The sequence below is a fragment of the Kitasatospora sp. NPDC088160 genome (assembly GCF_044741445.1).
Taxonomy (GTDB): Bacteria; Actinomycetota; Actinomycetes; order Streptomycetales; family Streptomycetaceae; genus Kitasatospora.
Window position 1 is genome coordinate 88879 of sequence record NZ_JBIUSS010000006.1, and the last position, 55093, is coordinate 143971.

A 55093-nucleotide genomic window follows, 5' to 3' on the forward strand; every position below is an offset into this window, starting at 1 on the left:
CGACACACCTGCCACCGACGACGCCCCCCTCAACCCCCGACCGACCCCCGGGGCGCCGCCCCCCCCCCGTCACCCACCCGGCGCCCCGGCGGCCGGCCCCGGCCGCCGGGACGCCCCTGCACCGACCACACCGATTGGACACAACCTCCATGGCTAGCTCTACGGCCACGATTCTCGACGACGGCGAACGACGGCTCGACACCCTGCTGCTCTCCCGCTGGGAGGCCGACCCGGCGCAGCCCGCCGTGGTCGACGGCGACCGGGTCCTGCTCGCGGGCGAGCTCAGGGACCGCACCGTGCGGGTCGCCTCGCTGCTGTGCGAGCGGGGGGTACGCCCGGGCGAGCGGGTCGCGGTCTACCTGGAGCGCTCGGCCGACTTCGTGGTCGCCGTGGCCGGGGTGATCCTGGCCGGCGCCGCCCAGGTCGCCTTCGACGTCAACGACCCGGTCGCCCGCACCCTCGACATGCTGGCCGACTGCACGCCCCGGCTGCTGATCACCACCCCCGAACTGCGCTCCCGCTTCCCCGAGTTGCCGGGCACCGAGGTCGTCACCGTCGACGAGTGCGCGGCGGCCCGCCCGGCCGGCCCGTTCGAGCCGGCGGCCGACCTCGCCGAGCAGCCCGCGGTCGTCATCTACACCTCCGGCTCCACCGGCCGGCCGAAGGCCTCGCTGATCCCGCACCGGGCGGTGACCACCCGCCTGCGGGCGCTCCAGCGCAGCCACGGACTCGGCCCGGACGACCGGATGCTGCACCACACCGCGTGCAGCTTCGACATGTTCCTGATCGAGGTGTACTGGCCGCTGATCACCGGCACCACCATCGTCATCGCCGCCCCCGGCCGCCAGCGCGACGCCGACTACCTCGCCGAGACCATCCGCGCCGCCGACATCACCATCTTCTACTGCGTGGTCTCGCTGCTGGAGCTGTTCCTGCTGGCCCGCGGGCCCGAGGAGCGCTTCGACGGCCTGCGGCGCGTCCTCACCGGCGGCGAGCCGCTCGCGCCCGAGCTGGTCCGCCGCTTCCACGCCCAGTCCACCGCGCCGCTCACCAACCTCTACGGGCCGAGCGAGTGCACCATCTACTGCACCGCCTGGGTGCCCCCGCGCGACCCCGGCCTGGACACCGTCTACATCGGCCCGGCCATCGAGGACACCACCCTGTGGATCCTCGACGAGGACGGCAAGCCCGTACCGGACGGCGAGCCCGGCGAGCTCTACATCGGCGGCGAGGGCCTCGCCCTCGGCTACCTCAACCGGCCCGAGCTCACCGCGGAGCGCTTCGTCCCGGACCACCTCGGCGACGGCCCCGGCCCGCTCTACCGCTCGGGCGACCTGGTCCGCACCCACCCGGTGGGCGGCCTGGAGTTCCTGGGCCGGGTCGACCTCCAGGTGAAGATCCGCGGCTACCGGATCGAACTGGGCGAGATCGAGTCCGCCGCCCTGCGGGTGCCCGAGGTCCGGCAGGCGGCCGTGGTGGCCCACGGCCGCGGCAGCGACGCCCGGCTGGTCGGCTTCCTGGTGCTCGCACCCGGCGCCGAGCCCGCGAGCGTCACCGCCGCCGTGCGCGAGACGCTGCGCGGCGCCCTGCCCTCGTACATGGTCCCGGCGTCGCTGGCCACCGTCGACTCGATGCCGCTGACCGCCAACGGCAAGCTGGACCGCGCCCTGCTGACCGAGCGGGCCGGGGCCGTCCTGCCCGCCGTCACCGACGAACCGCAAGCACCGCCCGGCGACGGCGTGGCCGCCACCGTCACCACGGTCTGGTGCGAGGTCCTCGGACTGCCCGCCATCGGCCCGGACGACGACTTCTTCGAGATCGGCGGGGACTCCTTCAAGGTGGTCCGCGCCACCCGCAAGCTGGAGGCGCTGCTCGGCGTCGAGGTCCCGATGCACCTGATGTACGACGAGCCCACGGTGACGGCCTTCACCGCCGCCCTGGCCGAGCAGGGACCGGAGGGATCGCGGTGACTGCCCAGGTCGTCCGTTCCTTCGGCGAGCTCGACGCGATCGCCCGCGATCCGTCGGCCCCCGTCGTCACCCTGTTCAGCGGCGGGCTGGACAGCAGCTACCTGCTGCACCGCCTGGCCCGGGCCGGCGCCCGCAACGTCCACGCCGTCAGCGTCGACCTCGGCGAGGACGAGAGCAGCGAGCACAAGCAGCGGATCGCCGACCGGCTCGGCATCCGGCTGCACCTGGTCGACGGCCGGCAGGAGTTCGCCGAGGACTACGTCCGCCCGGCCATCGCCGCGCACGCCGTCTACCTCGACACCCACCCGGTCAGCTCCTCGCTCAGCCGCCCGCTGATCGCCAAGGTCGCCGTCGACACCGCCCGCGAACTCGGCGCCACCACCGTGCTGCACACCGCCAACCGCTCCCAGAACACCCTGCGCCGGCTCAACGGCGCCCTCGAACTGCTCGGCTTCGCCGGACGCTACGGCAGCCCGTACGACCTGGACCCGGTGGACCGGGACCAGAAGATGCGCGAGCTCAAGGAAGCCGGCCTGGAGCAGCTGAGCGAGCGGCTGGTCAGCGGCGACTCCAACCTGTGGTGCCGGGAGTTCGAGTCCGGGATCCTCGACGACCCCGAGGACCACGCCGTGCCCGAGCGGCTCTACCAGTGGAGCGCGCTGCGCCCCGCCGAGGCCCCGGAGGCCGTCGAGGTCGCCTTCGAGGCCGGCCGTCCGGTCGCGGTGGACGGCCGCCGGCTGCCGCTGACCGAGCTGATCGACACCCTCAACCACCTGGTCGGCGCGCACGGCCTCGGCCGGTACAGCGGGCTCGAACACCTGGGCCACGGGCCGAAGGTGCTGGAGATCCGCGAGATGCCCGCCGCCTGGCTGCTGCTGCGCTCGCGCCGCCACCTGGAGACGGCCACCCTCTCCGCCGAGCTGCTGCGGGAGAAGCTGAACCAGGAGCAGCTGTGGGTCCGCGAGGCGCTGGAGGGCCGCTGGTTCGGCGAACTGCGCCGCGCCAGCCAGGCGTTCATCGAGGTCTGCTCGGCGCACGTCACCGGCTCGGTGCGGTGGCGGCTCTCGGCGGGCTCGGCCGAGACCCGGGCCGTCGTCGCCGACCGGCCGCTCTACCTGCGCGACCGGGAGGCCTGGGAGCACCGGTCCGTCGCCGCCGAGCGCGCGGCGTTCAGCCCGAACCAGCCGCAGGAGCGCTGACATGGGCGGCTCGAACCCGACGGACCACCCGGCGCCCCCGGAGTCCCCTACGCCCCCTTCGTCCCCGACGCCCCCGGTGCTGCTGGTCGTCTACGGCCGGGGCTCGGCGACCGCGCGCGGGGTCCTGACCGCCGGGCGGCGGCTGTGCACGGCGGTCTTCTTCGGCGACCTCGGCGACCCGAAGGTGGCCGCCGACCTGGCCCAGCTGCCGAAGTCGGTCACCGTGGTGGACACGTCCGGCCTGACCGAGGAGCAACTGTGCGACCGGGCCGCCGAGTTCGGCGCCTCCGGAGTGATCACCTTCAGTGACCACCTGCTCCGGACGGCGTCCGCCGTGGCCGCGCGGTGCGGAGTGCCGTTCCACGACCGCGCCACCGTCGAGGTCCTGGTCGACAAGTTCCGCCAGCGCGAGGCCCTGGCGGCGGCGGGCGTACAGGCCACCGCCTGCCGGACGGTCCACTCCGCCGCCGACCTCGGCCCGGCCCTCGCCGCGACCGGGCTGCCCGCCGTCCTCAAGCCCCGCTCGGGCGCCGGCAGCGTGGACACCTGCCTGGTCCGCACCGCCGCCGAACTGGCCGACCGGTACGCCGAGTTCACCGAGGGCGTGGCGAGCCCGGCGGTGTTCGTGCTGGAGGAGTACCTGGTGAGCGACCCCACCGTGGTGGGGGAGTTCTGGGGCGACTACGTCTCGGTCGAGTCCGCGATCCGCGACGGCGAGATCCGCACCGTCGCGGTCACCGGCAAGCTGCCACTGGCCCCCCCGTTCCGGGAGACCGGCTACTTCACCCCGGCCCTGCTCCCCGCCGGCCTGGCCGACGAGGTCGTGGCCCTGGAGCAGCGCGCGCTGCGGGCGCTCGGTATCCGCGAGGGCGTCACCCACACCGAGATCAAGTTCACCCCCGACGGGCCGCGGCTGATCGAGGTCAACGGCCGCCTGGGCGGGCACGTCTCGGACGTCCTCAAGCGCTCCGCCGGGACGGACCTGCTCGCCCTCGCCCTCCGGCTGGCACTCGGCGCGTTCGACCCGCCCCAGCCGGTGCTCGCCCTGGGCGCAGGCTGCCCGAAGGTGGCGTTCCAGTACTTCATCTCCCCGCCCGCCGACGGCCTCGCCCCCGGCCCCGGCGAGGTGCTCGACGGCCTCCACCACCTCCCCGGGGTGGACCTGGTGGACGCCACGATCGACCCGTCCTGGCGGGCCGACTGGCGGGCCGGCACCGAGTGGCTGATCGGCACGGTCTACGGCACGGTCCCCGGGCACCCCGAGCTCCGGGCCACCGTCGAGGGCATCCACCGCACGATGGCCGACTTCTGGTCCTGACGGCTCCCTGAGCCCCCCTGCCTCGACCCCAGCCCCCTTCACCCCGCCCAACCTCGCACCCCTGGAGTCAACTTGCCGCGGCGCATACGCACAGCCACCCACGCGGCGGTGGCAGCCGTAGTCTCCGGCCTGGTCCTCGCGCTGCTCGCGCTGGGCATCGGGCCCGTCCCGGCCCTCGGAACCGCCCTCGTCCCCGGGGCCGGTGCGTGGGACTCCGCCGCCGGCGCCGAACTCCCGCACACCGAGACCCTCACCCTGGCGGGCCTGAACGCGCCGGTGACGGTCGCCTTCGACGACAACGGCGTCCCCACCGTCAAGGCCGCCTCCGACACCGACCTGTTCCAGGCCCAGGGCTACCTGCACGCCCGCTTCCGGCTCGCCCAGCTCGACCTGGAGCGGCGCGCCGGACGCGGACGCCTGGCGGAACTCAACGGGCCCGGGAGCGTCGAGTCCGACCGCTTCGAACTCCAGATGGGACTCCTGCGCACCGCCGAGGCCACCTGGGCCGCCACCGCGCCCGACAGCCCGGCGGGCCGCGCCCTCACCAGCTACACCCGGGGAGTCAACGCCTGGATCTCCGAGCTGCGCCACAACGGGCAGTGGCCGGCCATCTTCTCCCTCACCGGCGTCTACCCGGCCGACTGGACCCCGGTCGACAGCCTGGTCATCCAGGAACTCCTCACCCAGAGCATGGACTTCACCAGCACCCCGCTGGACTACGCGATCTTCCGGGAGTCCCTCGGCGAGGAGCGCACCATGGACTGGTTCCCGGTCCACGCGCCCAACGACCAACGGCCGTACGACGTCGGACCGTACCGCGACCTCGGCATCGCGCCGCTGCCCCCGAACGTCAACACCGCCGGGCCCGACGGCCAAGCCGCCGCCAACCGGTCGGAGCCGCGCCCCGCGCCCGTCGCCCCCACCGGGAAGCCCGACCCCGCCGGGGAGGCGACCGCGGCCCACACCCTGCTGGACACCATCCGCGCGCTCCCGGCCACCCAGGTCCACACCTTCCCGGACAGCAACGCCTGGGCGGCGAACGGCCCGGCCGTGGCGGGCGGCAACGCGATGCTCGCCGGCGACCCGCACCTGCCGATGACCCTGCCCTCGTACTGGTACCAGATCGCGCTGTCCTCGCCGGAGACCGACGTCACCGGCGCCAGCATGGCCGGCATGCCCGGCGTGCTGATCGGCCGCAACGCCAACATCTCCTGGTCCCTGACCGACGGGCAGAACCAGTCGACGGTCTTCTACAGCGAGCAGACCAGCCCCGACCACCCCGGCCAGTACTTCTGGAACAACGCGTGGCACCCGATGCAGCGGGTGGAGTACACCATCCCGGTCCGGGGCGGCGACACCGAACACCTCGCCGTGGACCTCACCGTGCACGGGCCGGTCCTGACCCGGGCCGGGCAGACCACCTCGGTCAGCTGGATGGGCAACATCCCCTCCCCCGACCTGGCCGTCCTGCTCTCCGTCAACAAGGCCCGCGACTACCAGGAGTTCCGCACCGCGCTCGCCGACTGGCACGCCCCCACGCTCAACTTCGCCTACGCCGACGGCGGCGGCAACATCGGCGTGGTCGCCGCCGGGTACTTCCCCCTGACCAAGGGCGGCAACCCCTGGTTCCCGCTGCCCGGCACCGGCGAGTACGACGTGGTCGGCGCCATCCCCTTCGACGCCACCCCGCAGGTCTACAACCCGCCGAACCACGTGGTCGCGACCGCCAACCAGCGCCCCGTCTCCGCCGACTACCCGTACTACATCGGCACCACGCTCAACGCCTTCGACAACGGCTACCGGGCCAACCGGATCTACCAGTACCTGGAGAGCCACCAGGCGATGACCAGCGCGGACTTCACCACCCTGCAGAACGACGTCACGGACTACCTCGCCACCGTCATCCTGCCGCACCTGAAGACCGCCCTGGCCGACCAGAAGCTCGACCCCCGCCAACAGGCCGCCCTCGACGTCCTGAACCGCTGGGACCACACCATGAAACCCGGCGTCGCCGGCGGCCCGATCTGGTGGACCTTCTGGAACGACTACCTGGAGACCACCTTCCAGCCCTGGTGGAACCACGCCAAGGTGCCGGTCGAACGCGACCGCCTGTACCTCAAGGTCTCCAGCGCCCTGCCCAGCCTCGACGAGAACCTCGAAGCCTGGACCCTGCACGACCCGACCAACCCGGCCTTCACCTCCCCCGGCGGCCCGACCCGCACCGCGACGGACGCCATGCGCACCGCCTTCGCCCAAGCCGTCTCCGAACTGTCCCAGGACCTCGGCAACGACCCCGCCACCTGGACCTGGGACCGCGTCCACACCCGGCAGATCCCCTCCCTCACCGGCGCCGAAGCCCTCGGCTACGGCCCCGAGCCCGCCGAGGGCGACCGCTGGACCGTCAACGCGGCCGACGGCGGCATGAACTCCACCTTCGGCCCGAGCTGGCGCATGGTCGTCGACTGGAAGGGCCCGAACACTGCCACCGCGCAGGCCGTCTACCCCGGCGGCCAGAGCGAGAACCCGGCCTCACCCTGGTACCGGAACTTCATCCCGTACTGGTGGGAGGGCCGAAACCCGCCGCTCCTGATGGCCGCCGACCAACCCGCCTCCACCAAGGTGTGGACCCTGCGACCGGGAGCCTGACCACCATGACGACCCCCCACCTCCGCACCCTCCTCCCCACCCTCCTCGCCACCGTGGTCATAGCCCTCGGCTCCCTCTACTCCCTCTGGTACCTCCCCTTCCTCTGCGGCCTCGCCCTCGGCGCAGTCACCGCCCTGCGCGGCCAACGAGCCCGCACCGCCGTCCTCACCGCCACCACAGCCGCCCTCGCCGGCTGGGCCGCCCCCCTCCTGTGGCGCGCCGCCACCGGCGAAGCCGTGGCCGGCACCGCCCGCACCCTCGCCGCCCTCGCCGGCCTCCCGGCCCTCGCCTCCCTGATGATCACCGCAACCCTCCTGATCAGCCTCCTCCAAGCCCTCCTGGGCGTCTGGCTGGCCCGCACCACCACCGCCACCCTCCGCCCCACCCCCTGACCCCACCCCCACCAAGACAAACGATGGCCCGGCCCGCTCAGCGGCCCGGGCCATCGTCGTTCCGTGGTCTCGGTTTCGGTTTGCCGACCAAGTCGACGGCCTCGGCCGACGTATCCACGGGACTCCGGGCCCACATCCGCCCAGACGGAGCTGAGGTCGAACCCCCCGTCCCAGGTGTTCAGCAGTGCCTCGAATCACCGCCTGAATCAGATCCTCAGCAGCACCCCCGGCCGCCAGGGCCTTGAAACACCAAGGTCATATCCTGGCCGATCATGCAGAGCATTGACTGGGACGACGTCCGGGGGCGGGTACGCGCGGTGCGCGAGGAGCAGGGGTGGAGCGGGCCGGGGGCTGAGCTGGCTGCGCCGCTGACCGAAGTCCAGGTGGTGGAGGCGGAGCGGCAGTTCGGGATCACGTTTCCGGCGGACTACCGGGAGTTCCTGCTGCGGGTGAGTGCGGGTGGACGGTGGCCCAGGGAGTTGCGGCGGGGACCCGACGGATGGCACTGGGCAGAGGACGCGGACACCCAACTGGAGCGGCTGCACGTGCCGTTCCCCGATCACGACACCGCGCTGGCGGCGAGTGACGAGGTGTGGGAGAAGTTCGTACGGGAAGAGGACTACGCCAACCCTGCCGACTTCGAAGCCGCCCGGGACGCTCGGAACGAGGCCGTGGAGGCGGCGGAACGGGACCGGGTCACGGGCGGTGTGTTTCTGGCGGGCCATGGCCACAACTTCAGCACCCTGCTCATCGTCAGCGGTCCGGATCGCGGCAGTATGTGGTTCGACGGCCGGCCGACCTGCGATCGCCTCAACCCGCTGCTGACGGATGCGGGGCGACCGGCCGGCTTCGGCGAGTGGTACATCGACTGGCTGGAGCACGAGGAGGGTCTGACGACCCCGGAGCTGGAGAAAGCCGCTCGCGACCAGTGGCACCGCGGTGTCGGCACGCCCATCTGGCTCCGCTGGTTCGACGACTGGGAGGACAACCGCCGCGGTCGGTAGCCCACTGGCCACGAAGGCGCCGGTCATCGCCAGGGCCCTGGCAGGGGCCACGGCAGTGTGATCGGCAGGGAACGGTCACCAGGCGGCAGTGATGTGAGCAGACTGGAGTGATGAACTCCGGGACAGGGCTTGGCAGCGGCGCTTGGGGCTTTCGCAGCACGGGAAGTCGGACCGGCCGACTTCCCGTGCTGAGAGCGGGATCCGTAAGGCGCTCCCTTAAAATCCCACGGTGAAGATCTGGACGGAGCGCCCTGCCAAAGCCGACGTCGAAGCGGTCGTCTGTCGCTACTTCAGTCTGCTCCGAGCCGGCCGGATCCCCGAGGGGCCACGAGGGCACCGGCTTCTACGTCGAGATCACCTACCGCGCGCGGATCATCGAGGTGTCATTGAGCTTCTGGGTGAAGCCCACCAACGCCGGCTGGGTCCTCGCGGGACCGGCCACCCTCTGGTAGGAGGACGAACGAAACGCAGCACGATCCGGACGCCGACGCAATCTCCAGATGCCCGCTCAGACGGTCGTCGACTGGAGCTGGTGCGGCATGTTCCAGCCCTCGGCGAGCCTCGACGGGTGAACGTTGGCTCCCCCGCCGAAGAACTCGCAGAACTTCATGATCAGCGGATCCCAGCCGAGCGGATCCACGTAGTGCGTCCCGGGGATGACGAGGCTCTCCTCGACATGGGCGCGAAGGACCTCGACCTCGAAGGCGGTCGCGTGCGGCTCGGGACCGCCGAAGGGGTGGGCCGAGACGACCTTGCACTCCAGCTGGACCGGGCATTCCGCGACCCTGGGGGGCCGGACCAGGTCCGACGCCTGCTCGGTCAACTGCGCGACCGAGAACTTCTCCGGCTCGTACCGGTAGCCCTGCTTCACCTTGTAGTCCGCCACGACCGGCTTCCCGGTGGTGAGCGCGATCCGGTCGACGGCATCGACCATCGCCGACGAGGGCAGGTTGAGCACGCACTCGCCTTCCCGCAGCAGGTTCGCGGTGGTCTGGCCGTTGTTGCCGAGACCGAGCATGCAGGATTGGCCCAGCCACCACACCGAGGACATCGGCGCGAGGTTCGCCGTGCCGTCCTCGTTGAGTGAGCTGATCAGCACCACCGGAGTTCCGAAGTACAGGACCTTGAGCCCGGGGACGACGTGCATGCGCTGTGCCTTTCGCGAAGTGCCGGACGAACAGGTCCGCGATCAGGAACACGAACCGTCGCCGACTCTCTCGTGGGCGAGACACCTGCGCTGGCGGAAATGTGACACCGCGTTTCGGCCGAGTGCGGTCGAAGACGGCAGCGGCAACGGCAACGACGACGCTACGGTCCGGGTTCGGGGCGGCCGAGGACGGCGTCCGCTTCGCTGAGCATGCGCCGCCGTTCGGCCAGAACGCCGTCGAACGCGGTGGCGTTCTGCTGGATCAGGGTGCGCTGGACGGCGGTCTCGGCCTCGTTCCAGATCCGGACGAGCCCGGTCTCCTGTTTGCAGACGACGTCCGCGAGGGCGGTCGTCCGTTCCTCGCCGGTGGCTCGTTCGGACGGCCAGGTGCCGGTCTGGAGCGGCGTCGCGTAGTCGTACCCCGCCCGCTTCATGCACCGGGACCACGCGGTGACGACGGCCACGACCTCCGGCGTCTTCGCCGACTGCTCGAAGGACTCCTGGTTGGCCGACCGGACCACGTAGGCGTCTCCCGGGTAGCCGGTAGTGCCGGTGATCCGCCGCGCGGCGGACTCCTGGCAGCCCTGCGGGCCGGTGAGCGCCTTCATCTGTGCCGGGGAGAGCGGTGCCTGCGTCGGGGCCGGGTGGTCGGGCAGGTGGTAGCCGACGGTGCGGGCGCCGGTGGCGCTGGTCAGACCGTAGCGCCGTTCGTACCGGCCCAGCAGGGGTGCCTGGACGCCGGCCGGGGCGGGCGGTTGGAGGCCGGCGCTTCGCAGGCAGTCGGCGACCAATCGGTCCAGGGCGGTGTGCAACCGGGCCTCGTCGGCGGGCGGGAGGAAGTACGGGTCCAGCGGCAGGGAGATGACGGCGGGGCCGTCGGTGGCGGCCCCGGGCGTGAAATCAGGTGTGACCTCAGGTGTGACCTCAGGTGTGACCCCGGGTACGGCCTCCGACGTGACGGCGGCGGCGGAGGGCGGCGTGCCGGTGGCGCCCCCTCCGCTCGTGGAAGTGGAGCAGGAGGCGAGCAACAGGCAGCAGGTGACGACAGCTACGAGCGGGGCCGCGAGCGGGGCGGCGAGCCGTGGTGCGTTCATGGTGACGTGGCCTCGAATCTCTGCGCCGCCGGGCCGTCCGACCAGTCGGACGGCCCGGCGGGGTGCTGCTGCGGTCAGCCGTTGACGAGGAACGAGGCGTCCTCGTTCTTCGTCCTCACCAGGTTGCCGTTGCCGCAGGCCACGATGAGGTCCGAGGGCCCGGACCAGTTCTCGTTGTAGAACACCTGGACGTTGCCGACGCAGTGGCCCGGGTACTGGTAGGTGGCGGAGGCCGCGTTGTTCTTCACCGCGGTGCCCTGTCCGGGGCCGGGCGTCAGGAACGCGCCGGCGTTCGCGAGGTTGTCGAAGCCCTTGAACCCGGTACTCAGGTCCCAACCGGCCACCGAGCCGCTCTGGTTGGCGTTGTACCAGAGGCAGAAGGCCCTGGCGCCGAGGCAGTTCGGGTTGTTCGGCGCGGCCTGCGCGGCGGGCGACACGGCCAGCGTCGCGGTGGCCACCGTCCCCGCGAGCAGCAGGGTGGTGAGGATGCGTCGAGTCTTCATGGTCTTCCTCCTGGAGTCCGAACGCCCCGAGGCGGGGCGGATCCCGGTTCGGGTGCGTTTCGGTGCGACGGGTACGGGGGGCCGGTCCATCGGTGCCGCCACGTCCCCCGTTCGTGGCGGTGGTGCCGTCGGCCCCCGGCTCCGTCTTCGGGTTCCCGGTCCGGAACGCCGCCGTGGGGGGCCGCGTCACGGGACCTTGAAGTGTCCGAAGATCCGATGGAGACTCCACCGTGCGGGCTAATTTGATTGTCCATCAACAAAAAACCGACACGGCCCAGGTGAGCGGCGGACAATCCCGCTTCGGCCGCCGGACAGGACCGGACAAAGGGTCGGACAGGACAGGAGGCACGGTGGGTAGTGCTGGACGACCGCAGGGACAGCTCAAGGGAGAGACGGAACAGGCGAACGCCCTGGCCCGGTTCGTACGGGAGGTGACGGGCGGGGCCACGGTCCGCGAGCTCGCTCAGCGGTACCCGGCCAGCAAGACCAGTTGGAGCGAGTACCGCTCCGCGGAGAAAGACATTCCGTGGCACCTGCTCGAACGGCTGGTCCACGACTGCGCGGTGGACCCGCAGGCCCGAACGGTGTTGCTCGTCCGCGCCCGCGCCCTGCACGAGCAGGCCGGCCGGGCGGCGGCCGGGACAGCCCCCTCGCACGCGGAAGGGCGGTCGGCCGCGCGGCAGGCCCTGGAACGGGCCCGGCAGGCGCAGCGCCAGGCCGAGGCGGGCGTGGCCCAGGCCGAGGACCTGATCCGCGTGCTGGTGGCGATCGTGGCCGAACTGCGGGGCGAGCTGAGCGCCGGCACCGAGGACGGGGCGGGTCCCGGTGGACGGGTCTCGGACGGCGGGTACGCGGCGCAGTCGCGGCGGTCCCGGCTGCGGGAGGCGACGCGTTGCCTGGCCGAGGTGCGGCGCATCAGGGAGGACGCGTGCCAGGTGCAGCGGACGGCGGGCTGGGAGGAGGACACCGTCGGGCTCCTGGTCGACCAGGAGCGGGCGCGGGCCCAGGACGACGGTGGTCAGCAGCCGGGTGCGGAGCTGGTGGTGGACGGCGGGGTCCAGGCGCACCTGCCGGTGCTGCGGCGCTTGGAGGCCGACCTCGTGGAGGTGCGGGAAGCACTGGCCGACCAGTGCCGGGAGGTGAGCCGGATGGTCCGGCCCACCGCGGCCGGGTCCGGGATTGTCCGCGGCGAACTGGTCCGGGCCCCGGACAACCCGCCGACCAGCCCGCTCGCGCTCGGCCCCCCGCCCAACGGCCCCGCGGTCATCAGCCCCACGGTCATCGGGCCGCCGCTCGTGGGGCCGCTGCGAGGAGGGCCGCTGCGGGGAGGGCCCGCCGATGCGCGGCGGCATCGCACGGCCCGGACCGGTGCGGCCATGGGGGCGACCGCGGTGCTCCTGGCCGGGGCGCTGGTGTTGGCCGGGGTGCTGGTGGGCATACGGCTCGGCGCGGCGCCCGCCCCCGTCGACGCGCTCACCCGGGCGGCCGGCGCGGGCGCAGGCCCCTCGGCGCCGGCGGGGGACAGCCCCTCGCCGTCGGCACCCAGCACGCCGCCGACCGCCTCGCCGTCCATCTCACCGACCGCCTCACCGGCCGTCCCACCGACCGTCCCGCCGCCCGCCTCACCGGCCGATCCTCGGACCGCCGGACCGGGGAGCGCGCCGCTGGTACCGGCACCGGCCGGTACGCCGACCCCCACCGCAGGGTCCAGCACCCCACCGGAATCCGTCGTCCCCTCCCCTTCGGACGGGAACCGCGCGCCCATGAAGTCCTCGCCGTCGCCCAGCTCCATATCGCCGCCGACGGCGGAACCCTGGACGCCCGACCGGCTCGGCGGAACCCCGATGGTCCCGCCGACGGGGTCCGTCTCCATCAAGAACGGCAACAGCCTGCAGTGCGTGGCCACATCCGGCGGCACCCGGGAGGAAGGCCAGGAAGCCCAGCAGTTCCCCTGCGGGGACTACCCAGACCACTTCTGGGAGAGCCAGAAGACCTTCACGGACGCCGAAGGCAACACCTACTACCGGCTCGTCAGCTACAACAGTGCCCTGTGCCTCGCGGTCCAGGACTCCAGCACCGAGGCCGACGCCCGGGTGATCCAGTCCGCGTGCAAGAACGACCCCGGGCAGTCCTGGAGAATCGAGAAGTGGCCGAAAGGCATCCGCCTCGTCAACGGCAACAGCCACCAGTGTCTCGCCGTCTCCTACGGCAGCACCGCCCCGCGCGCCCCACTGATGCAGTACCCCTGCGGAAACTACCCGGACCACTACTGGAGCTACGGCCCACGCCGGTAGCGGAGCGGTCCCCCCGGCCCGCACGGCCGGGTGGCAGACCGCCCGGGCGACCCGTCTCCCCTGGCCACGGTGGCAGGTCGGCGAGCACCCTGTTCAGGCCCGTGCGGCAAGCAGAAGGGCCGCCCCTCCGAGGGCAGCCCTTCTGCGGATTCTGCGGCTTCTGCGGATTCGGCGTCAGCCGCCAACCCGGCGATGGAGGCCGCCCGTCAGCTCCGGGTCTGCTGCCGGGAGGAGGTGATGAACTGCAGCAGGTGTTCGTTGACCAGCTCGGGGCGTTCCAGGTTGAGGCCGTGACCGGCTCGTTGCACGATCTCGGCCCGGACTCCCGGGATCAGCGCGGTGACCCGCTGGAGGACGTGACGCGGGCGGAGCAGAGCGCTGCGCCTGCCCAGCAGGACGAGGGTGGGCAGGCGGATGGAACTCAGTTCCTCGTCGGTGAACGGCCTGGCGGCGGGGCGGGTGTTCGGCTTGTAGCTGCGCATGCCGAGCATCAGGGGGGCGATCATCTCGGGCGGCGAGCTGAGTGCGGGGTTGGCGAGCAGGCGCCCGAGCGCGGGGCGCAGCGGCCGCGGGGCGAGCATGCCGAACAGGCCGCCGATCATGTGGGCGTAGAACCGGGCGGGGACCTTCTCGATGCCGCCGGGGTCCATCGGCGCGATCGAGGCGAGGCGTTCGGGTGCGTGGATGGCCTGGTTGAGGGTCAGCCAGCCGCCGTAGGAGAGGCCGACCAGGTGGATGCGGTCGAGTCCGAGGCCGGCGAAGACCTCGCCGAGCCAGGCCGCGTTCTCCTCGGAGCCGGCCGCGACGGCGCGTTGGACGCTGCGGCCGGGGTCGTCGAGCGTGTCGATCGCGTAGACCGGGTGGTGTTCGCCCAGGGCGGCGATCTGCGGGTACCAGTTGGACGGGTGTCCGGCGTGGCCGTGCAGCAGCACGATCGGTTCGCCGGTTTCGGGTCCGTAGTGGTGGACGTGGACGGTGCCGTAGCTGGTTTCGACATCGAGTTCCCGGCGGGGGGCCGGCCACAGCTCCATCGCGCGGTCGTAGGCCTCAAGGAACTTCGTTCGGGCTTTCTCGCTGACGAAGTGTCCGACGCTGGTCCTGGTCATGGTCCCTCCCGGTGCTCGGAATGCACGAAACAGCAGCACTTGATGGTATGTTTGTACCATAAAAACGTCTGGAGGGAACCCGATGCCGAAGCTGGTGGATCACGAGGAGCGACGGGCCCACATCATCGACGCCCTGCTGCGCACGGCGGCGGACACCGGGCTGCACGCCGTCACCATGCGGTCCGTCGCGATCGAGGCGGGTGTCTCGGTGCGGCTCGTGCAGTACTACTTCGACACCAAGGAGCAGTTGCTGCTCGCGGCGCTCACCCGCCTGGCCGCACGGATGGGCGAGCGGATCCAAGAGCGGGTCCAGGGACGGATCCAGGGACGGGTCGAGGAACGGGTCCGCGACCGCGCCGGGGCGGCCGGGCCCTCAGCGTCACCGCGCGACATCGTCGAGGCGGTGCTGCTGGAGTCCGTGCCGACGGACGAGGAGAGCCGGACCTTCCACCTCGTCTACACCGAGTACGCGGTGCTCTCCATCACCGACCCCGCGCTCGCCGGGCAGTCGTTCCTCGCGGCGCCCAACGAGATGGAGGACTTCCTGGTCGGCCAGCTGACCGCCGCCCGGCAGGCCGGGGACACCGATCCGCGCATGGACGCCCGCCAGGAGGCCGTCGTCCTCCTGGCGGTCTCCGCCGGCCTGGGCCTGAGCGTCCTCCTCGGCCAGCGGACGGCGGACGACGCGGTGGCGGTCCTGCGCTACCACCTCGGCCGGCTCTTCCCCGGTTCGTAAGCCCTCGACGGCGGCAGAAGCAGCCGCCAGCCGTAGGCGCGGCCGGGCCGGGGGCGTCAGAGCCGTTCGGGAACGGGATTGCCGACGGCCTCGATGGCGCGGCGGACGGGGACCTTCAGCAGGAGGACGAAGCCGATGAGGAAGAACACCAGCAGGGAGATGATCGCCGAGCGGTAGCTGCCGGTGATCTGGTAGGCGAGGCCGAAGAGCAGCGGGCCCATCCAACTGGTGCCGCGGTCACTGACCTTGTAGACGCTGAAGTACTCGGCCTCCCGGCCGGCTGGGATGAGGTGGGAGAACAGCGAGCGGGAGAGCGCCTGGCTGCCGCCGAGCACCAGGCCGATCATGCAGGCCAGGACGAAGAACCAGACGGGCTGGTGAGCGGGAATGAAGTACCCGAGGGCGAGGGTGGCCACCCAGCCGACCAGGGATCCGAGGACGGTCCGCTTGGCGCCGTAGCGGCGGGCGATCCGGCCGAGGAGCAGCGCGCCGCCGATCGCCACGATCTGGACCAGGAGCACGGCCGCGACCAACGAGGTCTGGTCCATGCCGAGTTCCTCGCTGCCGTAGAGCGAGGCCTGGGAGACGACGGTCTGGATGCCGTCGTTGTAGCAGAGGAAGGCGCCCAGGTAGAGCAGCGTGAGCGGGTACTGACGCATCCCGCGCAGGGTGCGGGCGAGTTCGCGCAGGCTGCCGGCGGCGGGCCGGTCCGGCGTGGCGGCGGGCCGGTCCGGCGCAGCCGGGGTACGGCCGGACACGACCGGGGTGCGGTCGGGGGCCGCGCCCGCCCGGGAGGGCAGCCGCAGCATCGGGACGAGCGTGAACAGCGCCCACCACAGGCCGGCCGAGGCCAGGCAGATCCGCACGGCGGTGCCGGAGGACAGGCCGAGCGCGTCGTGGCCCTGGAACAGCGCCAGGTTGGCGATCAGCAGCAGTCCGCCGCCCGCGTAGCCGTAGGCCCAGCCCTTGGAGGAGACCGCGTCGCGCTCGTCGGGGGTGGCCAGGCCAGGAAGGTAGGCGTAGGAGAGGGCGACCGACACCGCGTACGCGATGTTGGCGACCACCAGCAGTGCGCCGCCGAGGAGGTAGCGGTCGCCGTCGAGGAGGAACATCCCCATCGTGGCGACCGCGCCGACGTAGGCGAAGCCGCACATCAGCTCCTTGTGCCGCCCGGTGCGGTCCGCGACCGTGCCGGTCAGCAGCATCGCCGCGACCGAGAGCAGCACGGAGAAGGAGACCGTGTACGGGAAGAACGACCCGGCGCGCACCGACAGTCCGAGCGGGTGCACGTCGCCGGCCGCGTCGGCGGCGTTCTTGGCGACGGTCGTCAGGTACGGCCCGAGGAACACCGTCAGGACGGTGGCCGAGAAGGCTGCGTTGGCCCAGTCGTTGACGTACCAGCCGAACCGTATCCGGCGCAGGGCGCTGTCATCGGCGGCGGCCGCCTCGCGCTCCGGCGGGCCGTCCGGCAGATCGTCCGGGAGACGGTCCGGCAGGTTGTCCGTGGTGCTCGTCATGGGGATCCCATCACCGTGCTGGAGCCGGTGCTGCCGTCGCTCCAGCAGCCGCGCTCGCCGAGGACGTCCCGCAGGACGTCTATGCGATCGGCCATGATGCCATCCACACCGAGGCCGAGGAGAGCCCTGATCCGTGTGGGATCGTCCACAGTCCAGACGTGAACCTGGAGGCCGAGGCGGTGGGCGGCGCGCACGAAGGCCCGGTCGACGACCCGGACGCCCCGGTGCCGCTCGGGCACCTGCGCGCACACCCCGGCGAACGGCGCCCCGGCGAACCGCGACCCGAACCGCGACCCGAACTGCGCCCAGGAGCGCGCCCCACGCCCCCGCAGCAGCGGCCCGGCCAGCGAACGCAGCCGCAGCCGGGCCACCTCGCGCGGGCCGAGCGAGGTGGCCAGCCGGGGGCCCGCGGCGGCGCGGACGGCGGCGAGGCGGCTGTCGGAGAAGCCGCCGACGCAGACCCGGTCCCAGGCGCCGGTCCGACGGATCGTCTCGACCAGCGGCCCGACGGCGGCCGCCGCCTTGACGTCGACGTTGAAGCGGGCCCCGGGGAACGCGTCGAGCAGGTCCTCCAGCAGCGGCACGGGTTCGGTGCCGCCAATCCGGGCCTGCCTGACGGTGTCCCAGGGCAGGTCGGCCACCGCACCGGTGCGGTCGGTGACCCGGTCGAGGCGGGTGTCGTGAAAGGCCACCAGCGCGCCGTCGCGGGTGGCGTGCACGTCCGTTTCGAGGTAGCGGTACCCCAGGGCGACGGCGGCCGCGAAGGCGGCGAGCGAGTTCTCGGGGTGGCCGAGGTCACCGCCCCGGTGTGCGAAGGCGAGCGGCCCGGGGTGGTCGAGGAAGGGGTGCATGTGGTGCTCCGAGCTGCTGGGATGCGCGTTACAGTATTACGCACCCTGTCAAGCAGTAACGCCGGTACCGCCGGTACCGCCAGTAGTCCCATCAGTGCCATCAGCACCAGCAGTACCGCTACCGCCCGGATCGTCGACGCGGCGCAGATCGTAGAGGTACGACCTGCCGGCCTTCCAGCTGCGCCAAGGGCCGAGCGGAGGGATCAGCTCCTGGTCGCCCGTCCGCCCCGCCAGCGGCCCGGAGTTGGCGACCCCGTCGGCGCCGACGGTGCACCAGCCCCGCTCCGGCAGCCACCGGCACCACACGTCCAGGTCCACCCGCCTGTACGACGGCCTGCCGTTGAACACGCCGTCCGCGCGGAAGTGGTACACCAGACCGTCCAGGCGGCGAACGAACTCGATCGACACGACGGCTCCCCCCATCGGACACCCGAAGGGCCAGGCTACGCCGCGAGCCCGGCGGAGACAGCGAAAGTGCGTTGCACGGCCGCCGACCTGACGCATAGGCTCACGCCCATCGACGTGTAGCTCAGCAGCAGAGCGCCGGGCTCTGGACCCGGAGGGCGCAGGGGCGGGACCTGCCACGTCGGCCTATGGACGACGACGCTGACCAGCAGCACCCCACCGGGGCCGGGATATCCGCGCACTACCCGCAGCGCCAGCTGGCCCTGGCCCTCGCATTCCTGACCTCGACGGTCCACGCCGACGACAACTCCGACACCGACTCCCACGCCGACGCCGAGACCCGGCGCAGCGCCGAGGCCCGGGTCGCCCGCTGGCGCGCCGTGCTCGCCGGGATCGCCGACGGCCGGCTGGCCATCGGCTCGCGCACCCCGGTGGCCGGACTGCCCGCCTGGGTGACGCCCGAGGTCGTACGGGGCGGCTTCGCCACGTCCGCCGCGAGCGCCGAGGGCCCGCTCCAGCCGTACGAGCACGAGGCTGCGGCCCTGGCCGGGGTGGCGGCCGAGCGCGGGGCGCTCTTCGCGTACTGCCTCACCGAGCCCGGCCTGTCCCGGCTGTACGACCTGCTCGACAGCGGCGGCTACGAGGCCGCCGTGCCGGAGGAGGCGGCGCTGCTGACGGTGGCGTGGCTCGCGCGGGCCGGGGACGCGGCCGGCGCGCTGGAACTCGTCGACGTCCTGGAGCCGTTCGCCGACCGGCTGCGCTTCACCCCCCGGCCGTCCGCGCTGCCCGCGCCGGACGCCGAGGCGGTGCACCGGCGCACGGTCGGCGACGCCGTCACGACCCTCACGGGCCGGCGGCCGAACGCCGCCGTGGAAGCGCAGCGCGAGGCGCTCACCGTCTGGCAGCCCTTCGGCGACCAACTGCTGGCCCACTGGCTGGAGACCGCCGAGGCCGGCCGGGTCCTGGAGCGTACGCCCGACAGCGCCTGGACGGAGCGCGGCGCGGTGCTGCTCCGCCGCTACGAGGAACTCGCCGCGGCCCACACCCGCTGCACCAAGCACCGCGACCCGAAGGAGAACCTCGGCATCCTGCGCGGCGCCCTGGCGGAGACCGCCGCCGGCCGGCCGCTGGACGCGCGCCGCCTCGGACTGCTGCGGCACGCGGTGGCATCCATGGTGCGCCGACGCGGCCGGCCGGGCTCCGACCGGCACACCGAACTGCGCACCCGCCAGGCCGTGCAGGCAGCCCAGCCCTCGCACCACGACCTCGCCCAGCTGGTACTGCGCCGCCTCTCCGGGCTGCCCCAGGAGACGGGCGTGGCCGACGTGTCCCCGCTGGTCGCCGACGTCTCGGCGCACGAGGCGCACGAGGCGCGCGCGACCCCCGCCGGCCACACCACCCGTCTCCCCGCAGGCACCCCGGTGCCCGCAGCGATCCGACAGGTGGTGGAAGCCGCGCTCAGCGCCCCGATCGACACGCTCGTGGAGCGCGGCATGGTGCCCTCGGCCGAGGTCCTGGCCGAACTGGTCCCGCAGCTCGTCGCCGTGGCCGGCGCCCAGTCCTACCCGGACGAGGCGCTGCGCACCCTGATGACGGCGAACTACCGGGCGTTCCGCAACCGTCGCTCGCTGCTCCTGAGCGACCTCACCGGGCAGGTGCGGGTCGACGAACTGCCCTGGGTACGGGCCGTGGCCGCACACCGCGTCGGCGAGGACGGCCGCGCACCCGCGCGTACCGCGCTGCGCCGGCTCGGCGAACTGGCCGTACAGGCGTTCCCCGGCACGCTCCTGCCGAACGCGCTGGTGCGCGAACTCGGCGTGCTCGCCCGGCAGGCCGAGCTCGACGCGCCGTTCGTGGAGGAACTGGCGGCGGACATCTTCACGGGCACCTTCACCCCGAAGTACCTCGCGGCGGCCCGGGCCGCCGCGGAACTGCTCGGTGGCACGCTGTACGAGCGCTACTACGCCATCGACTACGCGGCCGTCCACGACCTCGCGACCGCCGAGGCGGGCAAGCCGAACAAGCCGGGCAGGGCGAACGAGGCCCCGGCGCGAGGCCGACGCCCCCGCTCCTCCCCCGGGTTCACCGAGCTGTGCGCGCAGCGCGCCGAGGTGTCCGGAGGATGGTCGATCGCGTCCAACGGGAAGATCATCGAGCAGGCCCAGATCCTCACCACCCACAACCTGGCCACCCTGGTCACCCGGGTCGGCATCAGCCCCGAGCCGGGCTGGGACGACCTGGCCTGGCGCAGCTTCACCACCGTGTGCCGCGCGACGGCCCGGATCCACGACAACCCGCGGCCGCTGTCCACCATCAAGGACGCGGCGTACGCGTGGCGCCAGCTGGTGTTCCACCTCTCCCTGTGCGAGCCCGCCGCGCAGGCCCGGGTCATCGCCGGACTGCGGGGGGAGGCCGCCCGCCACCCCGCCCACGTCGCGGCCCGTCTCGCCCCCGCCCTGGCCGGCCTGCGCCAGGCCGCCCGCGGCGGCGCCGCGGACGCGGACGCGGACGCCGGGCGCCGTCTCCTGGGCTGGACCACAGGACCGCACTGGCTCCACCCGGCCCCCAGGACCTGACCACCCGCGCACCGCCCAGGCCGAACCCGCCGCCGCCAAACCAGGAAGCCGTCGGCGCCGGCGGGTTCGGCTGGTTGGGCGGCGACCCGAACGAGCTCCAGCAGGTCGGCCGTCCGGTGGGGTGGTCTTCGTCGGTGGGTGGCTGCTGACCGAGGACGGTCCTCGAACGAGTGCGACCCGCGCCCACAAATCACCCGATCGAGTGAAGGTCGAACGCTCTCCGCCAATTCGGCACCCCGTCGCCGATGATGCGCTTGGCGCGACACGGGGGCACCCGCCATCCTGCGGGCGCCCCCACGATCCGTGCCGTCCATCCGCCGACGAACCTCGGAGCACACATGCGTCGCCCCACCACCGCCGCCGCAACCGCCCTGACCGCCGCCATAACCGCGGCCCTGCTGACCGGACCGGGGGCCGCCGTCCCGGCCCACGCGGACACCGCACACATCCCCGTCATCCTCATCCACGGCCGCAACGCGGACCCCGGAGTATGGGGCACCCTGATGACCGGCCTCCGTTCGAAGGACGTCCCGGCCTTCGCCTGGGGCTACGACACCTCCCGGTCGACCAACGAGGTCCTGGCCGGCGAACTGACCCAGTACGTCGACAACGTTCTGAGCCAGACGGGCGCGGCCAAGGTGAACATCGTCGCCCACAGCCTGGGCAGCCTGCCGAGCCGCTGGTACATCAAGTTCGGAGGCGGCAACCAGAAGGTCGCGAACTGGATCTCCCTGGCCGGCCCCAACCACGGCACCTCCCTCGGCTACCTCTGCGCCCTCTGGGACCAGGGGTGCAAGGACATGACGCCCAACTCGTGGGTCATCAGCCACCTCAACCAGGACACCGAGACCCCGGGTCCCACCCGGTACACGACCTTCTGGTCCCCCAAGGACGAGCAGATCTCCCCGACCACCAGCACCAAGCTGAACGGCGCCACCAACATCGAGACGGACGGCCTCAAGCACAACGACTTCCTGACGAACCCCGACGTCCTCGACAAGGTCACCGCGATCCTGACCAGCTGACACACAGCCACACCACCGCCCCGGCACCACCGGCCACCCGCCGTGTACAGATCCTCGGCGCGGTGGCCGGCCCCGCCGCGACAACGGCGCGACGAGCACATCTGCGTCGCCTGCCGGTCAAACCCGTGGGCGGCCGCCGGTGGCGGGGCCTCCTCGAAGGTGACCACGGTGTGGCGGACGTAGTGCGCGAAGATCTCGGCCACGGCGTTCAGGTCGGCCGGAACCGCCGGGCGGATCACTGACTCCATGGCGTCCACAACGGGAGGGTGTGGGCCGCGCTGCGCGGGCCACCGACTCGGGCCGTCGGCCGCGACTCTCCGATAAATCAGAGCGCGAACCCGGACAATCCATGGACCAGGAATACGGGCGAAATCGCCGGAAAGAAAAGGTGGAGATAGGAATCGAACCCATCTAAACGGCCCTGCAAGCCGTCGCCTCGCCACTCAGCCACTCCACCGCGGCAACGAGGGAAACATTACACGCACATGAACGGGGATTACCCGGCGACGCCGATCTTTCACTCCAGAAGACCCTTAATGCGTTTAGTGCTATTTCTCTCGACATGGTGTCGACAGGGTCCGGTGGGCCAGCGCGGAAAAGTCGCGGTGCGCTAGCCTGTGCCGATATCTCCGACCCGATGGGATTTCACTGATGGCCGTCGAGGAATCATGGTCCACCCGTACCACGGAGCTGCGCTGCGGAACCGCTGCGAACCGGTGCCAGTACAAGAGCCTCCCCCTGCGCGACCTTCCCCCGCTCGGTGTCGTGCGCCGCGCCCGGATCGTCCGCGAAGGCCTGCGTGAGCGCCGCGCCGCCGTCCCGACGCCCGGCCGGCCCTCCCGCTTCACCGAGGGAGACTGGGTCCGGGTGAAGGACGAGGCCACGGTGCGCGCCACCCTCGACGCCAAGGACCGCCACCGCGGCCTGTGGTTCACCCGCAGTCAGTGGTCGTTCTGCGGCGGCGTCTACCAGGTCGAACGCATCGTGCGCCGCATGATCGACGACCACTACCGCGTGCGGCGCCTGTCCGGCACCGTCGCCCTGGCCGGCGCCACCTGCCACGGCGCGGACGGGGCCCAGGGCTGCGGACTGGACTGCGCCCTGCTGTTCCGCGACGAATGGCTGGAGCCCGCCCCCGCGCCGGTCCCCGCCGCTCGGCCCGCCGCCCTCTGGGCGACCGTGCGCAGCCTCCCGGAGATCCACGCCACCCTCGACCCCGACGGGCGGCTGGACGGCGTCCCCTTCCAGCCGGGCATGGAGCTCCACGCCGACACCCGCCACAGCGCCACCGAACTGCGCCACCGCTCCCTCGCCTGGTGGCAGCACCCCACCAAGGGCCGCTGGTTCATCCTCAACGGCCTGCGCTGCGGCGGCGAGCCGCTCGCCACCGGCTGCGACCGCCGCTGCGCCCTGCTGTGGCACGAGTCCTGGCTGCATCTGGAACCCGCCGCCACCGCCCACTGACCTTCCGCCACCGCCCGCCGCCCGCCGACCACCGCCCTGCCGGGCACCGCCCTCCGCGGTGCCCGGCAGGTTTTCGTCGCCGGCAGGTCCTCGCCGGCCGCCAGCGCCGCCAGCGCCGTCAGCGCCGCCAGCGGTCGCGCACCAGCTTCGCGGCCAGGTGCAGCGGCCCGTCCCGGTCACCGACGTAGCAGCGGGGAAGCGCGTACACCCCGCTGTGGACCCCGGGGCTGACCGCGCACCCGTACCCGTAGCCGGCTCGCGCCACCGCTTCCACCGCGGCGGCGTCGAGCGAACCGTACGGGTAGCAGAACCCTTCGACCGCCTGCCCCGTCAGGTCCTCCAGCACGCGGCGGCTGTCGGCGACCTGGGCTGCCAGCTCCCGCGCGCCCAGGCCCGCCAGCCGCCGGTGCGTCAGCCCGTGCGAGCCGATCTCCAGCCCGGCGGCGGCGGCCTCGTGGACCTGGCACGCCGTCATCAGCGGCTTGCGCGGACCCTGCCGGTCCCAGTCGTTGTATCCGCCCAGCCGGTCGGCCACCACGTAGACCGTCGCCGTGAAGCCGTACTCCGCCAGTGCGGGCATGGCCTCCTCCACGAAGTCGCGGTATCCGTCGTCGAAACTCAGCCCCACCATGCCCGCCGCGCCACCACCCCGGTGCGAGCGCATCAGGGCGCCGACCGACACCCCGCGCAGCCCGCGGGCGGACAGCCAGCGCAGCTGGCGGCGAAAGCGCGCAGGGTCGACGGTAATCAGATAGGGATCCTCACTCGTTGACGCCACCGAGTGGTACATCAGCGTCCACGGAAAACGCCCCGCACCTCCACCGGCCGCTTCTTCCGGACTGTTGCGTGGTCGAATGATTCGCATGTTCTGCTCCAGCTGTCCGGCGGCACCGCCTGTGCAGGTGGCCTTCAGGGAAATTGCATTCTGGCAGCGTCGTACCCGGCTTCCATTCGCGCCAGGCGACTCCGCCCCATTTCACCCGGATGCCAGCCCAGAAGTCGCCCGACGAGTGCCCGGCCCGCACGGCCCGAATACCGGTTCCGCCCCGTCCGGAACCGGCCGACGTTTCACCTGGCCGCGACGGCGGCCGGTGCCCGTGCGGCGGCTCTGGCGGCATCGAGCGCGGCCCGGACCCGCGCTGCGCCTGCGGAGGCGATTCCCGTCGTGCGGCTGTCGTCCGCAGGGCGGCTGACGAGGCCCGCACACGCGCGACAGATGCCGGGCCGGGGGACGGGGTCGTGGCACTGGGCGCACTCGGCGTAGCCGGCCGCTGCGGGCCGTGCGGCGGCCCGGAGGGGCGGCATCTTGCGCTCCAGGCGGTAGCGGAGCACCGCGACCGCCGAGTACACCGGGGCGGGCAGGCCCGGCAGCAGGGCCCGGGCGAGGTCGGCGGGTGTGCTGCCGCGCTCCAGCCACTGGGCGACCAGGGGCGCGAGTTCGCGTGCCTCGGCCTCGCCCAGGCTCAGGCGCGGTTCGGGGCGGATGACCCGGAACAGGGTGGCGACCGCCTCGCGGAGCCGTTCGTCCGGCGCGTCCTTTTCGGAGTCCCCCTCCCGCCTTTCCGCCCCCAGGGCGGCGCCGGGCTCTCCGGACTGCCGGGAGGGGAGGGAGGGTTCTTTCACCGGGTTCTTTACCAGGGCGTCAGCGCCGCCGGTGGTCCCTTCGCCGGGGGCCGGACGGTTGGCACCCGGCGGCATCAGCTGCGGGGTGTCGTGGACGTGGGTCTCGGTGATGATCGTGCCGTCGGGCATCCGGATCTTCTCGACCCGGTAGAAGCCCGCCTCGGCCAGCTCCTTCAGCGCCTTGCGAATGGCGCAGCGCCCCTGGGGGCTGGTGTCGGCCATGTGCCGGCCGTCCTCGCGCCAGCCGTCCGGGCGGGAGAGGAGGTCCGCGAGCAGACCGCGAGCGGTGTAGGACAGCCGCCGGTACTGGAGCATCGTGTTGGGCAGCACGGTGAAATCGCGCACGTGGGCGCTACGATGGACGCGCATCGGGAGGTGCTTCTCCTGTTGCCGGGCCCCGGAGCGTTGGCGCGCTGCCGGGGTCACCTATTTGTGGTTAGGTCACGGAACGTACCACAACTATCTGACACACCAAGTGTGTTGACGCCAGCGGCCGGATCATATTCAAATCCTCCCGCCGATGGCCGGCACGAAGTGCGGCCAGGACCACCGAGGCCTTCCACGGCTGGACCCGGAAAAGGGTTCCATGACGGCCCCGACCGGGGGTTATCCCCCTCTCGCATGGGCCCGCTGCCCGGATGGATCGGTGGATCTTGAGCACCCAGGCTGAAGGCATACGAATTGCCGATGCATCCGGCAGGGTGCACAAGGAGGGTTCCCCCATGACCGATCGTTCTCGCCCGCTTCGACGTGCCCGCGCCTCGTCGTCCGGGCCGGGGCGAGGCATCGCGATGGTGGTGGTGACGGTCGCCACCGGTCTGGCCGTGGGAGGCGCTCTGCCCGCGTCCGCGGCACAGCCCCGCGGCTCCGGGTGAGGTCGTGCGGCAAGGCCTGGACCGCCTGGTGCACGAGGACAAGTACCCCGCCGCCCTGGCCTCCGACCTCGGCCGCGACGGGCGCACCCGCAACTACGCTGCCGGCGTCGCAGACTTGAGCACCGGGAAGAAGGTGCCGGTCGACGGGCAGGTACGGGCGGGGAGCAACACCAAGGCGTTCACCGCCACGGTCGTCCTGCAACTGGTCGACGAAGGCAAGGTCGCCCTCGACGCCCCGGTCGAGCAGTACCTGCCGAACCTGGTGCGCGGCGAGGGCATCGACGGCCGCCACATCACGGTACGTCAGCTGCTGCAGCACACCAGCGGACTGCCTGACTACGTCGACTTCGTGGGCGACCTCGTCGGCACGGAGCGCCACACCTACCTCCAGCCCCGAACCCTGCTCGACCTGGCGCTGGCGCACAAGGCGCTGTTCGCCCCCGGGACCAGCTGGGCGTACAGCAACACCAACTACCTCCTGGCCGGCCTGATCATCGAGAAGGTCACCGGCCGTCCGCTGGCCGAGCAGATCACCCACCGGATCATCGAACGCATCGGACTGCGCCACACCTACTTCCCCGGCGCGGGCGACGAGGGCATCCGGAAAGCACACCCCCAGGGCTACTACGCGCAGCCCGGGGGGCCGTTGGAGGACGTCACCGAGTTGGACCCCTCCTGGTCCTGGGCCGCCGGGCAGGTGATCTCCACCCCGAGCGATCTGAACCGATTCTTCTCCGCCCTCTTCGGCGGCAAGCTCCTGAAGCCCGCACAGCTCGCCCAGATGCGGACCACCGTCGAGGTCCCCGGCGGAATGTGGCCCGGTGCCCGGTACGGGCTGGGAGTGACCAGTACGCCGCTGAGTTGCGGCGGCCTGATGTGGGGGCACGGCGGTGACATCCCCGGTTACCAGACGCGCACCGGCGTCACCGATGACGGCCGCGCCGTCACGGTTGCCGTCACCGCCGACACGGCGCCCACCAAGCAGGGCCCCTCCGATGTCCTGGCCCTCCTCGACGCCACCCTGTGCAGGTGACGGCCGAGGCTCCGTAGTGAGAGTGGCCGTGGTTGGCGTCGCCCAGTTCCAGGATGGCGTCGGTGGTCGCGGCCACTCTCCAAACCCCCTGCACGCGCCGCCGCCCGAACTCATCGGTCCCAGGAGAAGAATTGTCCGGCAGTCCCAACTTCATTGCCAGCAGTCCGCCGACGGCCCGCCGCCCACCGATCGGCCCGCCCCGATCGCCCTCAACCGCTTCGCCGAAACTCAGGGTGCGGCGGCGCGTCGGCGGCTGGTTCGGCCACTGCTGCGTTGACCGTCAACGACGAGTGCGCGCAGAGCACACTGCGGAGCCGCACGGCAACTACGGTTCTTGCACGGCGAGAAGGCCGAGTCCGCGGAATCCCGGTTGCCGCCCCTGCACGTTCGCTCGGGGGGAGCCGAGGGATCCTCAGCGAAAGGAAGCCCGAAGTGCACCGGACAACTGCTCACCCGCTGCGACGGACGACGGCGTTGCGCCGGGTGGGGAACACGATCGCGGCCGCGATGGCCGGAGGCGTCCTGCTCCTGGCCGCCCCGGCCCCTGCCGGGGCGGTGGAACTGGACTGGCGGGGCGTCGGCGTCAGCAGCCTGTCCTACATGAAGACGGTGACGGTCAACGGCAACACCTACGACGTCACCAGGGGCCTCGACAACGGCATCTGGTTCCGGTTCAACAACGGCGCCTGGCAGCCGCTGGGCGGCTTCCAGGCCCAGAGCTACTACTCCCCCGCCATCGTGCAGTGGCAGGACCGTGTCATGGTCGCCCACCAAGGGGTGGACAACCAGATCTACTGGACCGCCGTGCAGAACCCGTCCGCGAACCAGTGGGAGCCGTGGCACCGCATCGAGGGTGACGCCGCCGCCTGGGGCGGCATCTCCCTGGAGAGCCTGGGCAGCACGGTGCTCTTCGACTGGGCGGACGTCAACGGCCTCTACCGGATCACCAGCGTGCACACCCGCCCGGACGGCACCCGCTCGCAGACCGCGATCAGCTTCCCCAACAGCCAGTGGCACGTGGGGCCGCAGGGAAGCGGCACGACGGGCACCCGGCGACCGAGCCCGATCATGACCTGGAACGAGGCGGCGGGCGGCGAGATGGAGCACATCTACCTGGTCGGAACCGACAACCACGTCTGGCAGATCTGGCGCAACCCCGCCACCGGGGCGACCGGAACCGCGAGCCAGGTACCGGGCGGGGCCGTGTGCATCTCCGGGGTGTCGGCCGCGCGGATGGGGTACCAGGACTACACCGTCGCCCCGGGCGACCCCCAGTACGCCAACCAGCGCCGGCAGATGCTCGCCTGCATCGGGGCCGACGGCTACGTCTGGATCAACACCTCCTCCACCGGCGGTGACACCTGGGACGGGTGGCGCCAGCCCGCCGGCGCCCTGGCGCCGTCGACGGACACCCCCGCGATCAACGCCACCGTCAACGAGTTCAGCATCGACATCAACTGGAACGGAGCCCGCAGCGGTCTCTTCCCCGACCACGCGATCGTCGAGAAGAGGATCCGGTAGCGGGACGAGGGCACCGGCGGGCGACGGCGTGGAGGCCCGGACGGCTCGCGGCGCGGGGCTGTCAGCCGACGGACTTCGCGTCGTCCGCCAGTACTTCGACGAGCCGCCGCTTGACCGCGTCGCGATGCGGGACCTGACGAGGCGGCTGCCCCGGCTGCGGCGGGACGCCGAGGTCGGTGAGGAGGTAGAGCATCCGCAGGGTGCGCAGCGCGTTGGACACGTATGTCGGGGTGGTGCCCCGGGCCACGGCCCGGAAGTCGGCGCCGATGTCGTCGAGCCAGGCGACGGACCGGTCCGCGGTGAGCTTCGGGTTGGTGAGGGTCAGCGCGATCGCACGGGCGAGCCGGTCGTCCTCCCGTTCGGCGTACAGGTAGTCGGTGGGCGCGAGGAGCCGGGCGGTCGCGAGGTCCAGCATCTCGACCGGTTCGACCTCGCGGTGGCAGCCGAGGGCACCGAGCAGGTCGGCGCCGTGCGCCACCGCGTGCAGCCAGCCCAACTGCGCGTCGTGGCCGCGCAGATCGCTCTCCGCGGGGTACCAGCGGACGAACGCGTCGAGCCATTCCTGCCGGAGGTCCCCGCGGCTGACGATCATGTCCAGGACCAGCGGCGCGAACGTGCGGGCCTGAATCGGCGAACCGGCCGCGAAGCGGGCCGCCATGTCATCGCCCAGGCGGACCCGCCGGTCGCCGTCGATGACGTCGCGCTCGATCCAGGTCCGCAGCACGACGTACGGGTAGCCGTCGCGCACCTCCGGGTCCGGATCCCGCAGGCACTCCGCCAGTTCTGCGGTGAGCTCGTCCAGATCGCCGCCCGGGGGCACCGCACATGCGTCGGAGTAGATCTTGTACCAGTCAGTCACGAGCAGCGAGGCTAGCCCGCCACGGACGGCGTGACCAGCGATTATCCGGATCCGCCCGCTGCTGTGACCGACAGTGCCGCGGGACGTCGGACGCCCATCGCCCCGGCCTCCCGCCCCCACTCCCCCGTCCACGTGGCGCCTGGCCGCCGTCACCGTGACGACCGCGCTCGCCGTCCTGGTGTTCTCGAACTCCTCGGCGTACGCCGAGGCGCCCGGTGAGAGCAGCAGGTGGGCCGACGAGATCGAGGACGACGTCCCCGTCGCGGCGAGCGGCATCATGGGCGAGGCGCGCGCCGACGACAGTGACCTCATCCAGGTGTGGCGCGGGGCCGACGACGCCGACACGTACCTGTCGCTCGACCACGGGCGGCCGATCACGCTCGCGGGCCAGACCAACGCCCGCCCGCAGGTCGTCTACGCCGACGGCACCCGCGCACCCAGCACGTCACCACCAACCTCTCCGTCGAGGTCGACGAACCGGCGGGCACGGCCGTCGCGCGTTCATACGTCACCGTCCTCCGGGCCCTGCCCGGCTTCCCCTTGCAGCCCATCGCCGCCGCCCGCTACCACGACCGCTTCGAACTCCAAAGCGGCCAATGGCAGTTCGCGGAGCGCCGGGTGCGCCTCACGCTGGTCGGCGACGTGAGCCGCCACCTGCGCCAGGCCGCCGCACCCCGGTAGCCCCCAACCTCACGGGACAGGAAGGCTAGGCATCCGTCCGCACGACCGCGGTGAGGGTCTGCTCAGGGCTGCCGTCGGCGGGCCGTGCGGTCACCGGGTCCCCGTTGCGCCCCGCGGTGCTGGAGGTGAGCGCCCAGCCGGCGGGGTTGACCACGGCCCGGCGGGCACCGTCGTAGCTCCACCGCTGGGCCGCGGAACCGTCGCAGGCGGCGCGCACCACCTGGCCGCCGACGGCCGCAGGTGCGGCCAGGCACTCGTTGCCCTGGGCGGTGTGCAGGCTGCCGTCGCGGGCGAAGACGAAGAGCTGGTTGGCGTTGGACGTGGTGGCGCAGCGGTAGCTGATGGCGCCGTTGGTGCCGCCGCGGTCGAGGCAGGCGCCGTTGGCGAACCGGAGCGGCCAGCGGGCGGACTGGCCGAGGCCGAAGGAGGTGCCGGCGGTCTCGTCGGTGACGGTGGCCGTCACCCAGTGGGTGGCGGGGTCGATCCGGACCTGGAAGGCGTACGTGTGGCCGGTGACCGGGCGGCCCTGGTTGACGGTGCTGTTGGCGCACTGGAGGTGCTGGCCCTCGCCGGTGCTGTTCCAGCAGTGCGAGCCCTGGGTGCCGTCGGCGCCGAACGGGCGAGCGGTGATCGGACGCATGACGGACCAGCCGGGCCCGCCGCCACCCGATCGGGCCACCTCCGGCCGCGACACGGCGAAGCGCCGAGACAACGGCGGTTCGGATGCGGAAGGCTGACGCCACCCTGCCCGGGGCCTCGCGGCGCGGCGGGAACGAGCGACCGGAGCGACCGGAGCGACCCGAGACCGGAATGGTGGCATGACCGTTCAGGACACCCCGCCCACCGGGACCACCCGGCGCGGCGACTTCGCCGAGCTGCACCGACGCGTCTCCGACGCCGGTCTGCTGCGCAGGCGTCCCCTGTACTACGCAGGCCGGAGCGCCGCGCTGTTCACCGCCCTGGCGCTGCTCCTGGCCGGGTTCGTCGCGCTCGGCGCGAGCTGGTGGCAGCTGTGCATCGCGCCCCTGTTCGCCTTCGTCCTCGGCCAGTTGGCGCTGCTGGGGCACGACGTCGCCCACCACGCGGTGTTCGCCGGCCGGCGGGCGACCGACCTGGCGGGCATCGTGCTGGGCAACCTCGTGGTCGGCATGAGCTACGGATGGTGGGTGAGCGACCACAACCGGCACCACGCACACCCGAACCGCGAGGGCCACGACCCGGCCGCGGACTCCCTCCTCTTCGCCCGGACCACCGAACAGGCCTGCCGGACAAGAGGGTTGAGGCGGCTCGCGGCCAGGTACCAGGCGGAACTGTTCTTCCCGCTGCTGTCCCTCCAGGCGCTCGGGCTGCTCCTCGCCACCTGCCTGACCCTGACCCGCGGCACCGTCCGGTACCCGGCCCTGGAGCGCACGCTCGCCGCGCTGCACTACGCCCTGGCGGTGGCCCTCCTGGCCGTCGTCCTCGCACCGCTCCAGGCGCTGGCCTTCGCCGTACTGTTCGGTGCGGTCCTCGGCGTGTACCTGGGGTGCATCTTCGCGCCCAACCACAAGGGCATGCCGATGACCGGCCCGGACGCGGAGCGCGCCGACTTCCTCCGCCGGCAGGTGCTGCCGTCGCGCAACCTGCGGGCCGGCCGGTTCGTCCACTTCCTCTTCGGCGGCCTCGGCTACCAGATCGAGCACCACCTCTTCCCGGCCATGCCGGTGGCGGCGCTGCGCCCCGCCTCGCGCATCGTGCGCGACTACTGCGCCCAGATCGGCGTGCCGTACAGCGAGGCGAGCCCGGTCGCCTGCTTGCGGGAGATCCTGCGGGACCTGCAGGCCGTCGGCCGCTCGCTCCCCGGCGACCCGGCGCAGTCGGGCCCGCCGACCCGGCCTTCCGCTCCAGAGCCGACCCGGCCGACCGCCCCGGAGCCGCAGGCCGCGCCCGAAGCGGGGGCGGCGGTACGGTGAGCGGAGTCCTGTCCGGGCCGGCGGCGCGCACCGCGGACGGCCCGGCCCCCGGCGGCGAACGGCTCCGCGTCCTGATCGTCACCGAGTCCTTCGCCCCGCAGCTCAACGGTGTCGCCCACAGCGTCCTCCGGACCGCCGAACACCTCGTCGCCCGGGGCCACACCCCGGTGGTGGTGGCACCCGCCGTGCGGGCACCGGCCGCGCGGGCCGCGCGACGGCACGCGGGCGACCTGCGCCGCGATCGGGCGTACGGCTACGAGGTGGTCCGCGTCCCGTCGGTGCCACTGCCCGGCTACCCGGAGGTGCGGGTCGCGCTCCCGGGGCGCGGGGTGGCCGACGCCATCGAGCGGCACCGCCCGCACGTGGTCCACCTGGCCAGCCCGTTCGCGCTCGGGGCGGTCGGCGCCGCGGCGGCCGACCGGGCGGGGGTCCCGTCCGTGGCGGTCTACCAGACCGATCTGGCCGCCTACGCCAGGACCTACCTGCCAGCGCTGGGCGCGGCCGGGCCCCTGTTGGCCTGGTGGCGGCTGCGACGGGTGCACTCCCTCGCCGCGCGGACGCTGGCACCGTCGCGGGCTTCGCTGCGCGCCCTGCTCGCGCACGGCATCCCCCGGGTCCACCTGTGGCCGCGCGGCGTCGACTGCGCACGGTTCCACCCCCACCACCGCGACGAGACCCTGCGCCGGCGCCTCGGCCGCCCCGGAGACGTCCTGGTCGGGTACGTCGGACGTCTGGCGCCGGAGAAGCACGTCGACCGGCTGGCGGAGGTGTCCCGGATCCCGGGGGTTCGGCTGGTGGTCGTCGGCGACGGCCCGTGCCGGGCCCGGCTGGAGGCCGTACTCCCGGACGCGGTCTTCCTGGGCCTCCGGTCCGGGCACGAACTCGCCCGGCTCTACGCCTCGTTCGACGCCTTCGTCCACGCGGGGCCGTTCGAGACCTTCGGCCAGACCCTCCAGGAGGCCATGGCGAGCGGGCTGCCCGTCGTCGCCCCGGCGGCCGGCGGACCGCTCGACCTCGTCCGCCCGGGGCACACCGGGTTCCTCGTCCCACCCGGCGCGGCGGACGGGTTCCGGGAGGCCGTCGAACGTCTCGCCCGCGACGACGAACTGCGGGCGGCGTTCGGGCGGGCGGGCCGTGCCTCAGCGACGCAGCGCAGCTGGGAGACGGTCGGCGACCGCCTCGTCGAGCACTACCGGCTCGCCCTCACCGAGACGGCCGGGCCACCCCTGCGCCGCTGAGCAGGCCGGCGGACCCGCCCCGAAGAAACGGACCACCATGCACCACCCCCTCGCCGCCGAGTACGTCCGCAGCCCCGCTCCGGCCGCCGGCACCGCCGTCTTCCTGCACGGACTGGGCGGCTGGACCCACAACTGGGCCCACCTGATCGACCTGCTGCGGACCTCGGCGCACTGCCTGGCCCTCGACCTCCCGGGCTTCGGAAAATCGGCACCCCCGCCCGACGGCGACGTCACCGTCGAACGCCAGGCCGCGGCCGTCGCCCGCCACCTCGACCGGACCGGACACCACCGCGTGCACCTGGTCGGCAACTCCCTCGGCGGCCTGATCGCACTGCGCCTCGCCGCCCAACGGCCCGACCTGGTCGCCACCTTGACCCTCATCTCGCCCGTGCTGCCGACGTTCCCGCCCGCCCCGGCCCTGCGGGTGGCCCTGCTCGGCCTGCCGGGCGCGCCACGACTGCACTCCCGCCTCCTGGCCGCCCAGAGCCCCGACCGCCAACTGGACGACCTCTACCGCCTCATCTACGCGAACCCCGCCCTCGTCGGCACCGAACAGCGGTCGGTGGAGGCGCGCGAGCGCCGACGCCGCGCCGAACTGCCGTACGCACAAAACATGCTGGCCGAAGGTGTGCGCTCGGTGGTCCACGCGTTCCTGCGACGGGGCGAGGCCTCCGCCTGGCACCTGGCGCGCCGCGTCACCGCCCCCACCCTGCTCGTCTACGGCCGGGACGACGCCCTCGTCCCCTTCCGTACGGCGCCCCGGGCCTACGCGGCCTTCCGCGACGCCCGCCTCCTCACCCTCCCCGGCGTCGGCCACGTCGCCATGCAGGAACGGCCGGCCCCCGTGGCCACGGCGATCCGCGCCCTGATCACCGGGTCGAGCCCGCGCGGCGCCGTCACTGTGCCGGAATCGCGCGCACCGGGTGCTTGCTCAGGATCGACACGCGGTTGAAGGCGTTGATGGCGATCGCCACCCAGATGACCGCCGAGATCTGGTCATCGGTCAGGACCTCGCGGGCGGCGCCGTAGGCGGCCTCCTGCGCGACGGCGTCCGACGGGTCGGTGGTCACCTCGGCCAGGGCGAGCGCGGCACGCTCCTGCGGCGTGAACAGTTCGGTGTCGCGCCACGCGGGCAACGTGCCCAGGCGCTGCGCGGCGTCACCGGCCTGAAGAGCGGCCCGGGTGTGCACGTTGAGGCAGTAGGCACACCCGTTGATCTGGGACACCCGAAGATTGACCAGCTCCACCAGCCTGCGGTCCAGCCCGGCCTCCGCCGCCCCCACCCCGGCCGCCTCGGCGGTCGCCCGCAACGCCCGGTAGGCCTGAGGGCTCTGCTTGTCGATGAACACCCGCCGGCGCACCGGGGCCGCGGTCACATCGGTGGTCACATCACTCACGGGAACTCCTCTGGCGGATCAGCAGATCAACGGATCACTCGTGGCCGGCATGTCACCGCACCATCATAGTTGAAAGTGAAACCACTTTGGAAGGCGACCCCCCGGGAGGCCGCAACATGACCGTCATCGAAACCGACCCCGCCGACCCACGAGACCGTCTCCGGATGGGACTTTCGCATGTCACAGGCCCTGTGGTACCTCTGATGATCACCAAATGTCGGTCAAGGGGTGGGAATGGACAAGAAAAAGATTCTGATCGGATGCGGGGCGGTACTCGCCCTCGGTGCCGTCCTCTCGCTGTTCGAGGACAAGCCCGATAAGGCGACTGCCGAAGCGAAGCCGTCCGCGAGCTCCCCGGCGGCCCCGGGTCAGCAACCGGCCGACGAGGCCCCGAAGCCGACGTCCGCGATCCCCTCGCCGGACTCGGCGCAGACCGTCGCCCTGATGGCCGCCCTCAAGGCCGTGGACCCGGGTCTGGTTGCCAAGCAGGACCGCGCCGTCTCCCGAGCCCGTAACACGTGCCTGGACGCGCGCGAGAACAAGGACGCGGCGACGGTTCAGAAGAACACCAAGTCACGGTTCGAGGGCGGCACGGTGCCGTCTCTGACGGACGACCAGGCCGCACAGATCGTCGCCGCGGTGAAGTCGACGTTCTGCGGCTGACCTGTGCCGTACAGGCCCCGTCCAGCACCGGGCGGGGCTCTGCTGCGGCGAGGATTGTCGGATAGATCAGTTCATCATGAGCACCCGGTGATGCCAACGGGCGTTCAGAAACCCCGCCCGGTCACGGCCAGGCGGGGTACGGGCGGCCAGGGGCCGGGGGCGGCGGGGGGTGTCGCCGGTCAGGGGGCCTGGGTGTCGGCTGCGGGTGGGGTGGGCGCGTCGTCGGCGTCGTCGGGCTCGTCGGCCTTGGCGCGGACGTCCTTCGGGGTGGGCGCCACGATGTTCCGTTCCTCCGCGGACCGCTCCCGTACGGTGTCGTCGCCGTCCCGCGAGGCGTCGTGTTCCGCGGGGGTGGTGCCCGTGTCGTGCGTGCTCATGGCGTAGCCCTTCTCATCAGGTCAGTCGGCAGATCCGGTGCGCTCTGGGGGCGGCCTCGCGGGCCCGGTGGTTGCTTCCTGCTCGAACCGGCGGGCCTGGCCGCTCCTCCTCGGGGTTGCCCCGGCGTCTACCCCGAACGCCGGTCGCGACGCGTTCGCACGGCCTCGGAGATCCGGTCGGCGGGCCCTGCCGTTCCTGGCGCCGCTCCGGCCACGACGCCACGACGGGATCCGGACCCGTGCAGGACCCCGGCGCTAAGGAGCCGTCCGGCGGGCGGCCGTGCGCCGCAGCACGATCTGGGGCAGGACGAGCCAGGTGGTGGTGAACCAGAGCAGGACGGCTGCGCTGAGGACCCAGGCGGCGACCGGGTTGCCGGTGGCGGTGCGCAGCAGGAGCAGCAGGGCGGCGGCGATGGTCAGGGCCAGGGTGACGAGGCCGGTGGCGATGAGGTGGCCGGCGACGTGGATGAGTTCGGGTTTCATGCCGCGGCCGGCGAGGAGGCGGTGGAAGGCCACGGGGGCGACGAGCGTGCCGGTGGAGAGGGCGCCGAGGATGACGGTGGCGACGTAGAGGTCCTTGTCGAAGTCGGGCAGGCCGGAGAAGCGCGGGGTGAAGGCCACGCTGATGAGGAAGCCGAAGAGGATCTGCGCGCCGGTCTGGCACACCCGCACCTCCTGGAGCATCTCGCTCCAGAGCCGGTCGGCCCGTTCCTGGGGCGTCTCGTCCCTGCCCCCGCCGGGCGACTTGTCGTCCTTCAGCACGGTTTCGTCTCCCTGTGCGCGGATGCGCGGATGCGCGATGCGGGCAGGTCGGCAGGCCCGCAGGTCGGTGCCGGCCCTTCGGGCCGCCGGGTCAGGGGCGGTCTTCGTGGTGGCCGCAGAGCCAGGCCAGCGCTTGGTAGGCGCCCAGGGCGTACGCGGCGTTCGCGCTGTCGTCCGCGCCGTCGCCCTCACCCGAGGCCGAGGCCAAGGCCAAGGCCGAGACGTCGCGCAGACGGACGGCGGCGGCCTGGCACTCGGCCAGGAGCTGCGCCCGGCACGGCCCGGTGGCGCCGAGCGCGGCGGCAGCGGTGAGGGGCGCCGCGACCTGGGCGCCGGCGGCCCATCGGTAGGCCCCCAGGATCCCGTGGTCGAAACCGGTCCACGGCTGCGGGCGGCCGTTGGCCGCCTCGATCGCGTCGAACACCTCGTCCAGCAGGCGCACCCCTACCGCCGGGATCGTCGTCTCGTCACTGGTCATGCCCGCAACCTACGTCGCCCGGACGCGGCCCGCCCCCGGGCGCCCGGTCCGTCCCGGGGCCGGCCGGACGGACGCTGGGCAATCGGGTGAACCCCACGACGGCCGCCGAGGTGGCGCCGGTGGGTCCGGATCAGGCTCGGAGCGCGGTGCGCAGCGCCGGGACCGGGTGGCGGCGGACCACTCAGTCGCCCGTTGCGGGCAAGGCGATGCGGCGCACCTGTCCGGCTTCCAGCTCGACGACGACGGCCAGCACCGGGCGCAGCCAGCGCACCATCGACCGCGCGCCCGGATGCGGCTTTCGCAGCCGCCCGGCGACGGGCGATCCGAGCTCCGCCCGCTCCTGCCCGGACAGCTCGCGCGTCACCAGCCGCCGACCGTCGACGAGTACCACCAGCAACCGCCCCGGCTCGCCTGGTTTGCACGGTTTGCCCGGTTCGCCGACGGCCCCGACCACCCAGCCCCTCACCGCAGCCCGCCCGGACACCGTTCCAGCGCGGGCGGCACGATCATCGACGGACTCCTTCCGTGCACGAGGTGTGATCACCCGAGCATGGCAGCAGGCCCCGACGGGCGCGATCCATGCGGTCGTCGGTCCCGCCGCTCTTCCAGGCGGGGCCGGGCCGAAACGGGGCAAGGGGTGCTCGCCTCGAAAGGCCCACCCCCGGATGTGGGTCCGCCGGCGATGGCCGAGGCTCGGTGCATGGCATCGATCATCGTGCTCTTCGAGCTGGAGCCCGACGGGGCCATCGGGGCCATCAGCGCGGAAAGTGCGGAAGATGCGGAAGGTGCCGAGCCCGCCGTGATCGCGGTGCACGCCGCCGGGGCCGATCCCGACGTGCCCGAGGACCCGCAGCCGTACACGCTGTGCGGGCTGGAGACCGGCCCGATGGAACACACCCACTACCGGCCGCTCCGGCCCGGCGAGCCCTGGTACCCGCCCACGCTCGCCGACCAGCGGTGCCAGGAGTGCGAGCGCGCCCTGCGTACGCAGTGACCGCAGTGCCCGCAGTGCCCGCAGCGCCCGCGTACGGCGCTCACAGTCCGGGCGCGTACGGCGCGATGCCGACGATGAGGATGTCGCGGCGGCCGTCGCCCCCGTCGTCGCCGAGGCGGACCGGGCCGACGTAGTGGCTGACGCGCCGGTCGTGGACGCCGTACCCGTCCAGCGGTTCGGTCAGGACGAAGCGGGTGTGGATGGCGTCGGCGGGCAGCGCGTCGGGTTGTCGGCCGGCGCTCTCCGGGGTGGCGATGACGTTCTCGCCCCCCTCGATGTTCCGGCGGCCGACGAGGTGGGCGAAGGTGAACGTGGCCGGTGAACCGCCGTCCTGGTGAAGGCAGTTCGGCGAGGACACCGCGACCTGGCCCCGGTCCTGCACGCCGAGCGCGATCAGGTGGATGCCGACGTAGACGGGCACGCGGTGCAGGTCCTCCAGCCACAGGGCGTGGTCGAGGTCGGCGCGGACGAGGGCGTCGAGCAGCCGGTTGCCGTGCAGGGCGGGCGGGATGTCGGGCAGCCGGCGGCGCAGCCGGGGGTACTCGGGGTTGTGCTCGTCCTGCCAGTACTCGGTGACGGTGCCGAACTCGCCGTCGGGGGCACCGGGGATGTAGGACAGCACACCGGTCCAGGGCAGGTAGACGGCGTGCGAGTAGCGGCGGAACCGGTTGGTCTCCCGCGCGTACGGGTCCGGGGGCAGGTCCCGGTAGGCGTCGGCGAGCCGGGCGAAGTCCTCCGCCAGTGCCTCGGGGTCGACGCCGAGGTCGGCGGCGCTCAGGCGGGCGTAGCCGTCGCGGCGCACCAGGCCGCCCCGTTCGGGGGTGCGGCCGTTCGGGTTCGGGGTGGCGTGCATCGGCTTCCCAAGGGGTTCGCGGGCGGCCGTCGGCGCGGGTCCGTCCCCCGGCCGCTCCCTGCCGGCTCCCTCCAAGCTGGCACGCCCGTCGCGGCCGCGCCGCAGTGGGGTCCGCCAGGCGGGTGACTGCGGCGGGGCGGCGTCCGGGGGGATCATGCAGCTCGCCAGGTCGTCCACCACCGCCGGCAGGCCTCCGGCGCGGTGTGCGGCGCGTTGGCGGTGGGCGCCGCTGCCCCGGGTGGCGAGCCGGTCGACGAAGGCGGTGACCCGTTCCAGGTCCCCCATGTCCTCCAATGCGGCGCCGATGTGCTCCAGCAGCCGCCGTGCGCGTTCCGGGGCGGGCAGCATCCGTCCGGTCAGGGCGTCCGTCCCCCGCCCCGGCCAGCCGTCGCGGGTGGCGTACCAGTAGGCGCCGCGCAGCAGCTCACCGCTCAGCCGGGGGCCCTGGTCGCCGTGCTCCGCCAAACGGGCGGAGGTCACCACCAGTCCCCGGACGACGGCCGCCAGGGCCACGGAGTCGACCGCCTCGGCCGGAACGTCCATGCACCGTACTTCCAGGGTCGGCAGGTTCGGGTGCGGGCGGGTGTCCCAGAACGGCAGCTCGGCGAAGGACATTCCACCGACGTCCGCCATGGCGGTGGCGAAGCGCCGGTAGTCGTCGAAGGATTCGACCCTCGGCGGCGGCCCGAGACCGGGGAACCGCAGGCGCAGCACCGACCGCCAGCTCGCGTACGCGGTGTCCCGTCCGGCGTGGAAGGGCGAGTTGGCGCTCATCTCGACCAGCAGCGGCAGCCATGGCCGCAGATGGTTACCGACCAGGGCCGCCACCTCCCGGTCGGGCAGGAACACGTGGACGTGCAGGGCGCAGACGGCGAAGTCATCCATCATCGTCCGGAACAGTTTCACCCCGTCGCGGTACCGGGGGTGATCGCCCACCGGCGCCACGTCGCCGCCGATCACGGGCGTCGCGCTGGGACAGACCTTCAGGTTCTCGGCCGTCGCGCACGCGGCCAGTTCGCGGCGCAGTCGCGTCAGCTCGGCGGACAGGTCCTCCATCGTGCTGCACGGCGGTGTCCGCACCTCGATCTGGAGGTCCGTGAACTCCCCGGACACCAGCTCCCCCAGCACGCCGGCGGCGCGGGCGGCCAGCCCCGGCCCGGCGGGCACCGCGGCGCGGGTGGCGGCGTCCACGAGGAAGTACTCCTCCTCCACCCCCACCGTCGGCGTCGGCTGCCGGCCGCGCCCCGCACCGTCCGGCACGGGCCGCCGGGAGCCTTCCGCGCGTACCGCGTCGCTGCCGTCCACCCCACCAGCGTCACTCCCCCGGCCCGCGCCGTCATCCCGTATCTGCCGTCATCCCGTACCTGCCATCGGTCCGGCCGCCGCGGAGGTCCCGAAGGATGTGGCCCCGCGGACGAACGCGACGGCGCCGACCGCCGCCACGCCGGTCGGGGCGCCCACGGGGGCACCGGGGTGCCAGGCCTCACCACGCGTCGCCAAGGCCGTTGGAAGCAGGGTCGGGACCCGTCCGCCGGAGGTGGCCCGGGCTGGTCCGGATGCCACCGAGCGGGTGCGGCGGACCGGCCCAGCAGCGACGTTGAGAAGATGGACATCGTCGTCGTACTTGAGCTAGACATGCCGACCAACGTGCGGCTCCTCGGCCCCGACCACACCCCGGCGGACCCGGAGAGCCCGGTGCGCCGCGTGCACGCCGCCCCCGCGGAAGCCTCGGGCACCTGCGGCCGCCGCACCCTGTGCGGCCTGGACACCGACGGAATGACCCTCGCCCCGCACCGCTACGCCCACCAACCTCCAGCGCACTGGCTCACCTGCAGCACGTGCCAGGCCGCCAGACAGGGCCCCGCACCCGACGCCACCGGAGCAGCCGCCCAGGACCACCACGAGGACGACGCCCACCCGGCGGAAACCGCCGCGCGCTGAGCACCGCACCCACCGCGTCGAGCGTGCGGGCGGCGGCCGACGGCCGGTCGCCTCCTCAGCGCGAGCCGACCGCTTCGGACCGTGTGCGCAGCGCGGCGTCGACGCCCCGCAGGAAGTGTTCGAGGTCGTCGGGGTTGCGCGAGGTCACCAGCCGCCAGCCGTCGGCATCGTCCGTGACCAGAGGTTCGTCCGTCCAGGTGGCACCGGCGTTGGCGAGGTCGGTGCGCACGGAGGGGTAGGAGGTGAGCCGCTTGCCGTACGCGACGCCCGCCTCGGCCGGCAGCCACGGCCCGTGGCAGATGGCGGCGACGGGACGCCCGGCGACGGTGAAGGCGACGGGACGTCCAGCGACGGTGAAGGCGAGCACGGTGTGGACGGCCGCCTCGCGGAGCCGGAGGGTGTCCGCGGTGATGGTGCCGCCCGGGACGAGCAGCAGGTCGTAGCCGGCGTGGTCCACCTCGTCGAGGGTGTGCACGGAGGTGTGCGGGTCCGGCAGGTGTGCGGGTCCGGCAGGTGTGCGGGTCCGGCAGGTGTGAACGGCGCCGGTGCGGGAAGCCGCCCGGCATGCTGCTGCTGCGACCACCGGGGGTCTATCCGCCGCAGGGGGACACCGAACTGCTGGCCGCCTGTGTGCGCCGGGAGCCGCTGGACGGCTCCAGCCGGGTGCTCGACCTGTGCACGGGGACGGGCGCCGTCGCGCTCGCGGCCGCGCGCAGCGGGGCACGGGTCACGGCGGTCGACCTGTCCGCCCGTGCCGTCGCGGCCGCCTGGTGCAACTCCCGCCTGCACCACCGCCGGATCCGGCTGCACCGGGGCGACCTGCTGGCTCCGCTCTCCGGTGGCCGCTTCGACCTGGTGACCGCCAATCCCCCGTACCTCCCCACCGACCCCGGCAAGGGGTCTCCTGGCCGCGGCGCGGCCCTGGCCTGGGACGCCGGCCCGGACGGGCGGCTGGTCCTGGACCGGATCTGCCGGACGACTCCCCGCGTGCTGGCCGCCGGCGGCGTGCTGCTGATCGTGCAGTCCGCGCTCGCGGACGTCCCGGAAACCCTGGCGCTCCTGCGCGCGGCCGGGCTGCGCACGAGCGTGGCGGCGCGGCAGCGGCAGCCCTTCGGGCCGGTGCTGACGGCCCGCGCCGCCCTGTTCGAGCGACTCGGGCTGATCGGGCCGGGCGAGCGCGAGGAGGAGCTGGCGGTGGTGCGCGGTGTCCGCGAACGCTGACCGGGACGTCACCCGGGTGGTCGTCGTGCCGGGCGGTCCCCTGCTGGTCGAGGGCCCGGTGGAGGTGGTCCTGCCGGACGGCACCCGGCGGGTCTCCGAGCGCCCGGTGGTGGCCCTGTGCGCCTGCCGGCGCAGCCGGACGTATCCGTTCTGCGACACCAGCCACCGGCGGCACGGCCGCCCGCCGCAAGGCTCGGGAGCACAAGAAGGCTCAGGAGCACGGCACGGCTCAGGAGGAGGAGTCGGCGAGGGGTGAGCGCAGGGAGGTCCGTCCGGCGCGCCAGCAGCCGAGCAGGTGGTCGGCGAAGCGGCGGTCGGCCGTCCCGGCGGCGGCGATGCCGAAGGCGATGTCCGGCGCCGACTCCGGTTCGGCGGCGAGCAGTTCCTCGATGACCCCGCGGCGCACCAGTTGCTCGTGGACGGCGTCGGCCTCGATGTGTTCGCGGTAGAACAGCGTGCCGTCCTGGCCGCCACCCAGGCGTTCCAGCGCGGCGGCCAGGCGGGCCGAGCCGGGCGAGGAGGTGATCTCGATGGCGGCGAACTGCCCGATGGCGGCGCCGCGCAGCACGCGGTGCAGGCCGAACAGCGTCATCAGGTTGACCGTCGCCAGCATGGGCGCGGGGACGACGTCCAGGTAGTGGCCGTACTCGGGGTCGAGGCCGAAGGCGGTCATCATCCGGGCGAACAGCAGGCAGTGCGCCCGCTCCGGGCGTCCGGCGCCGTACTCGTCGTAGGCGATCGCCATCAGCACCGCCTGGGCCGGCCCGTGGATCCTCGGCAGGACCCACAGTTGCGGATCGGCCTCCTTGAGGTGGTAGACGGACCGGTGCACCAGGTACTCCCGGGCGTGGTGGCGCTCGCCCTCGGCCAGCAGGAAGTGCGAGGGCCCGGTACCCTCGGGCGGCTGCGTGAGCAGTTGCTCCAGCACCTCGGGCAACGCCGGTACGGGTTCCGTCTCGGCGCGCACCCTCGCCAGGAACGATCGCTCCAGCTCCCGTCGCAGGGCGAGCAGTTCCGGCTCCCACTCCCAGCCGGGGTGGACGCCCGGCAGGCCCCGGTCGTGGAGCTCGTAGCACAGGTGCAGCGCGAGCTGGTGGTCCTCCCCCCAGGGGTCGTGGAGTGGGCCCGGTGGCGCGAGCAGCCGTCCGGCGCCGGGCGGGCCGGCGGTCACCAGCCCGAGCACCGCCGCCGACAGCGGTCCGCGCGGTCCGGGCAGGCCGGGCGGGCCTGGCAGGCCGCTCATCCGCCGCTCCCCCGGCCATCGGCGCAGGCGCAGAGCACGGCGAAGGCGACCGCGAGGGTCAGCGCCCAGCAGCCCGTGAAGGCCCACAGGACAGGTGGCTCCGCCGTCCGGAGTCCGGCCGCGAGCAGGCCGAGCGACAGCAGAGCGAGCCCGAGAACAGGGCCCGGCCGTACCCCGCGCATCATGTCCCAGGCCCTGCTGCGCAGTCCGAGGCCGAACCTGTGCAACCGTACTTCCAGGACGCGGTCGCGGCGCAGCTCCCGTTCGATCCCGAGCAGCGCCTCCTGCTCGCGTCCGTCCATGGTGCGTCCTCCTCGCGGGGTCATCCGTCGTGGTCCGGCGGAGCGGCTACCCGGGAAGCGCGAAGGCTAACGCCGCCGCCGGCAGCGCGGCCTGCCGGAGGAGGGCCGCCCGCCCGCCGAGGAGCACTGCGTGCGGGACCGCCCGCCGTTACATTGAGGCGCAGGGGGCGGCAGAAGGGGTGGGAGATCCCGAACGGGGTGGCTGATGCACTCGATCACCGACTGGCTGGACGGCCTGTCCGGCCCGATCGTGTACGCGGTCGTCGCCGCCCTCGTCTTCGCCGAGGACGCCCTCTTCTTCAGCTTCCTCATCCCCGGCGAGAGCGCCGCCGTCCTCGGCGGTTTCCTCGCCCACCAGGGCAGGGTGTCCATCGGCTGGCTGGTCCTCGCCGTGGTCTGCGCGGCCATCCTGGGGGACTCCGTCGCCTACGAGATCGGCCGCCACATCGGCCCGGCGGTCCTCGACACGCGCATGCTGCGGCGTCATGAGGAGCAGGTCGACAAGGCCCGTGACCTGATCCGCCGACGGGGGCCGGCGGCCGTCTTCTTCGGCCGCTTCGTCGCCTTCTTCCGCCCCGTGGTGCCCACGCTGGCCGGCGTCTCCCGCATGCCGTACCGCCGTTTCCTCCTCTTCAACGCCCTCGGCGGCCTCGCCTGGGGCGTCGGGTTCACCCTCCTCGGCTACTTCGCCGGGGCCGCCTACACCAAGGTCGAGGGCACCGTCGGCGGCGTCGTCGCCGCCCTGCTCGCCGCGGTGGTCGTCATCGCCCTCGTCGTCTGGCGCGTGCGCCGCCACAGGTCCTCAGCCCGTACGCGGTCCCGCCGTACGCAGTCCCGCGAGGCCCGGGACGAGAAGCGCTGACGGCCGGACCGCCCAACTGACCTCACCGCGCGCGCAGGGGGCCGGGACCCGCCCCCGCCCCGATCCCGGCCCCGGCCCGTCGCGGTCGGCAGGGCCCCGTCAGTGCTGGTTCTCGGCCTGGAACATCCAGCTGTGCTTCTCCAACTCGGCCGTGAGTCCGATCAGGAGGTCCTGACTGACGGGATCCGCCGGGCCGGTCTCGTCGATGCGCACCCGCATCCGTTCGATCACGGCGGCGAAGGCCTTCACCAGGTTCTGGACGGCCGTCACGTCGGCCGTCCAGCCCTCGGGGAAGTCGGGCAGGTTGCTGGTGGCGGCGATCGTGGCGGCCCGTCCGTCCGGGCTGACCCCGATCGCGGCGGCACGCTCGGCCACCTGGTCGGCGTAGTCGCGCGCGGTGGCGACCACGTCGTCGAGCTGGAGGTGGACGGAGCGGAACCGGGGCCCGTAGAGGTTCCAGTGCGTCTGCTTCGCCACCAGGGACAGGTCCAGCAGGTCGACCAGGGTGCCTTGGAGGGCCTCCCCGGTCGTCTTGCGTTCGCTGTCCGGCAGCGGGCTGCTGATGACGATACCCATCGCTGAGTTCCTTCCGGGTCGGGGGAGCCGTCGGCCGGCCCCCGCGGTGCTGGCGGGCCCTCCACCCGGCGGTTCGGCCTCGACGGACCGTTCTCGGATTCCGGAGGACGGTGCTCCGAGGCGCCGGGGCGTCCGGGACGAGGACGAACGACCGTCCGGGCAGCGGGACCACGCGGCGGCTGCCCCTTCTCGCCGGACGGAAACCACCCGCCTCGCACCGGGAACCGCGCCGGAGCGGTCCGTACGCGATCGAACACGCCGCGCACGCGGGGTTTCCGGGATCAGGGCCATGAATCGGCCCGGGGCGGGTAGCCGAGCGCTGCCGCCGCCGGCACTCGGTGCCGCTGCGGGCAACCCGGCGCCACTGCCAGAAACGGAGTCCGTCGCATGACCGTCGTCACCTCCTGGTCCACCGCCGTCACGCTGCCCGAAGGCCCGTTCCCCGATGTGACCGTCGAGGCGCAACTGCGCTTCGACACCTCGCTGCCGTACGCGGTGTGCCTGGTCTTCCCGCCCCTCGGGGGCGGCGGGGAGGCGCGGTGGGTCTTCGCGCGTGACCTGCTGAACGAGGGCCGCCACGCCCCCGCCGGCCACGGGGACGTGACGGTCGCGCCCGGGCGGGCGGGCCGGGTCCTGGTCACCCTGTGCGCCGACAACGGCCGGGCCGTGATCAGCATCCCCGCGGACGCCGTGACGGCCTTCCTCCTCGACTCCTTCACCCTGGTACCGGCCGGCACCGAATCCGACCACCTCGACATCGACGCCGTCCTCGACCGGATCCGGTCCTGACCCGCCACGGCCGACGGCGGCGACCGCTCGGTGAAGGGCCGGGCGTGCCCGGGGAGGGAACCGAACCCATTCCGCCGCGGGCGGGATGGTTTGCCCGGCCCGCAGAGCGGTACACGCGGATCATGGGCGCGGCCGGAGAAACGACGGCTCCACCACCCCCGGACGGTTCCGGCATCACCATCGAACGGCCGGACCGCCCCTCCTGACAACCGTCCCAGTCACCACATGGGAGGACCTCGTGATCGTCCTCGGCGTCATCCTGCTCATCGTCGGTTTCGTCACCGGGATCTCAATCCTGTGGACCATCGGCATCATCCTGGCCGTCATCGGCCTCGTCCTGTGGATCGCGGGCTCCGTCGGACACGCCGTCGGCGGGCGTCGTCACTACTACTGATCCACTCGTCCTATTTTCTGCACCACCCGCCCCATCCCCTGATCCGCCCGTTCACCGGCTCGTGCGGCTGTCGGCCCCGGCACCACGTGGGTGCCGCCGCCGACAGCCGCACGGCGCCGTCAGCCGCACGGTGCCGCCCACCGTCCTCAACGGCAGAGGCGGCCGGCCCTCAGCGGCGGTGACGGCCAGCCCTCAGCGGCGGTGGCGGCCGGCGCTGCGGCCGGGCGCCGGGACCACGCCCGGGGCGGGGAGGAACAGCCGGGCGACCTCGCGGCCCAGGTTCACGCCGATCGCCACCGCCATCGCCGTGGCCGTGGCGCGCCCGACACCGACGAGCCCGATCTCGGGCTCGCCCCGGACGAAGGCGAGCAGCCCGAAGTACAGCAACGAGCCGGGCAGCAGCGGCCCCAGTGCCGCGGTGACGTACGGCAGCGAGGAGCTTCCCCGGTAGCGGGCCATGAGCTGGCCGGACAGGCCCACCAGCCCGGCGGCGAGGCCGGTGGCCATGATGGGCTCGCCGCCGGCGTTGACCAGGACGCCGTACGTCGTCCAGCCGACCCCGCTGTTGAGCAGGACGGCCGGCAGCGTGCCCGGCTCGGTGTTGAGCAGCACCGCGAAGGTCAGGGTGAGCAGGAGCGCCGCCACCAGCTGGAGCGGCGGGTTCGACGCCGCGACCGGGACGGGCCGGGCCGCCAGGTCGGCGCCGTTGTTGACGCCGATGTAGAGCACGGTCATCACCCCGACCACCACGCCGGCCATCATGTACAGCGTTTCCATCAGGCGTGCGGCCGCGGTGAGGTAGAAACCCGCGAGGCCGTCCTGCGCCGCCGCCACCATGGGCCATCCGGGCAGGAGCGTGTACAGCCCTCCGGTGATCACCACCGATCCGCCCAGGTTCAGCCCGTTGAAGGACAGCAGGATGCCGATCGCCGCCGCCGGGGTCGCGGCCGTCGCGATCCGGTAGAACTCCGGGAGGTCGTGGCGTCCGACCAGCGCCGCGAGCCGGTCGCCGGCCAGTGCCGCGGCGACGGCGCTGACGAACACCAGCCAGGCCCGGGCGTCGGCCCGGCCGCCGACCAGCAGCGTCGCGGCGCCGGCCAGCAGGCCGGAGGACAGGACCAGGAGCCAGGCGGGGTAGCGGCGGCAGTGCCGGCGCACGGCCCTCAGCCGGTGGTGGGCGTCGTCGACGACGAGTCCGCCGGTCGTGATCTCGGTGACCAGCCGGAAGAGCACGGCCAGCCGCGCGTAGTCCCCGGCCGGGTGGCGCACGGACCGCTCGACCGTCACGGGTGGCTCCGAGGGGCCCGGCTGGTACGAGATCGCCACCCGGGTGAAGGTGACCTGGGGGTCGCAGGGCTGGGCCCGGTAGGCCTGCGCGACGGCGAGCATGGCGGCCTCGACGTCCTCAGCGGCCTCGCCGCAGGCCAGCATCAGCTCGCCCACCAGCAGCGCGAGGTCCAGGACGGCGGCCACCGCGGCCGGCCCCGGGTCGTCCGCGCCGGGTTCGCCGGTCACCAGCGGACGGTCGGTGGTCGGGGTGCGCAGCAGCGGCAGCATCAGGTCCGGCCAGGCCGCCGTGCCGTCGGCATCGGCGGATCCGCTCGCCGCCCCGGGCGGCGCCGGCCGGCCGGGAGCTCGGCCCTCCCCCGGAACTCGACCTTCCCCGGGGGCGGGGGCGGCCCCGGGGGCCCCCTCCGGACTCGACTGGGGCGGGACTCTTCCGGTCCGGCTCGCCGGCCCGTCCGCCTCGGCCCGCACGCCGAACTGCTCGTGTTCCGGCATCGTCGCTCCCTGCAACACCCCCCACCTGATGACCTTTCGCACCCATTCGACTACCCGCAGCCATCATTTCGTGAACGTCTCGACCGGAGCGCGGGGGTCCGTTCACGCCCGCCGTTCGTGGGCCGACCCGCCGCGTCCAGGCCGGGGTCCGGGGAGATTCCGCAGTTCAGCGGCCTGACACCGGGGCCTGAGAGGGCGAACGGCCATCGAACCGGGGCCGTCCGGGTGAAGCCCGGGACGGAGGGCGAGCCCCGTCCGGCCGTCCCGCCGCCACGGGATATGGCTATCGGGACACACGATCGGAGCGGACGGGAGGAGCGGCGTGCGGCTGTCGAGGTGGAGGGCGCGGGCCGGGCGGCGGGCGGAGCGGGCCGCCCGGAACACGGCGGTCGCGCTGGACCGGCGGCTGCCGCTGTTCGACGGGGCCAAGGGCCTGCTCCGGAAGGTCTTTCCCGACCACTGGTCCTTCCTGCTCGGCGAGTTGGCGCTCTACACCTTCGTGCTGCTGCTGTTGACCGGCGTCTTCCTGACGTTGTTCTTCACACCGTCCATGGCCGAGATCGTGTACGCCGGAACGTACCCGCCGCTTCGCGGGGTGCGGATGTCCCAGGCGTACGCCTCGACGCTGTCGATCAGTTTCGACGTGCGCGGCGGCCTGCTGATCCGCCAGATCCACCACTGGGCGGCGCTGGTGTTCACCGCCGCGATCTGTGCGCACCTGCTGCGCATCTTCCTCACCGGCGCGTTCCGCCGCCCCAGGGAGGTCAACTGGCTGGTGGGACTGACGCTGTTCCAGCTCGCCCTGCTGGAGGGTTTCGCGGGCTACTCGCTGCCCGACGACCTGCTCTCCGGCACCGGCCTGCGCACGGCCCAGGGCTTCATCCTGTCGGTCCCGCTGGTCGGCACCTACCTGAGCTTCTTCCTCTTCGGCGGGGAGCTTCCCGGGCACGACATCATCCCCCGCCTGTACAGCGCGCACATCCTGCTGCTGCCCGGTCTCCTGCTCGGCCTGATCACCGCGCACCTGATCCTGGTCTTCCACCTCAAGCACACCCAGTGGGCCGGGCCCGGACGCACCGACCGCAACGTCGTCGGGAAGCCCCTCTTCCCGCACTTCAGCGTCCAGACGGCGGGCCTGATGGCGATGGTCTTCGGGGTGCTGGCGCTGGCCGCCGCCCTCGCCCAGGTGAACCCGATCTGGCTGTACGGGCCCTACCGCCCCGACCAGGACTCCACCGACGCGCAGCCGGACTGGTACATGGGGTTCATCGAGGGCGCGCTGCGGCTGATGCCCGGGGCCGAGACGCGGCTGTGGGGCCACACCGTCGCCTGGAACCCGCTGATCCCGGCCGTGCTGTTCCCGCTGCTGTTCTTCGCCGCCCTGTACGGCTATCCGTTCTTCGAGCGCTGGATCACCCCGGGCAGCGGCGAGCAGCACCTGTGCGACCGCCCCCGCAACCGGCAGACCCGGACGGCGCTGGGTGTCGCCGGGACGTGCTTCTACGTCGTCCTGCTGGTCGCCGGCGGCCAGGACGTCGTCGCCCGGGCACTGGACGTGCCGGTGGAGGGCCTGAACCGGTTCCTGCGGGTGGGCCTGTTCGTCGGGCCGGTGGCGGCCTTCTGGATCACCCGGCGCCTGTGCCTGGCCTTGCAGGAGCGGGACCTCGAACGGGTGACGGAGGGCGACGAGACCGGGTTCGTGCACGAGGCCGTCGAGGGCGCCTTCCACGGCGAGCACCGGCCGCTCCCCGCCGGCCTGCGCTACACGCTGGCCCTGCGCGACGCCCCGCTTCCCCTGCCGGCGCCGGGCGAGGGCGCCTCGCGGCGCGCACGGCTGCGGGCCGCCCTGAGCTCCTGGTACTACCGGGACAACGTGGAGACGGCGGTGGACGAGCCGCGGCCGGGGCCGCTCGCGCCCGCCGACGCGGGACGCTCCGAGCGGTGACGACCGACCGCTCACCACTCAGCGCTCACCGCCGACCGGCCGGACTCACTGCGCGCGCTGGGCGTGCTGGAAGACGAAGCCCAGGACGCCGGCGCCCGTCACACCCGCTCCGATGAGGAAGAGCCACAAGGCGTACACCAGCCCCAGCCCGGTGACCGCGACGCCGGCCGCGGTGAGCAGCGGGTAGTAGCTGCGCGGTGCGAAGAACTCCAGCGGCCCGGCGCCGGTGACGATCTCGGCGTCGGTGCGGTCCTGCGGCCGACGGCCGCGGCGGGAGTACTGGGTCCGGAAGAAGAACGCGATCAGCGTGGACATCATGAAGGCCACGACCAGCGCCGCCTTGCCGGCCGGCTCCCGGGCGAACCAGCCGTAGATCGAAGCGGCGACGGCGAAGAACAGCGCGACGCCCGCGAACAGGTAGGACTCGGTCTTCACCGCGCGTTCTCCTCGCCTTCGAGCGCCGTGCGCGAATACTCCGGGTGGTGCAGGTCGAAGGCCGGGCCTTCGGAGCGGATGCGGGGCAGGGCGTGGAAGTTGTGGCGCGGCGGCGGGCAGGAGGTCGCCCATTCCAGGGAGCGCCCGTAACCCCACGGGTCGTCCTCGGTGACCCGGACCCCGTACCTGGCGGTGCGCCACACGTTGTACAGGAAGGGCAGGGTCGACGCGCCCAGCAGGAACGCACCGACCGAGGAGACGGTGTTCAGGGTGGTGAAGCCGTCCGAGGGCAGGTAGTCGGCGTAGCGGCGCGGCATGCCCTGGGCCCCGAGCCAGTGCTGCACGAGGAAGGTGATCTGGAACGCGGGCAGCAGCATCCAGAAGTGGATCCTTCCGAGGCGTTCGTCCAGCAGCCGGCCGGTGATCTTGGGCCACCAGAAGTAGAAGCCGGCGAACATCGCGAACACGACCGTCCCGAAGAGGACGTAGTGCAGGTGGGCGACCACGAAGTAGCTGTCGGTGACGTGGAAGTCGATCGGGGGCGCGGCCAGCAGGACGCCGGTCAGCCCGCCGAGGAGGAAGGTCACCAGGAAGCCGAGGGAGAACAGCATGGGTGTCTCGAAGGAGAGCGAGCCGTTCCACAGGGTGCCGATCCAGTTGAAGAACTTCACCCCGGTCGGCACCGCGATGAGCAGCGAGGCCAGGGAGAAGAACGGCAGCAGCACCTGGCCGGTGGCGAACATGTGGTGGGCCCAGACGACCGCGGACAGCGCGGTGATCGCGATCGTGGCACCGATCAGTCCGTAGTAGCCGAAGACCGGCTTGCGGCTGAACACCGGGATGACCTCGGAGATGATGCCGAAGAACGGCAGCGCCACGATGTACACCTCGGGGTGGCCGAAGAACCAGAACAGGTGCTGCCACAGCATCGCCCCGCCGTTGGCCGGGTCGAAGACGTGGGCGCCCAGCTTGCGGTCCGCCTCCAGCGCGAACAGCGCCGCGGTCAGCGGGGTGAAGGCGAGCAGCGCGAGGATCGAGGTGAACAGCACGTTCCAGGTGAAGACCGGCATCCGGAACAGCGTCATGCCCGGTGCCCGCAGGCAGACGATGGTGGTGATGAAGTTGACGGCTCCCAGGATCGTGCTCAGACCCGCCACGATCAGCCCCACGGCCCACAGGTCGGCGCCCGTTCCCGGGCTGTGGAGCGGCCCGTTCAGCGGGGCGTAGGCGAACCAGCCGAACGACGCGGCGCCGTCGGTGGTCAGGAAGCCCCCGACCACCATCAGGCCGCCGAACAGGTACACCCAGTACGTGAACGCGTTCAGCCGGGGGAACGCCACGTCCGGGGAACCGATCTGCAGCGGCATCACGGCGTTCGCGAAACCGGCGAACGTCGGTGTGGCGAACAGCAGCATCATGATCGTCCCGTGGATGGTGAACAACTGGTTGTACTGCTCGTTGCTCACCACCTGCAGTCCCGGCCGCATGAGCTCCGCGCGCATGAGCATCGCCAGCAGCCCGGCGAACAGGAAGAACCCGAACGCCGTCGTCAGGTACAGGTTGCCGATGGCCTTGTGGTCGGTCGTGCTCAACCACCGCAGCACCGCCGAGCCTTGACGCCGGCGGGCCACGCCGGGCGCCGGGCGGGCGGCGGCCCGCCGCCGGGTCTGCGCCATCCGCTTCCTCCTCCTGCCGGGGCCCGCCCGTACCCGCAGGGGAAAGACGCGGAGACGCTCGCCGGGACACACGCTGTGTCGCCATGCAATCACCCGCCGTCGCGCGGGCCCCTGAACCGGAGTCGGCGTGGCGGCCCCGACCGGGCGCGGATGACGAAGTCGGCGCACTGGTGCGATCCGGTGGGGCGCCGTCCCAGGTCAGCCACGAGTCAGCCGCAGGTCTGCGGCGGATCAGCCGCGGGTCAGCCGCGAGGCGTCGAACTCGGCCCAGATCGTCTTCCCGTGGCTGTGCGGTTCGGCGCCCCACCGGTCGGCGGTCCGCTCCACGATGAACAGGCCGTGGCCGCCGGGGAGGGCCGGGTTGTGCGGGCGGCGCGGGGTGGGCAGGGTCGGGCTGCGGTCGCTGACCTCGGCCCGCAGGCGGGTCCCGGTGGCGTCCAGGACCAGTTCCAGCGGGCCGTCGCCGTGGAGCATGGCGTTGGCGACGAGTTCCGCCACCAGCAGGACGACGTCCGCGAGGGCGCCTTCGCCGGCGCCGGGCCCGGCGGCGGACGCGTACCAGTCGTCGAGGGCGCGGGCGGTGAAGGTCCTGGCGTGGGCGACCGGTTTGGGGATGCCGGACAGGGTCAGCCGCCTGCGCTGGCCGCCGACGGGCAGCACCGGGCCCGGCTGGTGCGGGTCGCCGTCCAGGGTTCCCCGGCTCATCGTCATGTGAGGACACCCTTTCGGATCGACGGCGGTCTCGCACGGTCGGTTTCCCGGCAGTTCTCGGATTATGCCCCGTGCCGGCGTCGAACCGGGGCCGGGGCGGCCGGCCCCGGGCCGAGGCCCTGGCGGCCCGAGCCGGGGCGGTCAGGCCGCCAGGGCCTCGTCGACCGAGTCGTGGATGGAGAACACCGCCTGCGCGCCCGTCAGTTCGAGGACCCGCATGACGGTGGGCGCCACGGCGGCCAAGTGCAGGTCCAGCCCCTCCTCCGCCGCCGCGAGGCGGGTCTTGAGCAGGAGGTTCAGGCCGGAGGAGTCGCAGAAGCCCACCCCGGCGAGGTCGATCACCACCGCGCCGCGGCGCTGCGCGATCACGCTGGTGAGCAGGTTGGCGGCCGAGGCGAGCGTCTCGATGTCGAGGTCGCCCACGAGGGCGCACACCACCGCGCCGGAGGCCGTGGCACGGGTCTCGACCACCAGTTCCGCGGGCCGCGGGCACGCTGCCGGCGCGGCGGCCGCCCGAACGTCGTCGAATGGCATCATCGTCGTCTCCTCCATGTCCATGCCTTCCGACCATACGGAGGTTGTGCCGGACTGCCAAACACGGGGGTGTGCGCCCGGTTTGGTCCTCCCCGGGGCTCGTGTGGCCACACATGCTCAGTCGTCCTCCAGCCCGTCGCGCAGGTGCCGCAGGGTGCGGCTGAGCAGTCGGGAGACGTGCATCTGGGACAGCCCGAGGCGGGCGCCGATCTGCGACTGCGTCATGTCCTCGCAGAAGCGCATGGACAGGATGAGCCGTTGCCGCTCCGGCAGGTCGGCGATGAGCGGCTTGAGCGTCACCAGGTCCTCGACGAGGGCGAGGTCCCGGTCGTCCTCGCCAAGCCGGTCGCCCAGGGGGCCGGGGGCGTCGTCGTCGTTGCTGCCGCCGAGGTCCAGGGAGCCGGCGGTGTGCGCGTTCGCGGCGGTCAGCCCTTCGACGACCTCCTCGGGGGAGAGCGCGAGGTGCTCGGCGAGTTCGGCGACCGTGGGGGCCCGGTCCAGGTCCTGCGACAGGCGTTCCTGCGCCTTGGCCAGGAGGATGCGCAGTTCCTGGAGGCGCCGCGGCACGTGGACGGCCCACGTGGTGTCGCGGAAGTGGCGCCGGATCTCGCCGAGGACGGTCGGTATGGCGAAGGTGGTGAACTCGACGCCGAGGTCGGGGTCGAAGCGGTCGATGGCCTTGATCAGGCCGACCGCGCCGACCTGGAGCAGGTCCTCCTGCGGCTCGCGGTGCGAGTTGAAGCGGCGGACCGCGAACCTCACCAGGGACAGGTTCGTCTCGACCAGGGTGGCGCGGACGTAGGAGTACTCCTTCGTCCCCTCCTCCAGCGTGCGGAGCCGGCGCAGCAGCACCTTGTTGAGCTCGCGCGCGTCGGCCGGCGCGATCTCCCGCAGGTCACCGGCGTCGGCGAACTCCGGCGGGAGCAGGTCCCGAAGCCCTCCGGCGTCGGCGAGTTCCGGCAACGGCAGGTCCCGGGGCTCTCCGGCAGGAGCGGCCGTGCGGGACGGACCTCCCGTCGACGGGTGGGCGGAGGCGGGCAGTTCCCCAGTGGTCGTGGCCATCGGACTCCCTCTCTCGTGCTCTCTCGTGTCGGCGCGGTCTGCCCCCCGGTACCCCGTGTCGGCGGATCGATGCAGCCGCCCCCCGTGGAGGTTTCGTGAAGCCCGCACCGGCGCCGGGGCGCGGACGCGCGTCCGGGCGACGGGCGGGGCGTACGACCGGGTGGCGACCGTTGTCCGGCGGTGTGCGGGCTGGGGTAGCCTCCGAGGGCGGTACAACACCTGGAACGACGGCCAGGTCCCCCGGCCCGTCCTTCGGGGTGCCCACGACCGGATTCGGGCCAGTCGGCCCGGCGTTCCACGGAGGCGACGTTCGATGGCTGGCCCGACCACGTCCCGCGACTCACAGCACCGCCCGGACGAGGGGGCGGGCGCCGCGCAGGTGGGTGAGCCGGAACTGCGGCTGCTGCTGGCCGGGTTGACGGCGGTGCGCGACGGCGATTTCAGCACCAAGCTGCCGGGCGACGCGGACGGGCTGCTGGGCGAGATCGCCACGGTGTTCAACGGCATGGTCGACCAACTGTCGCGGTTCACCTCGGAGGTGACCAGGGTCGCCCGGGAGGTCGGCACCGAGGGCCGGCTCGGCGGCCAGGCCCAGGTGCCCGGGGTGTCGGGCACCTGGGAGGACCTGACCGACTCGGTCAACGCGATGGCGGGCAATCTCACCACCCAGGTGCGGGACATCGCCCAGGTCGCCACCGCGGTGGCCAAGGGGGACCTGTCGCAGAAGATCACCGTCGACGCCCGGGGCGAGATCCTGGAACTGAAGAACACCGTCAACACGATGGTCGACCAGCTGTCCTCGTTCGCCGGTGAGGTGACCCGGGTGGCGCGGGAGGTCGGTACCGAGGGCATCCTGGGCGGCCAGGCCGACGTCAAGGGCGTCTCGGGGACGTGGCGCGACCTCACGGACTCGGTGAACTTCATGGCCGGCAACCTCACCGGCCAGGTCCGCGCGATCGCCCAGGTGGCCACGGCGGTCGCGCGCGGGGACCTGTCGCAGAAGATCACCGTCACCGCGCGCGGCGAGATCCTGGAACTGAAGGAGACCATCAACACGATGGTCGACC

53 protein-coding genes, 2 tRNA genes and 1 pseudogene (1 of these 56 cut by a window edge) are annotated in these 55093 nt (G+C 72.8%); 28 read left to right on the plus strand and 28 right to left on the minus strand.

Going from position 1 to position 55093, the window contains the following annotated elements; translation table 11 throughout:
- The first annotated feature begins 149 nt into the window (after positions 1-149).
- The 6 genes from ACIOGZ_RS10795 to ACIOGZ_RS10820 all read left to right on the plus strand — a co-directional run bounded on the left by ACIOGZ_RS10795 (position 150) and on the right by ACIOGZ_RS10820 (position 8529).
- Complete coding sequence (locus tag ACIOGZ_RS10795; protein ID WP_331744777.1) at positions 150-1970, plus strand: non-ribosomal peptide synthetase; 1821 nt, start codon at positions 150-152, stop codon at positions 1968-1970.
- On the plus strand, positions 1967-3169 hold the full coding sequence (locus ACIOGZ_RS10800; RefSeq protein ID WP_331744778.1) for an argininosuccinate synthase-related protein: 1203 nt from the start codon (positions 1967-1969) through the stop codon (positions 3167-3169). The genes ACIOGZ_RS10795 and ACIOGZ_RS10800 overlap by 4 nt, the downstream gene beginning before the upstream one ends.
- A 1-nt stretch (position 3170) precedes the next feature.
- Positions 3171-4487 (plus strand): ATP-grasp domain-containing protein, encoded by a 1317-nt coding sequence (locus ACIOGZ_RS10805; RefSeq protein WP_331744780.1) that lies wholly within the window; start codon positions 3171-3173, stop codon positions 4485-4487.
- A 108-nt stretch (positions 4488-4595) separates the two neighbouring features.
- A complete protein-coding gene (locus ACIOGZ_RS10810) occupies positions 4596-7133 on the plus strand; it encodes a penicillin acylase family protein (protein ID WP_363584444.1) in 2538 nt (845 codons plus the stop codon).
- Positions 7134-7138: 5 nt separating this feature from the next.
- Positions 7139-7525 (plus strand): hypothetical protein, encoded by a 387-nt coding sequence (locus ACIOGZ_RS10815; protein WP_363584442.1) that lies wholly within the window; start codon positions 7139-7141, stop codon positions 7523-7525.
- A gap of 272 nt (positions 7526-7797) precedes the next feature.
- Positions 7798-8529: an SMI1/KNR4 family protein gene (locus tag ACIOGZ_RS10820; protein ID WP_363584440.1), complete on the plus strand. Its 732-nt coding sequence runs from the start codon at positions 7798-7800 to the stop codon at positions 8527-8529.
- Positions 8530-9037: 508 nt separating this feature from the next.
- Here ACIOGZ_RS10820 and ACIOGZ_RS10825 read toward each other — a convergent pair.
- The 3 genes from ACIOGZ_RS10825 to ACIOGZ_RS10835 form a co-directional block, all read right to left on the minus strand.
- Positions 9038-9676, minus strand: coding sequence for a flavin reductase family protein (locus ACIOGZ_RS10825; RefSeq protein ID WP_331744786.1), 639 nt, complete (start codon positions 9674-9676; stop codon positions 9038-9040).
- Between the two features lie 161 nt (positions 9677-9837).
- A complete protein-coding gene (locus tag ACIOGZ_RS10830; RefSeq protein ID WP_363584438.1) occupies positions 9838-10770 on the minus strand; it encodes a hypothetical protein in 933 nt (310 codons plus the stop codon).
- A 74-nt stretch (positions 10771-10844) separates the two neighbouring features.
- A complete protein-coding gene (locus ACIOGZ_RS10835) occupies positions 10845-11273 on the minus strand; it encodes a hypothetical protein (protein WP_331744791.1) in 429 nt (142 codons plus the stop codon).
- Positions 11274-11623: 350 nt separating this feature from the next.
- On the opposite strand from ACIOGZ_RS10835, the gene ACIOGZ_RS10840 reads away from it, so the two are divergent.
- Complete coding sequence (locus ACIOGZ_RS10840) at positions 11624-13567, plus strand: RICIN domain-containing protein (protein ID WP_400985628.1); 1944 nt, start codon at positions 11624-11626, stop codon at positions 13565-13567.
- A gap of 206 nt (positions 13568-13773) precedes the next feature.
- Here the strand turns inward: ACIOGZ_RS10840 and ACIOGZ_RS10845 are convergent, their stop codons facing one another.
- Entirely contained in the window at positions 13774-14673 is a 900-nt protein-coding gene (locus tag ACIOGZ_RS10845) for an alpha/beta fold hydrolase (RefSeq protein ID WP_331744796.1), read from the minus strand.
- Between the two features lie 82 nt (positions 14674-14755).
- On the opposite strand from ACIOGZ_RS10845, the gene ACIOGZ_RS10850 reads away from it, so the two are divergent.
- Complete coding sequence (locus tag ACIOGZ_RS10850; protein WP_331744798.1) at positions 14756-15409, plus strand: TetR/AcrR family transcriptional regulator; 654 nt, start codon at positions 14756-14758, stop codon at positions 15407-15409.
- A gap of 56 nt (positions 15410-15465) precedes the next feature.
- Here ACIOGZ_RS10850 and ACIOGZ_RS10855 read toward each other — a convergent pair whose 3' ends face one another.
- The 3 genes from ACIOGZ_RS10855 to ACIOGZ_RS10865 are packed head-to-tail and all read right to left on the minus strand — an operon-like array spanning position 15466 to position 18185.
- Positions 15466-16926 (minus strand): MFS transporter, encoded by a 1461-nt coding sequence (locus tag ACIOGZ_RS10855; protein ID WP_400985630.1) that lies wholly within the window; start codon positions 16924-16926, stop codon positions 15466-15468.
- Entirely contained in the window at positions 16923-17777 is an 855-nt protein-coding gene (locus ACIOGZ_RS10860) for a glycerophosphodiester phosphodiesterase (RefSeq protein WP_331744803.1), read from the minus strand. Before ACIOGZ_RS10860 ends, ACIOGZ_RS10855 begins: the two co-directional genes overlap by 4 nt.
- 48 nt (positions 17778-17825) lie before the next feature.
- Complete coding sequence (locus ACIOGZ_RS10865) at positions 17826-18185, minus strand: hypothetical protein (protein ID WP_400843801.1); 360 nt, start codon at positions 18183-18185, stop codon at positions 17826-17828.
- A 110-nt stretch (positions 18186-18295) separates the two neighbouring features.
- On the opposite strand from ACIOGZ_RS10865, the gene ACIOGZ_RS10870 reads away from it, so the two are divergent.
- From ACIOGZ_RS10870 to ACIOGZ_RS10880, 3 genes are all read left to right on the plus strand, one after another.
- Positions 18296-18367 (plus strand) — tRNA-Gln (locus tag ACIOGZ_RS10870).
- Between the two features lie 3 nt (positions 18368-18370).
- On the plus strand, positions 18371-20758 hold the full coding sequence (locus ACIOGZ_RS10875; protein ID WP_400985631.1) for a hypothetical protein: 2388 nt from the start codon (positions 18371-18373) through the stop codon (positions 20756-20758).
- A gap of 338 nt (positions 20759-21096) precedes the next feature.
- Entirely contained in the window at positions 21097-21783 is a 687-nt protein-coding gene (locus ACIOGZ_RS10880) for a triacylglycerol lipase (RefSeq protein ID WP_363584422.1), read from the plus strand.
- Positions 21784-22169: 386 nt separating this feature from the next.
- Here ACIOGZ_RS10880 and ACIOGZ_RS10885 read toward each other — a convergent pair.
- Positions 22170-22240 (minus strand) — tRNA-Cys (locus tag ACIOGZ_RS10885).
- 194 nt (positions 22241-22434) lie between these two features.
- Here ACIOGZ_RS10885 and ACIOGZ_RS10890 point away from each other — a divergent pair.
- A complete protein-coding gene (locus ACIOGZ_RS10890; RefSeq protein ID WP_331744814.1) occupies positions 22435-23247 on the plus strand; it encodes a hypothetical protein in 813 nt (270 codons plus the stop codon).
- A gap of 118 nt (positions 23248-23365) precedes the next feature.
- Here the strand turns inward: ACIOGZ_RS10890 and ACIOGZ_RS10895 are convergent, their stop codons facing one another.
- Both ACIOGZ_RS10895 and ACIOGZ_RS10900 read right to left on the minus strand, forming a co-directional pair.
- A complete protein-coding gene (locus ACIOGZ_RS10895; RefSeq protein WP_363584418.1) occupies positions 23366-24025 on the minus strand; it encodes a polysaccharide deacetylase family protein in 660 nt (219 codons plus the stop codon).
- Positions 24026-24315: 290 nt separating this feature from the next.
- Positions 24316-25239: a hypothetical protein gene (locus ACIOGZ_RS10900; protein WP_400985633.1), complete on the minus strand. Its 924-nt coding sequence runs from the start codon at positions 25237-25239 to the stop codon at positions 24316-24318.
- A 510-nt stretch (positions 25240-25749) separates the two neighbouring features.
- Between ACIOGZ_RS10900 and ACIOGZ_RS10905 the strand changes: the two genes are divergently transcribed.
- The gene (locus ACIOGZ_RS10905; protein WP_400985634.1) at positions 25750-26778 is read left to right on the plus strand and encodes a serine hydrolase domain-containing protein; all 1029 of its coding nucleotides are present in this window, start codon (positions 25750-25752) and stop codon (positions 26776-26778) included.
- Positions 26779-27210: 432 nt separating this feature from the next.
- Positions 27211-28299, plus strand: coding sequence for a hypothetical protein (locus tag ACIOGZ_RS10910; protein WP_331744823.1), 1089 nt, complete (start codon positions 27211-27213; stop codon positions 28297-28299).
- Positions 28300-28360: 61 nt separating this feature from the next.
- Here ACIOGZ_RS10910 and ACIOGZ_RS10915 read toward each other — a convergent pair whose 3' ends face one another.
- The gene (locus ACIOGZ_RS10915; RefSeq protein WP_331744826.1) at positions 28361-29158 is read right to left on the minus strand and encodes a DUF2785 domain-containing protein; all 798 of its coding nucleotides are present in this window, start codon (positions 29156-29158) and stop codon (positions 28361-28363) included.
- Between the two features lie 318 nt (positions 29159-29476).
- Here ACIOGZ_RS10915 and ACIOGZ_RS10920 point away from each other — a divergent pair, with 318 nt between their 5' ends.
- Positions 29477-29839 carry a nuclear transport factor 2 family protein gene (locus ACIOGZ_RS10920; protein ID WP_400806834.1) on the plus strand — a complete coding sequence of 121 codons (363 nt, stop codon included), beginning with the start codon at positions 29477-29479 and terminating at the stop codon, positions 29837-29839.
- Positions 29840-29864: 25 nt separating this feature from the next.
- Here the strand turns inward: ACIOGZ_RS10920 and ACIOGZ_RS10925 are convergent, their stop codons facing one another.
- Positions 29865-30479: a ricin-type beta-trefoil lectin domain protein gene (locus tag ACIOGZ_RS10925; protein ID WP_400985636.1), complete on the minus strand. Its 615-nt coding sequence runs from the start codon at positions 30477-30479 to the stop codon at positions 29865-29867.
- A gap of 178 nt (positions 30480-30657) precedes the next feature.
- On the opposite strand from ACIOGZ_RS10925, the gene ACIOGZ_RS10930 reads away from it, so the two are divergent.
- The 3 genes from ACIOGZ_RS10930 (at position 30658) to ACIOGZ_RS10940 (ending at position 33981) form a co-directional block, all read left to right on the plus strand.
- A complete protein-coding gene (locus ACIOGZ_RS10930; RefSeq protein ID WP_400985638.1) occupies positions 30658-31791 on the plus strand; it encodes a fatty acid desaturase in 1134 nt (377 codons plus the stop codon).
- Positions 31792-31862: 71 nt separating this feature from the next.
- The gene (locus tag ACIOGZ_RS10935) at positions 31863-33029 is read left to right on the plus strand and encodes a glycosyltransferase family 4 protein (protein ID WP_400985822.1); all 1167 of its coding nucleotides are present in this window, start codon (positions 31863-31865) and stop codon (positions 33027-33029) included.
- Between the two features lie 37 nt (positions 33030-33066).
- Positions 33067-33981 carry an alpha/beta fold hydrolase gene (locus tag ACIOGZ_RS10940; RefSeq protein WP_400985640.1) on the plus strand — a complete coding sequence of 305 codons (915 nt, stop codon included), beginning with the start codon at positions 33067-33069 and terminating at the stop codon, positions 33979-33981.
- Here the strand turns inward: ACIOGZ_RS10940 and ACIOGZ_RS10945 are convergent.
- Positions 33926-34426: a carboxymuconolactone decarboxylase family protein gene (locus ACIOGZ_RS10945; protein WP_400985641.1), complete on the minus strand. Its 501-nt coding sequence runs from the start codon at positions 34424-34426 to the stop codon at positions 33926-33928. The two genes, ACIOGZ_RS10940 and ACIOGZ_RS10945, sit on opposite strands and share 56 nt — an antisense overlap.
- A gap of 234 nt (positions 34427-34660) precedes the next feature.
- Between ACIOGZ_RS10945 and ACIOGZ_RS10950 the strand changes: the two genes are divergently transcribed.
- Entirely contained in the window at positions 34661-35089 is a 429-nt protein-coding gene (locus ACIOGZ_RS10950; protein WP_363584455.1) for a DUF732 domain-containing protein, read from the plus strand.
- Positions 35090-35268: 179 nt separating this feature from the next.
- Here the strand turns inward: ACIOGZ_RS10950 and ACIOGZ_RS10955 are convergent, their stop codons facing one another.
- The 4 genes from ACIOGZ_RS10955 to ACIOGZ_RS10970 form a co-directional block, all read right to left on the minus strand.
- Entirely contained in the window at positions 35269-35466 is a 198-nt protein-coding gene (locus tag ACIOGZ_RS10955; RefSeq protein WP_363584400.1) for a hypothetical protein, read from the minus strand.
- Between the two features lie 255 nt (positions 35467-35721).
- On the minus strand, positions 35722-36228 hold the full coding sequence (locus tag ACIOGZ_RS10960) for a DUF6328 family protein (protein ID WP_363584399.1): 507 nt from the start codon (positions 36226-36228) through the stop codon (positions 35722-35724).
- A 91-nt stretch (positions 36229-36319) separates the two neighbouring features.
- Positions 36320-36706, minus strand: a complete 387-nt coding sequence (locus ACIOGZ_RS10965; protein ID WP_363584397.1) for a hypothetical protein — start codon at positions 36704-36706, stop codon at positions 36320-36322.
- Positions 36707-36887: 181 nt separating this feature from the next.
- Positions 36888-37103 carry a hypothetical protein gene (locus tag ACIOGZ_RS10970; RefSeq protein ID WP_400985643.1) on the minus strand — a complete coding sequence of 72 codons (216 nt, stop codon included), beginning with the start codon at positions 37101-37103 and terminating at the stop codon, positions 36888-36890.
- 303 nt (positions 37104-37406) lie between these two features.
- On the opposite strand from ACIOGZ_RS10970, the gene ACIOGZ_RS10975 reads away from it, so the two are divergent.
- Positions 37407-37700, plus strand: a complete 294-nt coding sequence (locus ACIOGZ_RS10975; protein ID WP_363584393.1) for a hypothetical protein — start codon at positions 37407-37409, stop codon at positions 37698-37700.
- A 40-nt stretch (positions 37701-37740) separates the two neighbouring features.
- Here the strand turns inward: ACIOGZ_RS10975 and ACIOGZ_RS10980 are convergent, their stop codons facing one another.
- Positions 37741-39858: a YbdK family carboxylate-amine ligase gene (locus ACIOGZ_RS10980; protein ID WP_400985645.1), complete on the minus strand. Its 2118-nt coding sequence runs from the start codon at positions 39856-39858 to the stop codon at positions 37741-37743.
- A 300-nt stretch (positions 39859-40158) separates the two neighbouring features.
- Here ACIOGZ_RS10980 and ACIOGZ_RS10985 point away from each other — a divergent pair, with 300 nt between their 5' ends.
- Positions 40159-40494 carry a hypothetical protein gene (locus ACIOGZ_RS10985; protein WP_363622689.1) on the plus strand — a complete coding sequence of 112 codons (336 nt, stop codon included), beginning with the start codon at positions 40159-40161 and terminating at the stop codon, positions 40492-40494.
- Positions 40495-40549: 55 nt separating this feature from the next.
- On the opposite strand, the pseudogene ACIOGZ_RS10990 reads toward ACIOGZ_RS10985, so the two are convergent.
- Positions 40550-40984 (minus strand): annotated as a pseudogene (locus ACIOGZ_RS10990) (DJ-1/PfpI family protein); the annotation flags it as partial.
- 74 nt (positions 40985-41058) lie between these two features.
- Between ACIOGZ_RS10990 and ACIOGZ_RS10995 the strand changes: the two are divergent.
- A complete protein-coding gene (locus tag ACIOGZ_RS10995; RefSeq protein ID WP_363584385.1) occupies positions 41059-41715 on the plus strand; it encodes a HemK2/MTQ2 family protein methyltransferase in 657 nt (218 codons plus the stop codon).
- Positions 41699-41971, plus strand: a complete 273-nt coding sequence (locus ACIOGZ_RS11000) for a CDGSH iron-sulfur domain-containing protein (RefSeq protein WP_363584383.1) — start codon at positions 41699-41701, stop codon at positions 41969-41971. The genes ACIOGZ_RS10995 and ACIOGZ_RS11000 overlap by 17 nt, the downstream gene beginning before the upstream one ends.
- Here the strand turns inward: ACIOGZ_RS11000 and ACIOGZ_RS11005 are convergent.
- Complete coding sequence (locus tag ACIOGZ_RS11005; protein ID WP_363584381.1) at positions 41945-42958, minus strand: iron-containing redox enzyme family protein; 1014 nt, start codon at positions 42956-42958, stop codon at positions 41945-41947. The genes ACIOGZ_RS11000 and ACIOGZ_RS11005 overlap by 27 nt on opposite strands.
- Positions 42955-43260 (minus strand): hypothetical protein, encoded by a 306-nt coding sequence (locus ACIOGZ_RS11010; RefSeq protein WP_400985647.1) that lies wholly within the window; start codon positions 43258-43260, stop codon positions 42955-42957. The genes ACIOGZ_RS11005 and ACIOGZ_RS11010 overlap by 4 nt, the downstream gene beginning before the upstream one ends.
- Before the next feature lie 205 nt (positions 43261-43465).
- Here ACIOGZ_RS11010 and ACIOGZ_RS11015 point away from each other — a divergent pair, with 205 nt between their 5' ends.
- Positions 43466-44122 (plus strand): DedA family protein, encoded by a 657-nt coding sequence (locus ACIOGZ_RS11015; RefSeq protein WP_400806807.1) that lies wholly within the window; start codon positions 43466-43468, stop codon positions 44120-44122.
- A 99-nt stretch (positions 44123-44221) separates the two neighbouring features.
- On the opposite strand, the gene ACIOGZ_RS11020 is transcribed toward ACIOGZ_RS11015, so the two are convergent.
- Complete coding sequence (locus tag ACIOGZ_RS11020; protein ID WP_363584375.1) at positions 44222-44698, minus strand: DNA starvation/stationary phase protection protein; 477 nt, start codon at positions 44696-44698, stop codon at positions 44222-44224.
- Positions 44699-45085: 387 nt separating this feature from the next.
- Here ACIOGZ_RS11020 and ACIOGZ_RS11025 point away from each other — a divergent pair, with 387 nt between their 5' ends.
- Together ACIOGZ_RS11025 and ACIOGZ_RS11030 are read left to right on the plus strand one after the other, a co-directional pair.
- On the plus strand, positions 45086-45487 hold the full coding sequence (locus ACIOGZ_RS11025; protein ID WP_400843813.1) for an SsgA family sporulation/cell division regulator: 402 nt from the start codon (positions 45086-45088) through the stop codon (positions 45485-45487).
- Positions 45488-45725: 238 nt separating this feature from the next.
- Positions 45726-45881, plus strand: a complete 156-nt coding sequence (locus ACIOGZ_RS11030; RefSeq protein WP_363584371.1) for a DUF6131 family protein — start codon at positions 45726-45728, stop codon at positions 45879-45881.
- 192 nt (positions 45882-46073) lie between these two features.
- Here ACIOGZ_RS11030 and ACIOGZ_RS11035 read toward each other — a convergent pair whose 3' ends face one another.
- Positions 46074-47663, minus strand: coding sequence for a threonine/serine exporter ThrE family protein (locus ACIOGZ_RS11035; protein ID WP_400806800.1), 1590 nt, complete (start codon positions 47661-47663; stop codon positions 46074-46076).
- Positions 47664-47985: 322 nt separating this feature from the next.
- Here ACIOGZ_RS11035 and ACIOGZ_RS11040 point away from each other — a divergent pair, with 322 nt between their 5' ends.
- On the plus strand, positions 47986-49608 hold the full coding sequence (locus ACIOGZ_RS11040) for a cytochrome bc complex cytochrome b subunit (protein WP_400331929.1): 1623 nt from the start codon (positions 47986-47988) through the stop codon (positions 49606-49608).
- Positions 49609-49653: 45 nt separating this feature from the next.
- Here the strand turns inward: ACIOGZ_RS11040 and ACIOGZ_RS11045 are convergent, their stop codons facing one another.
- The 5 genes from ACIOGZ_RS11045 to ACIOGZ_RS11065 form a co-directional block, all read right to left on the minus strand.
- Positions 49654-50043 carry a cytochrome c oxidase subunit 4 gene (locus ACIOGZ_RS11045; protein ID WP_363584365.1) on the minus strand — a complete coding sequence of 130 codons (390 nt, stop codon included), beginning with the start codon at positions 50041-50043 and terminating at the stop codon, positions 49654-49656.
- Positions 50040-51719 (minus strand): cytochrome c oxidase subunit I, encoded by a 1680-nt coding sequence (ctaD, locus tag ACIOGZ_RS11050; protein ID WP_363584363.1) that lies wholly within the window; start codon positions 51717-51719, stop codon positions 50040-50042. The genes ACIOGZ_RS11045 and ctaD overlap by 4 nt, the downstream gene beginning before the upstream one ends.
- Positions 51720-51950: 231 nt before the next feature.
- Positions 51951-52430, minus strand: coding sequence for an ATP-binding protein (locus tag ACIOGZ_RS11055; RefSeq protein ID WP_363584361.1), 480 nt, complete (start codon positions 52428-52430; stop codon positions 51951-51953).
- A gap of 141 nt (positions 52431-52571) precedes the next feature.
- On the minus strand, positions 52572-52967 hold the full coding sequence (locus ACIOGZ_RS11060) for an STAS domain-containing protein (RefSeq protein WP_400843818.1): 396 nt from the start codon (positions 52965-52967) through the stop codon (positions 52572-52574).
- 114 nt (positions 52968-53081) lie between these two features.
- On the minus strand, positions 53082-54026 hold the full coding sequence (locus tag ACIOGZ_RS11065; RefSeq protein WP_400843821.1) for an RNA polymerase sigma factor SigF: 945 nt from the start codon (positions 54024-54026) through the stop codon (positions 53082-53084).
- 313 nt (positions 54027-54339) lie between these two features.
- Here ACIOGZ_RS11065 and ACIOGZ_RS11070 point away from each other — a divergent pair, with 313 nt between their 5' ends.
- A protein-coding gene (locus tag ACIOGZ_RS11070; protein WP_400806789.1) for a HAMP domain-containing protein crosses the window boundary here: on the plus strand, positions 54340-55093 show its beginning. The gene runs 2696 nt beyond the window's last position; 754 of the gene's 3450 nt are visible here — the first part of the coding sequence; the start codon lies at positions 54340-54342; its stop codon lies beyond the right edge, outside the window.

What these genes read in the sequence shown, in the direction of transcription:
- ACIOGZ_RS10795 (WP_331744777.1), top strand. Translation starts at nt 150, where the DNA reads ATGGCTAGCTCTACGGCCACGATTCTCGACGACGGCGAACGACGGCTC.
- ACIOGZ_RS10805 (WP_331744780.1), top strand. Translation starts at nt 3,171, where the DNA reads ATGGGCGGCTCGAACCCGACGGACCACCCGGCGCCCCCGGAGTCCCCT.
- ACIOGZ_RS10815 (WP_363584442.1), top strand. Translation starts at nt 7,139, where the DNA reads ATGACGACCCCCCACCTCCGCACCCTCCTCCCCACCCTCCTCGCCACC.
- ACIOGZ_RS10820 (WP_363584440.1), top strand. Translation starts at nt 7,798, where the DNA reads ATGCAGAGCATTGACTGGGACGACGTCCGGGGGCGGGTACGCGCGGTG.
- ACIOGZ_RS10825 (WP_331744786.1), bottom strand. Translation starts at nt 9,676, where the DNA reads ATGCACGTCGTCCCCGGGCTCAAGGTCCTGTACTTCGGAACTCCGGTG.
- ACIOGZ_RS10830 (WP_363584438.1), bottom strand. Translation starts at nt 10,770, where the DNA reads ATGAACGCACCACGGCTCGCCGCCCCGCTCGCGGCCCCGCTCGTAGCT.
- ACIOGZ_RS10835 (WP_331744791.1), bottom strand. Translation starts at nt 11,273, where the DNA reads ATGAAGACTCGACGCATCCTCACCACCCTGCTGCTCGCGGGGACGGTG.
- ACIOGZ_RS10845 (WP_331744796.1), bottom strand. Translation starts at nt 14,673, where the DNA reads ATGACCAGGACCAGCGTCGGACACTTCGTCAGCGAGAAAGCCCGAACG.
- ACIOGZ_RS10850 (WP_331744798.1), top strand. Translation starts at nt 14,756, where the DNA reads ATGCCGAAGCTGGTGGATCACGAGGAGCGACGGGCCCACATCATCGAC.
- ACIOGZ_RS10855 (WP_400985630.1), bottom strand. Translation starts at nt 16,926, where the DNA reads ATGACGAGCACCACGGACAACCTGCCGGACCGTCTCCCGGACGATCTG.
- ACIOGZ_RS10860 (WP_331744803.1), bottom strand. Translation starts at nt 17,777, where the DNA reads ATGCACCCCTTCCTCGACCACCCCGGGCCGCTCGCCTTCGCACACCGG.
- ACIOGZ_RS10875 (WP_400985631.1), top strand. Translation starts at nt 18,371, where the DNA reads ATGGACGACGACGCTGACCAGCAGCACCCCACCGGGGCCGGGATATCC.
- ACIOGZ_RS10880 (WP_363584422.1), top strand. Translation starts at nt 21,097, where the DNA reads ATGCGTCGCCCCACCACCGCCGCCGCAACCGCCCTGACCGCCGCCATA.
- ACIOGZ_RS10890 (WP_331744814.1), top strand. Translation starts at nt 22,435, where the DNA reads ATGGCCGTCGAGGAATCATGGTCCACCCGTACCACGGAGCTGCGCTGC.
- ACIOGZ_RS10900 (WP_400985633.1), bottom strand. Translation starts at nt 25,239, where the DNA reads ATGCGCGTCCATCGTAGCGCCCACGTGCGCGATTTCACCGTGCTGCCC.
- ACIOGZ_RS10925 (WP_400985636.1), bottom strand. Translation starts at nt 30,479, where the DNA reads ATGCGTCCGATCACCGCTCGCCCGTTCGGCGCCGACGGCACCCAGGGC.
- ACIOGZ_RS10930 (WP_400985638.1), top strand. Translation starts at nt 30,658, where the DNA reads ATGACCGTTCAGGACACCCCGCCCACCGGGACCACCCGGCGCGGCGAC.
- ACIOGZ_RS10940 (WP_400985640.1), top strand. Translation starts at nt 33,067, where the DNA reads ATGCACCACCCCCTCGCCGCCGAGTACGTCCGCAGCCCCGCTCCGGCC.
- ACIOGZ_RS10950 (WP_363584455.1), top strand. Translation starts at nt 34,661, where the DNA reads ATGGACAAGAAAAAGATTCTGATCGGATGCGGGGCGGTACTCGCCCTC.
- ACIOGZ_RS10955 (WP_363584400.1), bottom strand. Translation starts at nt 35,466, where the DNA reads ATGAGCACGCACGACACGGGCACCACCCCCGCGGAACACGACGCCTCG.
- ACIOGZ_RS10965 (WP_363584397.1), bottom strand. Translation starts at nt 36,706, where the DNA reads ATGACCAGTGACGAGACGACGATCCCGGCGGTAGGGGTGCGCCTGCTG.
- ACIOGZ_RS10975 (WP_363584393.1), top strand. Translation starts at nt 37,407, where the DNA reads ATGGCATCGATCATCGTGCTCTTCGAGCTGGAGCCCGACGGGGCCATC.
- ACIOGZ_RS10985 (WP_363622689.1), top strand. Translation starts at nt 40,159, where the DNA reads ATGGACATCGTCGTCGTACTTGAGCTAGACATGCCGACCAACGTGCGG.
- ACIOGZ_RS10995 (WP_363584385.1), top strand. Translation starts at nt 41,059, where the DNA reads ATGCTGCTGCTGCGACCACCGGGGGTCTATCCGCCGCAGGGGGACACC.
- ACIOGZ_RS11005 (WP_363584381.1), bottom strand. Translation starts at nt 42,958, where the DNA reads ATGAGCGGCCTGCCAGGCCCGCCCGGCCTGCCCGGACCGCGCGGACCG.
- ACIOGZ_RS11010 (WP_400985647.1), bottom strand. Translation starts at nt 43,260, where the DNA reads ATGGACGGACGCGAGCAGGAGGCGCTGCTCGGGATCGAACGGGAGCTG.
- ACIOGZ_RS11015 (WP_400806807.1), top strand. Translation starts at nt 43,466, where the DNA reads ATGCACTCGATCACCGACTGGCTGGACGGCCTGTCCGGCCCGATCGTG.
- ACIOGZ_RS11020 (WP_363584375.1), bottom strand. Translation starts at nt 44,698, where the DNA reads ATGGGTATCGTCATCAGCAGCCCGCTGCCGGACAGCGAACGCAAGACG.
- ACIOGZ_RS11025 (WP_400843813.1), top strand. Translation starts at nt 45,086, where the DNA reads ATGACCGTCGTCACCTCCTGGTCCACCGCCGTCACGCTGCCCGAAGGC.
- ACIOGZ_RS11035 (WP_400806800.1), bottom strand. Translation starts at nt 47,663, where the DNA reads ATGCCGGAACACGAGCAGTTCGGCGTGCGGGCCGAGGCGGACGGGCCG.
- ctaD (WP_363584363.1), bottom strand. Translation starts at nt 51,719, where the DNA reads ATGGCGCAGACCCGGCGGCGGGCCGCCGCCCGCCCGGCGCCCGGCGTG.
- ACIOGZ_RS11055 (WP_363584361.1), bottom strand. Translation starts at nt 52,430, where the DNA reads ATGACGATGAGCCGGGGAACCCTGGACGGCGACCCGCACCAGCCGGGC.
- ACIOGZ_RS11060 (WP_400843818.1), bottom strand. Translation starts at nt 52,967, where the DNA reads ATGATGCCATTCGACGACGTTCGGGCGGCCGCCGCGCCGGCAGCGTGC.
- ACIOGZ_RS11065 (WP_400843821.1), bottom strand. Translation starts at nt 54,026, where the DNA reads ATGGCCACGACCACTGGGGAACTGCCCGCCTCCGCCCACCCGTCGACG.